Source organism: Streptomyces sp. NPDC007863 (assembly GCF_040633895.1).
GTDB lineage: Bacteria > Actinomycetota > Actinomycetes > Streptomycetales > Streptomycetaceae > Streptomyces.
Window position 1 is genome coordinate 227,050 of record NZ_JBEYEI010000009.1, and the last position, 57,671, is coordinate 284,720.

The following is a 57,671-nucleotide window of genomic DNA, read 5'->3' on the forward strand; positions in this document are numbered from 1 at the left end:
GCTCCTGCTCGACCTGCGCGAAGTCCCAGGAGACGCGTCCGGCGTTCTGCCGCATCTCCAGGGCGGAGGTCGCCACGCCGCCCGCGTTGGCGGCCTTGCCGGGGCCGAAGGCGACGCCGGCCTCCTGGAGGACGCGGACCGCCTTCGGGGTGACGGGCATGTTGGCGCCCTCGGAGACGGCCTTGACGCCGTTGCGTACGAGGGTGAGCGCGGCGTTCTCGTCCAGCTCGTTCTGGGTCGCCGAGGGGAGGGCGATGTCCACGGGGACGTCCCACACGCTGCCGCCGGCGACGAAGCGGGCGGCGCCGCCGCGCCGTTCGGCGTACGCGGAGATCCGGCCGCGCTCGACCTCCTTGATCTGCTTGAGCAGGGCCACGTCGATGCCCTTCTCGTCGACGACGTAGCCGCTGGAGTCGGAGGCGGTGAGGACGTGGGCGCCCAGCGCCTGGGCCTTCTCGATGGAGTAGAGGGCGACGTTGCCGGAGCCGGAGACGCCGACCTGCAGGCCCTCCAGGTCCTGGCCGCGGTGGCGCAGCATCTCGGCGGTGAACAGGACGTTGCCGTAGCCGGTGGCCTCGGCGCGGGCCTGCGAGCCGCCCCAGCCGGTGCCCTTGCCGGTGAGGACGCCGGCCTCCCAGCGGTTGGTGATGCGGCGGTACTGGCCGAAGAGGTAGCCGATCTCCCGGCCGCCGACGCCGATGTCGCCCGCGGGGACGTCGGTGTGCTCGCCGAGGTGGCGGTGGAGCTCGGTCATGAACGACTGGCAGAAGCGCATGACCTCCGCGTCCGAGCGGCCGCGCGGGTCGAAGTCGCTGCCGCCCTTGCCGCCGCCGATGCCGAGGCCGGTCAGCGCGTTCTTGAAGATCTGCTCGAAGCCGAGGAACTTGATGATGCCGAGGTTCACCGAGGGGTGGAAGCGCAGGCCGCCCTTGTAGGGGCCGAGGGCGCTGTTGAACTCGACGCGGAAGCCGCGGTTCACCCGGACGGTTCCGGAGTCGTCCACCCATGGGACGCGGAACATCACCTGCCGCTCCGGTTCCACGAGGCGCTCGACCAGCTTGGCGGTGGCGTACTCGGGGCGGGCGACGAGCACGGGGCCGAGGGATTCGAGGACCTCACGGGCGGCCTGGTGGAACTCGGCCTCGCCGGGGTTGCGCCGCAGGATCTCGTCGTACAGGGATTCCAGCTGAGGGGTCAGAGCGGTCATGGGATCCGTAAGCCTTTCGGGAGGAAGTCGTCGTGCCGGGTGGTGCGGTACCCCGTGCGGGCGCCGGCCGGCTCCCGTCGGCCCCGGGCGGGGACGGCCGGATGGCGCTCGGCGCGCAGGGAGTCGTAGTAGGAGAGCGCCGTGGAGAGCGCGGGAGCGGGGACGCCGCCCCGGGCCGCCGTGGCGACGACGCCGCGCCAGCCGCGCTGCGCCGCGGCGAACTCGCGGGTGAACGCGGCGTCGGCCGGGAAGCAGGGCACGGCGCGGCCGGACCCGTGGGCGCCGGAGATCCGGTCGAGGAAGGGCGCCGGGACGAGGGAGTCGTCCCCCCAGAGGGAGGAGACGACGCCGAGGTCGATGTCCCAGTCGTAGGCGCCGTTCGCCTCCACGATCCGGTGCCAGCCCTGGGCCCACACCACGACCTTGGAGGCGTACAGCGCCTGTTCCACCTCGCGGACGAACCCGTCGGGGTCGGCGAGGTGCCGTCCGATGGGCTCGGGTCCGGGCAGCCGGCGGGCGGCCCGGTGCCAGGCGGCGAGGCCGGACAGCGCCTGGTCGAACACCGCCGCGGCGATGTTCGCGACGGGGACGTCGGCGTCCTGGGCGCTCCGGGCGACGCGGCGCCCGGAACCCCCCGGCGGCTCCTCGGGCCGGCCGTCCGGTCCTCCGTCCTCCCGGTCGTCGTCCGCGCCGGTGGCGTCGGTGCGGGCGAGGAGGTCGGTGGTGATCTCCGTGAAGTGGGCGCCGAGCCGGCCGCCGCCCCACCGCCCGAAGACGTCCGCGATGCGCGCCGGCGAGAAGCCGCCGATGCCGCGGAGCAGGTCGTACGCCTCCGCGGTCAGTTCCACGGTGGCGTGGGCGATGCCGTCGTGCACCATCTTCACGAAGTGGCCCGCGCCGTCGGGACCTACGCGCGTCGCGGCGGGGCGGCCGTCGGAGGTGCGCGTGGCGATCGTCTCCAGGACCGGGCCGACGACCTCGTACGCCTCCGGGGAGCCGCCGACCGTGATGCTGGGGCCGTACAGCGTCTTCTCCTCGCCCCCGGAGATTCCGGCTCCGACGAAGTGGATGCCGTGCTCCCCCAGTTCGGCCTCGCGGCGGCGGGTGTCGGCGAAGTGCGCGTCGCCGCCGTCGACGAGGAGGTCACCGGGTTCGAGGAGCGGGGCGAACGCGGCGATGACGGAGTCGGTCGCCTCCCCGGGGCGGACCGTGATCAGGAGCCGTCTGGGCCGCTCCAGGGAGGAGAGGAGCTCGCGCGCGGTCCGGGCGGGGAGGAAGGTGCCCTCGTGCCCGAACGCGTCGACGAGCCCCCGGGTCCGGTCGGCGGTCCGGCTGTGCACGGCGACCGCGTAGCCGCGACGGGCCAGGTTGCGGGCGAGGTTGCGTCCGGTCGCCGCGAGGCCGATGACGCCGATCTGGGCGGTCGAGGGCATGGCGAAGCTCTCCCTTCTGCATGGGTGGGTCGTGGACACGTCGTGGATGCGCCGTCGGGGCGCCGTGGGAACGCCGTGGTGCGGCTGCCCCACTCCGTGTCGCCGGACGTCGCACGCGACGTCGGCCGGGCAGCCGCACCGTTAGAACCCTGGACCGTTCCCGTTGATTCCCGGGAGGGTCAGCCGGCGAGAGAAACTTTTCGCAGGGGCGTGACCTCGATCTCCGCGCGGATCACGTCCTTGCGCACGGGCGCCGAACCGAGCACCTCGCGCTGCAACATCTGGACCTCCGGGGAGGGTTCGAGCCCCAGCTCCTCGTTCAGGAGGCGCCGCAGGTTCTGGTACGCCTGGAGCGCCTCGGCGCGCCGGCCCGCCTGGGACAGGGCGCGGATCAGCTGGCCGTGGAACCACTCGTTCAGCGGGTAGTCCTGGACCCGCATGCGCAGTTCGGGGATCGTCTCCCGGTAGCGGCCGAGGCGGTGCTCGGTCTCGATGCGCAACTCCAGTGCCCTGATGCGCAGTTCCTCGACGTGCGAGATGGCGGACGCGAGCACCTCGCCGGTCCGCACGGTCGACAGGACCGGGCCGCGCCACAGGGCGAGGGCCTCACGGAGCCGAGCGGACGCGCCCTGGACGGAACCGAGTTCGAGGTCCTCCTGGGCCTGGTTGATCAGCCCCTCGAAGACGAGGAGGTCGATCTCGTCCGCCTCGACCTCGGCGACGTACCCGCGCGAACGGGTGGTCACGATCTGACGGTTGGCCGGTATCCCACACTCGCTCACCAGCATGCGGCGGGCGTGGTAGACGTACGTCTGGAGTGTCGTCTGAGCGCTTCGAGGCGGATGGGCACCCCACAGCTCCCGTATGAGAGCTTCGGATGCCACGACCTCGTTGGGCCTGGTGAGGAGCAGGGCGAGCGTCTGACAGACCTTCGGCGTACCCGGTCGATGGACGCGACCGTCGTCCGTGATGATCTCGAAAGGGCCTAAGAGGTTGAATCGCACTCCGCACACTCCTTCCCGGCACTTTTGGCGCCGGCCTCACTGCGTCGACGTGGCTGAGTTCACCCTAGGCAGATGGCCTGTCACGGAGCCAACAAACAACAAGGAAGTGTCAAGTGTTGATTTTCACCTAACAAGAAGAGGGGGCGCGACATCGACTGGACATGCTTTCGAGGCGGTTCCCGGACGATGGACATGTGCTCACAAAGTCGATCTCCCCAGACCTTTTCCGTGCCGCCCTGTCCCACTGGACCAGTGGAGTCACCGTCGTGACCACGTCGGATCCGGCGGGCGCCCACCACGGCTTCACCGCGAGCGCCTTCTCGTCGGTGTCCCTGGATCCCGCCCTCGTCCTGGTGTGCCTGGACAACAGGGCGAACTGCTACGAGGCCTTCGACCAGTCGTCGGGCTTCGTGGTGCACGTCCTCGCCGAGGGCCAGGAGGACCTCGCCGGGCACTTCGCCCGCAAGGGGGCGGACAAGTTCGCCGGGCTCGGGGTGGACCTGTCCCCCTCCGGGCTGCCGCTGCTGCCGGACGCCCTGGTCCGGATGGAGTGCCGGACCGAACGCCGTATACCGGCCGGCGACCACCTGATCCTCATCGGCGAGGTGATGGAGGCGCAGACCGGGGACGGCGACCCGCTGGTCTACTACCGGAGCAACTTCCGCCGACTCGCCGACGGGAGCCGGGCCTAGAGCCTCCGGCATCCCCCTGGAGCCCATGGAAAGAAGGGGGTCGCAGCGAAGACGCCGCGACCCCCTTCCTCATGTCCCGACGGCCTCAGGAAGCGCCGCCCTTGAGGAGCACCGGCAGCTCGCCGTGCCCGTTGGAGATGAAGGAGCCGAGGGGCGGGATGGACGCGGCCGGCCGGGCCAGGGCCAGGTCCGGGAAGCGCTCGAAGAGCGCGGGGAGCGCGATGGACGCCTCCAGGCGGGCCAGCGGCGCGCCCACGCAGTGGTGGACGCCGTGGCCGAAGGCGACGTGGTCGCGCCGGGTGGGCCGGGTGATGTCGAACTCGTCGGCGGTCTCGCCGTGCGTGTGGGGGTCGCGGCCGGCGGCCCCGAAGGAGATGAGGATCGGGTCGCCCTTCGGGATGACGACGTCGCCGAGGTCGATGTCCTCGACGGCGTACCGCATGGGCAGGTTGACCAGCGGGGCCTCCAGGCGGAGGGTCTCCTCGACGACGTCCTCCCAGTTCGCCTCGCCGGAGCGCACGAGCGCGAACTGCTCGGGGTGCGTCAGCAGGGCGTAGACCGCGTGGTCGAGGAGGTTCACGGTCGTCTCGTGTCCCGCGGTGAACATCAGCAGGATGGTGTCGACGAGTTCGCGCTCGGTGAGGCCCTGGCCGCCGTCCTCGTCGCGGGCGCCGATGAGGCCGGTGATCAGGTCGTCGTCCGGATCCGCCCGCTTGACCTCGACGATCTCGGCGAGCAGGGCGTACACCTCGGCCTCGTTGCGCTGGGCGTCCTCGGCCGAGGCGCTGGTGTCGAAGAGGTTGTGGATGACGTCCAGCAGCCGGTCGCGCAGGTCGTCCGGGATGCCGAGCAGTTCGGAGATGACGTACGTGGGCAGCGGGTAGGCGAACTCCGCCCGCAGGTCGACCGTGCCGTCCTCGGCGAGCGCGGCCAGCCGGTCCAGGAGGGTGTGCGTCAGCTCCTCGATCCGCGGGCGCAGGAGGGCGGTGCGGCGGGCGGTGAACGCCTTGGCGACGAGCTTGCGCAGGCGCTTGTGGTCGTCCCCGTAGGCCGTGATCATGTTGCGGTCCGCGACCCACATGGCGAGCGACCAGGTCTGCGCGAGCTCGCTCTCGCCGTTGCCCCAGGCGGGCCAGTGCTGGTACGTGTCGCGGGACACGCGCGGGTCGGTGAGCAGGTCCTTGACGAGCTGGTGGTCGGTGACCGTCCAGACGACCACGCCGCCCGGCAGCTCGGTCTGGGTCGCACGGCCTCTCGCTCTGAGCAGCCGGCCCTCGGCGTGGACGTCCGAGCCGGTCGGGTCTATGGCAAAGGGGCACTGCATGCCGCTCATCTTTCTGGCCTCGCTCACATGGGGGAAAGGGGACGGCCCCCGGAAGGAAGAAACGTTTCGTCTGGGTAGTCGAAGCGCTTCTCCTCCGGGGGCCGTCTAGGGGTCTCACCGTGGTTCCGGGCGGGGGAACCCGGAACCACGGCGTGTCTTACGCCGTCGGCAGCTCGTCGGCGAGCGGACGGTCGACCGCCATGATCCAACGGTTCTCACCCACGCGACGCATCACGTCGGTGCAGGTGCCGTTGATCACGGTGCGCTCGCCGTCCTCACCGGTGAGCTCCAGCTCGAACTCGACGAACACGAGCGAGACGTCGCCCGCGACGTAGTTGTTCGTCACGCGCGAGTCGAGCTTCGGTCCTGTCTTCAGCAGGTCGATGATGCCCTGCTTCCGCTCGGCGCCCGTGAGAGGCTTTCCGGTCAGATTCGAAATGGCGTCATCCCGGTACAGCGCGTCGAAGATGGCGCCGTCACCCGAGTTGAAGGCGTCGATGAACGCCTGGTTCTGCTGCTCGACGTCGTCGGTGAGGACCAGGTTCTTCAGGTCCGAGGTGGTCGTCATGGCGGTGAGGTACTCCTGTTTCTACGGGAGGGTGGGGTCGGCGGGGGCCGCCGGCCTGACGGACGGGCGTCACGCCATGCCGGAGGCCTCCGCCGCCTTGATCGCGGCGTTGACGCCGGACTCGATGGCACCTTCGATGAAGCCGTTCCAGCCACTGGCCAGACCGTCGTTGGCGAAGGCGATGCGGCCCACGGGCTGCTGCAGGGCGGGCAGCTGCCGCAGGAGCTGGTTGGGGCGGCGCAGCGACCAGCCGCCGCGCGCGTACGGGTCGTGACCCCAGTCGGCGAGCTTGAAGTCGACGACCTCGTAGGCGGATCCGAGGATCTTCTTCACCTCGGCGTTGAGGCTGGCCTTGTCCAGGGTCAGGCCCGCGCCGCCGAAGGCGATCATCAGCTGGCCGTCGGGGAGCTTGTGCATGGGGACCATCGACTCGAACTTCGAGCCCTCCACGCTCTGCACCAGGGTGCGGGTCTGCGGGCCGCGCACGTACATCCAGATCTTCACGGCGTGCGGCACGCCCAGGCCCTCGGTGGCCGCGTCCTTGAAGGCCTGCGGAATGCCGTAGGTGAAGGTGATGTTGTTCCAGACGTTGGTCGGGACGGCACAGACGACGGCCTTGGCCCGGTAGACGATGTTCTGCGCGGTGGTCACGGAGACCTGGGAACCAGCGGCGGCCGGGTCGGAGATCCGGACGACGTTCTGGTTGTAGGTGATCCCGTGGTTCGCCTCGTTGAACATGGCCTGGGCGAGGCCGATCATGCCGGTGGCCGGCTTCTGGCTGGTCATGTTGAACCAGCCGTTGGCGTCGTAGCCGCCGAGGGCCCACCAGTGGGCGAGGGAGGTCCAGCTGGCGCTGGTGGACGGCAGACCGGCGTAACCCGCCAGCGTGCCGCCGATCCAGGCCTTCTCCTCCGCGGTCATCCCGAGCTGGGCGTACCGGTTGGCGACGGTGTAGCCGTCCTGGGCGGCGATCAGGTCCTTGGCCTGGAGCGGGTTCAGGGCGTTCGGCAGGAACGTCTGGGTCCCCTGGAAGAACTTGGTGTAGATCCCGCCCATGGTCTCGAAGGCGGTGCCCATGTCGTACTGCCGGTAGCTGCCGTCGGCCTGCTGCGCGAGGACGGCGTCCATCGGGTCGTCGTAGACGATGCCGATGCCGTACTTGCGCAGGGCGGCCTGGACGTTGGACTGGCTCGGGTGGAACCAGCCGGCGCCGAGCTCGATCTGCTGGCCCTGGAGGGTGTCGGTCCAGGTCCGGCCGCCTATGCGGCTTCTGGCCTCCAGGATCTCCACGTTCTGGAAGCCCATGCCGCGCAGGTGACGCGCGGCGGCGAGGCCCGCGAAGCCGGCGCCGATCACGAGGATGTCGGGGTCGGGCTCGACCGGCGTGCCGCCGGGCGCGGCGGCCGCGGTCGTGGTGGTGCCGGACAGGGCCATGCCCGCGGCGGCCATGGCGCCGACGGCGCCGGCCCGCTTGAGGAAGCCTCGGCGGTTCCAGCCGCCGGCGGCGGACTCCGTGTCCTCGCCCTGGACGAGCTGTGCGTCGCTGTGCTGAGCGTCCATCAAATGATCCCTTTGATCTCGTCTTTGTCGGTGGAAAAGCGGAGAGCTCCACGAAGGCGGGGCGTGGGGGGTGGGGCTGGGGGTGACCATCTGATGGGCGCTCCGTCGTGCTGTCCGGCCGGGGCGTCGCGCAGGGGGGTGCGACGCGCCGGCCTCCACCCCCGCCCGGAAGGGGGAGTACGGGCGGGGAGGAGTCGGAGTACCGTGGCGCGGCCCGCCGGGTGAGCGGGCCGCGACCTGCCCCTTAGAGGAAGGGGGTCTCGGGGTCGAGGCCGAGCAGCACGCGCCCGTGGACCTCGAGGTTGGTGCTGAGCAGCAGCAGACCGTGCAGGGAAAGGCCCTGGGCGTCACGGTGGAACCGCTGGAGCGGCGCGGAGCGGCCGATGACGGAGGCGCCGCTCGCGCTGTAGACGATCTCGACGGCCTCCTTCGCGAGCTGCAGCGCGTAGGCGGCCTGGCCGCGGAGTTCGGCCTTCTCCTCGATGGTGGGCTGCTCGTCGGCGTCCGCGCGCGCCTGGAGGCGGCCGATGTAGGCGGACTGCAGGGCGAACGCCGCCGCGACCTTGTTGGCGGCGGTGGCGACCTGGATCTGGGTCAGCGGGTGCTGAGCCTGGTCCTCGTAGTCCGTGTACGTGATCGGGCGGCCGTTGACGCGGCCCTTGAAGAGCTCCAGGGCGCCGGCGGCGATGCCCAGGTAGGCGGACACGCCGGCCGCCATCACGTAGCTGAACAGCCCGTACTTGCGGCCGGGGGTGACCTCCTGGTCGCGGCCGGGCGTGGTGTTGAAGATGGCGTCGCCGAAGCCGACCACCCGGTGCTCGGGGACGAAGACCCCGGTGGCGGTGGAGGTGCAGCTGCCGGTGCCGCCGGCGGACGTCACGTCCCAGTCGTCGGCGATGGTGAACTCGGACTGCGGGACGATCGTGACGACCTCCTCGTGGGAGCCGTCGGCGTGCTCCAGGATGGCGGCGGCGATGTTCCAGTCGGCGCCGCGCACACCGGAGTTGAAGCGCCAGGCGCCGTCGAGGACGTAGCCGCCCTCGGTCGCCTTCAGCGTGCCGCTCGGGGTGAAGCCACCGGACACCTTGACGGAACCGCCGGCGAACACCTCCTCCTGGACGCTGTCCGGGAACAGGGTGACGAGCCAGCCGCTGGACACCCAGACCATGGCGACCCAGCCGGTCGAGGGGCAGCCGCTCGCGATCGCGGACAGGACCCGGGCCTGCTCCTCCAGGGAGCTGTCGAGGCCGCCGAAGCGCGCCGGGACGCCCATGCGGAACACGCCCGCCTTGTCCAGGAGGTCGATGTTCTCCTGCGGGATCCAGCGTCGCTTCTCGGCCTCCGCGCCGTTCTCCCGCAGCAGGGGCACGGCCTTCCCGACCTCGTCGAGAATGCGGTCGACCTCGACGTCGCTCGCGCTGTCGATCCTGGTCATTCTTTTTCTCCTCCCCAAGCCGTCTGTTCTCTCACCGGCCCGACAGCGGCGGTGACCACAGGCAGCGTTCTGGCGTACGGGACCCGGAATTCCTGTGGAATTCAACGGGAGTTCGGCACGAATGCCGGCGGTCTGCGAGGTCGGATTGCGTTGCGCGAAGGTGCGCCGCAGGGGAACCGCGCCGATGCCAGAACGCTACGGGCAGACAGTTTCAAGCCGTTCATGCCGCGAGTCACCGCGCGGTAATCGCCGGGGTGACCAGTGCAGAGACCGGCGGATGCCCGCACGATGAGCCGCGCGCCCGGCCTCCCGTCGCAGAGGACGGGCGGCCGGGCGCGCCGGGTGTGCTCGCCGGCCGGGCCGGCGTCGGGAGTGGTGGGGGCGGGGTCAGACCGCTTCCAGGACGCGGTCGTTCTCCGGCCGCGGGAAGTAGCCGGTGGAGACGAAGAACTCGACGTACCGGGCGAAGAGTTCCGCGGTGACGGGCGGGCATTCCACGCCGGTGCCCTCCAGGGCCTCGACGGTGTCCGTGACGTCCATCGGGGGGTAGAAGCCCTCGCTGTCGGTCATCACCATCTCGAAGGCGTCGAGGAGCGGCACCATCGCGTTGTCGCGGTCGGCGGTCACCTTCTCCAGCCAGGCGTCCCGGTCGAACTCGTCGAGGCGGTGGCCGGCGGCGCGCAGCAGCTCGGCGGCCTCGGCGAAGCTGAACTCGGCGGGGTTGTAGAGGTGGAAGGTGCGGCCGGTGTTCTCCTCCCGGGTGGAGATGGCGACGATGGCCGCGCTGACGTAGTCCACCGGCATCAGGTGCAGCGGACCCGCCAGGCCCTTGGGGACGGCCCCCGCCTGGAGCAGCCCCTTGAGGCTGAGCCAGACGAAGTCCTTGGTCTGGCAGGCGCCGTGGGCCTGGTCGCCGGAGATGACGTCGACGCGGTGGACGGTGACGGGCAGTCCGCGTTCCACGGCCCGCTTGGCCAGCTGCTCGCACACCCACTTGGTCTGCACGTAGCCGGTCGGCATCGACTCGGGCGTGCCGACCGGGTCGGTGGGCCGCAGGGCCCGGCCGTCGCCGGTGGCACCGGAGAACACGCCCGTGGTGGAGACGTAGTGCAGGGGCACGCTGCGGTACTTGGCGGCGAGCCGCATCAGCTCCACGGTGCCGCCGACGTTGGCCTCCCGCAGCCGGGCGTAGGGGTGGATCCAGTTCACCGACGCGCCCGGGTGGTAGACCGCGTCGACGGTACGCGCGAGGTGCTCGTACTCCTCCTCGCCGAGGCCGAGCCGGGGACTGCCCAGGTCGCCGACGTGGACCCGCACCCGCTCCTGGTCGATCTCCGGCCACAGCCGGTACCACTCCAGGTTGGCGCGGAGCCGGGCGTGGGCGTCCTCCGCGTCGGCGCCGCGGACCAGGACGTGCACGGTGGCCCGGGTGGTGCGCAGCAGGTCGCGCAGGAGGAAGGCGCCGAGGAAGCCGGTGCCGCCGGTGAGCAGCACCTCCGACGGGTCGTCGGCGGACCGTACGACCTCGGCGGCGGGGACGATGTCGTCCGGCAGCTCCGTGTCGGCCGCGAAGTCCGTCTCCTCCGGCGCCGCCGTCCCGGCCCCGTCGAGGAGCAGCGCGCACAGGTGCGCGGCGAGCGCCGCCGGGGTCGGGTGGTCGAAGACCAGGGAGGCGGGCAGCCGCCGGCCGGTGACGGTGCTGACGCGGTTGCGGAGCTCCACGGACGTCAGCGAGTCGAAGCCGAGGCCGGGGAACGGCAGGTCCAGCGGGATGGCGCTGGGGTCGGCGTGCCCGATCACGGCCCCGATCTCGGCGCGCAGCAGGTCGACGACGTAGCCGAGGCGGCGCTCCTCGGGGAGGCCGGCGAGGACCTCCGCGGGGTCTCCGGCGGCGACGGCGCTGTTGCGGGCCGTGGGCCGGCCGGGGGCCTTGGCCAGGGCCGTGAGCAGCAGCGGCGCCTGGGCGGCCTTCTCCCGCAGGGCGGTGATGTCCAGCGGGGTGGCGACGAGGGCGGGGCTGCCGAGGCCGAGTGCCGTGTCGAGGATGGCCGGGCCCTGCTCGGTGGTGACGGGGCGGAAGCCGGCCCGCGCGATGCGCTGGAGGTCCGCCTCGTCCAGGTCCCCGGTCATGCCGCTGGCCTGTGCCCACAGGCCCCAGGCGACGGAGGTCGCGGGCAGGCCGCGGGCGGCCCGGTGCTGGGCGAGGGAGTCGAGGAACGCGTTGGCGGCGGCGTAGTTGGACTGGCCCGCGCCGCCGATGACGCCGGCGAGCGAGGAGAACAGTACGAACGCCGACAGGTCCAGGTCGCGGGTCAGGTCGTGCAGGTTCCAGGCCGCGTCGGCCTTGGGCCGCAGCACCCGGTCGACCCGCTCGGGCGTCTGGTCGGCGAGGAGTCCGTCGTCGAGGACACCGGCGAGGTGCACCACCCCGGTCAGCGGCCGGTCGGCGGGGACGGCGGCGAGGACGGCGGCGAGCGCGTCCCGGTCGGCGGCGTCGCACGCGGCGATCGTCACCTCCGCGCCGAGCTCCCGCAGTTCGGCGGCGAGCTCCTCGGCGCCCGCGGCGTCGGCGCCGCGGCGGCTGGTGAGCAGCAGGTGCCGCACTCCGTGGACGCCGGCGAGGTGGCGGGCGAAGAGCGCGCCGAGGGTGCCGGTGCCGCCGGTGATCAGGACGGTGCCGTCGGCACGCCACTCCCCCGTGGCCGGGCCGGAGTCCTCGGCGCCGACGCGGGTCAGGCGGGGCAGCAGGACCGCGCCCGCGCGGACCGCGGCCTGCGCCTCCCCGGACCGTACGAGGACGTCGAGGAGTTCCGCGGGCACCTCGGGCTCGTCGGTGTCGACGAGGACGATCCGGCCGGGCGCCTCGGACTGGGCCGAGCGCAGCAGGCCCCACACGGCGCCGGCGGCGAGGTCGGGCACGGTGTCGCCGCCGGCGCCCGGGACGGCTCCGGTGGCGAGGGCGCCGCGGGTGGCGACGACCAGCGGGGTGCCGGCCAGCCGCTCGTCGGCGAGCCAGCGCTGGGCGAGCTCCAGGACCCGGTGGGCGGCGAGGTGCGCCGACTCGGCCGGGGACCCGGCCTCGGGGCTGGTCCAGGGCAGCAGGACCGCGTCCAGGCGGGTCCCGGAGTCCAGGGCGGCGGCCACGTCGGCCGGGCCGGTGTACGGCCGGCCGGCGAACCCGGCCTCGTACGGCTTCGGGTCCTGCCCGTCGCGCCCGGTGCCGTCGGCGAGGACGCCCCAGGTCAGGGCGGACGGGTCGGCCTGGCCCGTGGGCAGGGCGAGCGGGTTCCAGCCGATCCGGAACAGGGCGTCGGCGGACCGGGCGCGGCCGCGGCCGATCTCCTCGGCGGGCACGGCACGGAACCGCACGGACTCGGCGGAGGCGACGGGCTGCCCGCTGCGGTCGGCGAGCCGCAGCCCGTACGCGCCCTCGGACAGCGGGGTGAGGCGGGCCCGGACGGCGGCGGCGCCGGTGGCGTGCACCCGGAAGCCGGTGAGCCGGTCGGCCGTCCACGCGGGTCCCGTCCCGTCCTGCTCCCACGTCGGGTCGGCGATGCCCAGGGCGGAGGCGAGGAGCACCGGGTGGAGCAGGTGCGTGCCGGCGCCGGAGGCCTCCCGCTCGGGCAGGCGCACCTCGGCGTGGAGCGAGCCGTCGTCGGTGCGCCACACGGTCACGGGCGAGGCCTCGGGCGCGGCGTCCGCCGCCGGCTCGGGCCCGGCGTCCGTGCCGCGCCCGGCGTGCGCCACGGCGCCCTCCGGCGGCCAGGCCGCCAGGTCGAACGGCGCCCCGGCGGCGCGGACGCTCAGCAGGCCCCGGCCGAGCGGGGTCCACGGCAGGTCGCCGCGCTCGGGGCGGGCGTGCACGGTGACGGAGCGGCGGCCGTCCGCGTCGGGCGCGCCGACCGCGACCTGCACGTGGACGCCTTCGCCCTCCGGCAGGACGACCGGGTTGTCGAGGGTGAGCTCGTCGACGCTGGTGGCACCGAACTCGTCGCCGGCCCTGGCCGCCAGTTCGGCGAGCGCGGCCACGTCGAGGACGGGCGCGCCGTACAGGGTGCGGGTGGCGAGCCAGGGGTGGGTGCGCAGCGAGAGACGGCTGGTGAACAGGGTCTCGTCGGAGCCGGCGACGGTGACGGCGGCGCCGAGCAGCGGGTGCCCGGTCGCGCCGAGCCCGAGGCCCTGCGCGTCGAGGGTGCCGCTGCCCGCCTCGTACCAGTAGCGGTCCTGCTGGAAGGCGTACGTCGGCAGCTGCGCGCGCCGCGCGCCGGTGCCGTCGAAGACCTTCGCCCAGTCGGGTCCGGCGCCGCGCACCTGGGCCTCGCCGAGGGAGGTCCAGAAGCGCTCCAGGCCGCCCTCGTCGCGGCGCAGGGAGCCGATGAAGACGGCGTCGCGGCCGGTGTCGTCGATGGTGCCCTGGATGCCGGCGGCGAGCACGGGGTGCGGGCTGCACTCGATGAAGGTGGTCCAGTCCTCGCCGAGGAGGCGGCGGACCGCGGTGTCGAGCTGGACGGTCTGGCGCAGGTTGCGGTACCAGTAGCCGCCGTCCATCTCGGTGCCCTCGGCCCAGGTGCCGGTGACCGTGGACAGGAACGGTATCTCCGCGGGGCGCGGGGTGACCGGCGCGAGCAGCCCGGCCAGTTCCTCTTCGAGGAGTTCGACGTACGCGGAGTGGGAGGCGTAGTCGACGTCGATGCGGCGGACCCGCTCGCCGGCGGCCTTCGCCTGCTCCAGGAACGCGTCGAGGGCGTCGGTCTCGCCGGCGACGACGACGCTCGCGGGGCCGTTGACGGCGGCCAGCTGGATGCGGCCCTCCCACGGCTCGATGAGCTCGCGCACCCGGTCGGCGCCGAGCGCCACGGACACCATGCCGCCGAGTCCGGCGAGGACCCGGCCGATGGCCTGGCTGCGCAGGGCGACGACGCGGGCGCCGTCCTGGAGGCTGAGCACGCCCGCCACGGTGGCGGCGGCGATCTCGCCCTGGGAGTGACCGACGACGACGTCCGGCCGCACGCCGTGGTGGCGCCAGAGCGCGGCCAGGGAGACCATCACGGACCACAGGACGGGCTGGATGACGTCGACGCGCTCGATGTCGGGCGCGCCGTCCGCGCCGCGCAGCACGTCCTCCAGGGACCAGTCGCAGAACTCGGCGAGCGCGGCGCCGCAGTCGGCGATGGAACGGGCGAACTCGGGCGCGGTGTCGAGGAGTTCGACGGCCATGCCGATCCACTGGGAGCCCTGTCCGGGGAACAGGAACGCGGTGCGTCCCGCCGTGCCGGCGGCGCCGCGGACCAGGCCGGCGGCGGGCTGGTCGTCGGCGAGCGCCCGCAGCCGGTCGAGGAGGCCGTCCCGGTCGGTGCCGACGAGCACGGCCCGCTCGGGGAGGGCCGCGCGGTGCACGGCGAGCGTGTACGCGACGTCGAGGGCGCGGACGTCGTCGTTCTTCTCCAGGTGGTCGAGGAGCCTGCGGGCCTGGCCGCGCAGGGCGTCGCGGGTGCGCGCGGACAGCGCCCACGGGACGACGGGCAGCTCCGTCGAGGCGGCGGTGCCGGCGGAGGTGCCGGTGCCGGTGTCGCCTTCGGCGGCCGGGGCGGGCGCCTCGGCCGGCGGCTGCTCGATGATGACGTGGGCGTTGGTGCCGCTCACGCCGAAGGAGGAGACGCCGGCGCGGCGGGGCCGGTTCAGCTCCGGCCAGGCGCGGGCCTCGGTGAGCAGCTCGACGGCGCCCGACTCCCAGTCGACCATCGGGGTCGGCCGGTCGACGTGCAGGGTCTGCGGCATCACGCCGTGGCGCAGCGCCTGGACCATCTTGATGATGCCGCCGGCGCCGGCCGCGGCCACGGTGTGGCCGATGTTCGACTTGAACGAGCCGAGGTAGAGCGGGCGGCTCCGGGGCCGGTTCTGGCCGTAGGTGTTGAGCAGCGCCTGCGCCTCGATGGGGTCGCCGAGCCGGGTGCCGGTGCCGTGGGCCTCGACGATGTCGACGTCCCCGGAGGCGAGTCCGGCGCCGGTCAGGGCCTGGCGGATGACCCGCTCCTGGGAGGGGCCGTTGGGCGCGGTGATGCCGTTGCTCGCGCCGTCCTGGTTGACGGCGGTGCTGCGGACGACGGCGAGGACCTGGTGGCCGTTCTTCTTCGCCTCGGACAGCCGCTCGATCAGGATGAGGCCGACGCCCTCGGACCAGCCGGTGCCGTCGGCGGAGGCCGCGAACGACTTGCAGCGGCCGTCGGCGGCGAGGCCGCTCTGCCGGGAGAAGTCGACGAAGCCGCCCGGGTGGCCGTTCACGGTGGTGCCGCCCGCGAGGGCGAGCGCGCACTCGCCGCTGCGGACCGCGTTGACCGCGAGGTGCAGGGCGACCAGCGACGACGAGCAGGCCGTGTCGAGGGAGACGGCGGGCCCTTCCAGGCCGAGGAAGTAGGAGATGCGTCCGGAGGCGACGCTGCTGAGCTTGCTGGTCATCAGATAGCCCTCGAACTCCTCGGGGCCGTCGAGTTCCAGGTAGCTCTGCTCCACGACGCCCACGAACACGCCCGTGCGGCTGCCCTTGAGGGTGGTCGGGTCGATGCCCGCGTGCTCGAACGTCTCCCAGGCGGTCTCCAGGAGCACCCGGTGCTGCGGGTCCATGGCGAGCGCCTCGCGCGGGGAGATCCCGAAGAAGCCGGCGTCGAAGCGGGTGGCCCCGTCGAGGAAGCCGCCCTCCTTCGTGTACGTCTTGCCGGGCTTGCCCGGCTCCGGGTCGTACAGGGCGTCGGCGTCCCAGCCCCGGTCGACGGGCCAGGGGGTGATGGCGTCGCGGCCCTCGGCGACGAGCTGCCACAGGTCGTCGGGGGAGGCGATGCCACCGGGGTAGCGGCAGCCCATGCCGACGATGACGATCGGGTCCTCGTCGGCCGCCTCCAGTTCCGCGACCCGGCGGCGGGCCTGCTGGAGCTCGACGGTGACGCGCTTCAGGTACTCGACGAGCTTCTCTTCGTTCGGCACGCCGGCGGTGCCGGACGCCTTGGGGGTGGGGGGTGTGCTGGGCTTCGTGGACATGCGTGAATCTCTCCTCGGTGGCCCCGGGTGCCGCGTGGCACCCGGGGAACTGCGAAGGGAAGGGGACGTCGGTGGCGCGGGACCGTCAGTTCACGGGGTCACCGCCCAGCTCGCTGTCGATGAACGCGAACAGGTCCTCGGCGGAAGCCGCATCGAGCCGCTCGGCCAGATCCGTCTCCTCCTCGGCCGGAGCCGGGGCCGCCGGGGCGGCCGCGGCGAACGCCACGGGAGCGCCCCCGAGGGTCTCCAGGAGCTCCATGAGCCGGGCCGAGACCGCCGCGCGGGCCTCCTCGTCGTCGGCGAGTGCCCCGAACCCGGCCTCGACGCGGTCGAGTTCGTCGAGCACCGCGCCGCTGCCGGACGTGCCCGACGTGGCGAGCTCCAGCAGGCCGGCGGCGAGCGCGGCGGGCGTCGGGTGGTCGAAGACCAGCGTGGCCGGCAGCTTCATGCCGGCCGCGGCACCCAGACGGTTGCGCAGGTCGACCGCGGTCAGCGAGTCGAAGCCCAGCTCCTGGAAGGCCCGCGTCGGCTCGACGGCGTCCAGGTCCGAGTGGCCGAGGACCTCCGCCACCTTGCTCCGCACCAGGGTGAGCACGGTGCGGGACCGCGCCTCGTCGTCGAGCCCGGCGAGCCGGTCGGCGAGCGACTCGGCGGGCGCGGCCTGGGACGCGGCGGTACGACGGACGGCCCGGGCGGCCTCCCGCGGCGCCCGCTCCTCGCCGTCGCCCTCGCCCTCCGGCCCGGACGTGGCGAAGGCCTCGTACGGGATCTCCTGGAAGGTGACGGAGCCGGCGGAGAGCACGGGCTGACCGGCGGCGTCGGTCAGCAGGAGCGTGGCCGCGAGCACACCGGCGTCGACGCCGGAACCGGTCTCGACGAGGTGGGCGCGTACGGCGGTGGCGCCGGTGGCGTGCAGCCGGACCCCGCTCCACGCGACGGGCACGAGCACCCCGTCCGCCCCGGCCGGGAACGGATGCCGGAGCAGCGCCCCGTCGATCAGCTCCGGGTGCAGGCCGAACCGCTCGGCTTCGGCGCCGAGTTCGTCCGCGAGCGCCACCTCGGGGGCGGCCGCCCCGGCACCGGGGACCTCGGCCTCCGCGTCCGGTCCTGCCCCGCTGAGCGTGCCGTCGGCGTGCAGGGTCCACTCCGCGCCGGACCGGTCGGCCCTGGCGTGCACGGCGAACGGCCGCAGCCCGTCCTCGTCAGGGCCGCCCACGCGGACCTGGAGCTGTACGTCGCCGGAGGCGGGCAGCACCAGGGGCGCGTGCAGGGCGAGCCCGTGGAGGGTGTCCGCGCCCAGCTCGTCACCGGCGCGGATCAGCAGCTCGACGAACGAGCCGGCGGAGAGGACGGCCGCGTCCCCGACCGCGTGGCGGTCCAGCCAGGGGTGGGTGCGGCGGCTGACGCGGCTGGTGAAGAGGGTGTCCTCGGAGCCGGCGACGGTGACGGCCGCACCGAGCAGCGGGTGACCGCCGCTCGCACCGGCGGAAGCGGCCGAGCCGGACTCCAGCCAGAAGCGCTGCGTCTGGAACGCGTAGGTGGGCAGGGTGACCCGGCCCGGCTGGGCCGGGGCGAAGTACGCGTCCCAGTCCACCGGAACGCCGGCGGCGTGCAGCTGCCCGAGCGCGGCCACCAGGGTGTCCGGCTCGGAACGGTCGCGCCGCAGACCGGCGACGAGCGTCCCGTCCTCGACGGACTCCGCCGCCATGGCGGAGAGGACACCGTCCGGACCCAGCTCCAGGAAGACGCCCACGCCGGCCGCCTCCAGGGTTCCGACCGCGTCGGCGAACCGCACCGCGCCACGGACCTGGTCGGCCCAGTACTGCGGCGTCCGCAGGTCGTCGCCTTCCGCGAGACGGCCCGTGAGCGTGGAGACGACCGGGATGGCCGGCTCGGCGTAGGTGAGCTTCGCCGCTTCCGTACGGAAGTCGTCGAGCATGCCGTCCATGTGCGGGGAGTGGAACGCGTGCGAGACGGTCAGCCGCTTGGTCTTGCGGCCCTGCTCGCGCAGCTTCTCCGCGACCGCGAGGACCGCGTCCTCGTCGCCGGAGATCACCACCGACGTCGGACCGTTGACGGCCGCGACCGCCACCCGGCCCTCAAGCAGCGGCAGGACCTCGTCCTCCGCGGCCTGCACGGCCACCATCGCACCACCCGACGGCAGCGCGTCCATCAGGGACGCACGCGCCACCACCAGACGGGCCGCGTCCTCCAGGGACAGCACCCCCGCCACGTGCGCGGCCGCCAGCTCGCCGATCGAGTGACCGGCCACGAAGTCCGGGCGCACACCCCACGCCTCCACGAGCCGGAAGAGCGCGACCTCGACGGCGAACAGCGCCGGCTGCGTCATCCCGGTACGGTCCAGGGCCTCGCCGCCCGAGGCGATCACCTCGCGCAGCGACACCTTCAGCAGCCCGTCGAGGACGGTGACGACCTCGTCGAACGCCTCGGCGAACTCCGGGAACGCGTCGGCCAGTTCCAGACCCATGCCGGCGCGCTGCGCGCCCTGGCCCGTGAACAGGAACGCCGTCTTGCCCGAACGGCCCGCACCCACGGCCACCGAGGCGGCCGTGCCGCCCTCGGCGAGCTCGCGCAGCCCCGACAGCAGGGCCTCGCGGTCGTCACCGACGACCACGGCCCGGTGATCGAGCACCGCACGACCGGCCGCCAGCGAGAAACCGACGTCGGCAGGACGCAGGCCGGCGTCGGCCTCGACGAACGCGGCGAGGCGTGCCGCCTGGTCCTGGAGGGCCTGGGCCGTACGGCCCGACACCGTCCACGGCACCACGGACAGGTCCGCGGCCGGCCGGTCGTCCCGCGCGGTCTGCGGGGCGGCGGCCGGAGGCTCCTCGATGATCACGTGGGCGTTGGTGCCGCTGATGCCGAAGGAGGACACGGCGGCCCGGCGGGGCCGGCCGGCCTCGGGCCACGGGATCTCCTCCGAGAGGAGCTCCACGGCGCCCGTCTCCCAGTCGACGTGCGGCGTCGGCTCGCCGACGTGGAGGGTGCGCGGCAGCACACCGTGGCGCATCGCCTCGATCATCTTGATCATGCTGCCGACGCCGGCGGCGGCCTGGGAGTGGCCGATGTTCGACTTGAGCGAGCCGAGGTACAGCGGGCGGTCCTCCGGCCGGTCCTGGCCGTAGGTGTTGAGGAGCGCCTGCGCCTCGATGGGGTCGCCGAGGCGGGTGCCGGTGCCGTGCGCCTCGACCGCGTCCACGTCGGCGGTCGAGAGGCCCGCCGCGGCGAGGGCCCGGCGGATGACCCGCTCCTGGGAGGGACCGTTCGGGGCGGTGAGGCCGTTGCTGGCGCCGTCCTGGTTCACGGCCGAACCCCGCACCACCGCGAGCACCTGGTGCCCGTTGCGTACCGCGTCCGACAGGCGCTCGACGAGCAGCAGACCGACGCCCTCGGCCCAGCCGGTGCCGTCCGCGTCCGCCGAGAACGACTTGCAGCGGCCGTCGGGCGAGAGCCCGCGCTGGCGGGAGAACTCCACGTACGTCAGCGGGGTGGACATCACGGTCGCGCCGCCGGCGAGGGCGAGGTCGCACTCGCCGCTGCGCAGGGCGTTGGCCGCGAGGTGCAGGGCGACCAGGGACGACGAGCAGGCGGTGTCCACCGTGACGGCCGGACCCTCCAGGCCGAGGGTGTACGAGACGCGGCCGGAGGCCACGCTGCCCGCGATGCCGGCGGCGCGGTACCCCTCCAGGTCGTCGGGGATGTACGCGGCCCCGGCGCCGTAGTCGTGGTACATGACGCCGGTGTAGACGCCGGTCCGGCTGCCGCGCAGGGCGCCGGGGTCCACGCCCGCGTTCTCGAAGGCCTCCCACGCGGTCTGGAGCAGCAGGCGCTGCTGCGGGTCGGTGGCCAGGGCCTCGCGCGGCGACATGCCGAAGAACTCGGGGTCGAAGCGGTCGGCGTCGTACAGGAAGCCACCGTGGCGCGTGTACGTCTTGCCGACGCTCTCCGGGTCCGGGTCGTACAGCGAGTCGACGTCCCAGCCGCGGTTGTCCGGGAACTCGGACACCGCGTCCACGCCGTCGGCGACCAGCCGCCACAGGTCCTGGGGCGAGGTGACCCCGCCCGGGTAGCGGCAGGCCATGCCGACGATCGCGATCGGCTCGTCCGCCGTGACGACGGTGGGCGCCGCCGGGGCGGCGGCGGCCGGGGCGTTCGCGTCGAGGCCCAGCTGGTCGCGCAGGTGGGTGGCGAGGGCGCCGGGGTTCGGGTGGTCGAAGACCAGAGTGGTCGACAGGCGCAGGCCGGTGGCGGTGTTGAGGCGGTTGCGGAGCTCGACGGCGGTCAGCGAGTCGAAGCCCAGCTCCTGGAACGCCCGGTCGGCGTCGATCGCCGACGGGTCGGCGTGGCCGAGGACCCCGGCCACCTGCGCCCGCACCAGGTCGAGCAGGGCCGCGTCCCGCTGCGCCGGCGTCAGCGGCGCGAGCCGCTCCGCCAGGGCGGCGTCGCCGTGGCTCGCGGAGCCGGCGCGGCGAGGCGCCGCCGGCGCCAGGGCCCGCAGCATCGGCAGCGGCGACTGGTCGCCGTTCCCGCCGCGCAGCGCGGCGAGGTCGATGCGGTTGACGGCGAGGACGGCCTCGCCGGTGGCGGGGGCGGCGTCGAACAGCTCCATGGCCTCGGCCGTGCGCAGCGGCAGGAGGCCCGAGCGGGCCATGCGCTGGAGGTCGACGTCCGACAGACCGCCGGAGAGCTCGCTGCTCTCCGCCCACAGGCCCCAGGCCAGCGACAGACCCGGCAGGCCCTGGGCCCGGCGGTGCGCCGCCAGGGCGTCCAGGAAGGTGTTGCCCGCGGAGTAGTTCGCCTGCCCGGCGGTGCCGAGGAGACCCGCGATCGAGGAGTAGAGGACGAAGGCGGTGAGGTCGAGCTCGCGGGTGAGCTCGTGGAGGTTCCACGCCGCGTCGACCTTCGGCCGCAGCACGGCGTCGAGGCGCTCGGCGGTGAGCGAGCCGATGAGCCCGTCGTCGAGGACGCCCGCGGTGTGGACGACGGCGGTGAGCGGCTGCTCGGCGGGGACGGCGGCCAGGAGTGCGGCCAGCGCCTCCCGGTCCGTCACGTCGCACGCCGCGACCGTCACCGACGCACCGGCCTCCTCCAGCTCCGCGCGCAGCTCGGCGGCGCCCGGGGCGCTTTCACCGCGCCGGCTGACGAGCAGCAGGTGACGGGCGCCGTGCTCGGCCACCACGTGCCGGGCCAGGACCGCGCCCAGCGCACCCGTGGCACCCGTGATCAGCACCGTCCCCGCGTCCCAGCGGGCACCGAAGTCACTGTCGGACTCGGCGTCCATCCGCGCCCGGGCGAGCCGGGGCACGAGCAGCGAGCCCGCCCGCACCGCGACCTGCGCCTCCCCGCTCGCCAGGACGGCGGCGAGGGCGCGGCCGGACGCGTCGGTCTCCTCGTCGAGGTCGACGAGGACGATCCTGTCCGGGTTCTCGGTCTGCGCGGAGCGCACCAGACCCCACACACCGGCGTGCAGCAGATCCGACACGTCCCCGCCGCCGACGGAGACCGCGCCGCGCGTCACGACCACGAGCCGCGACTCGGCGAACCGGTCCTCCGCCAGCCAGGAACGCACCACGCCGAGGACCCGGGCCACGGCGCCGCGCGCCGCCTCGCCCGAGACGGCGCCGCCGGACATCAACGGCAGCACGACGACACCCGGCACCGCCGGCAGCGCGGACACCGCCGACAGGTCCGACGCGTCCGAGGCGAGCTCGAACCGGTCGCCGGGGAGGGCGAGTTCACCCGCCGGGGCGGGCAGGGGCGTCCACGAGACGGCGTACAGCCCGTCGCGGACCTGGGTGGCCGCGGCGCGCAGCGCCTCCCGGGAGAGGGGACGCAGCGCCAGCTCCTCGACGGTGGCGACGGGCGCGCCCGAGGCGTCGGCGACGGTCAGCGCGACCGACTCGGGCCCGGTGAGCCGGAGCCGTACGCGCAGCGCCGACGCGCCGAGGGCGTGCACCTGGACGCCGGACCAGGAGAACGGGAAGCCCTCCTGGCCCTTGCTGTCGGCGACACCCGGCAGCAGGGTGTGCAGGGCGGCGTCGAGGAGCGCCGGGTGCAGCCCGAAGCGGGCCGCGTCGGCACGCTGCTCCTCCCCCAGCGCCACCTCGGCGAACAGCTCGCCCTCTGCCTTCCAGACCCGGCGCAGGCCCTGGAACGCCGGGCCGTAGCCGTAGCCGAGCTCCGACAACCGCGCGTAGATCCCGTCGAGTTCGGCCTCTTCGGCCCCGACGGGCGGCCAGGCGGCCAGCCCCTCCGGGGTCTCCGGGCCGACCGGGGCGAGGGTGCCCGTGGCATGCGCCACCCACGGCTCGGCGGCCGCTGCGTCGTCGCCGTCGGGGCGGGAGTAGACGCCGACGCTCCGGCGGCCCGAGGCGTCGGCGCCGCCGACGAGGACCTGGATCCGGACACCGCCGGACGCCGGCAGCACGAGCGGGGCCGCGAGGGTCAGATCCTCGACGCGGCCGGCGCCGAGGCGCTCCCCCGCCGCCGTCGCCAGCTCCACGAAGCCCGTCCCCGGGAAGAGGTCGGTGTCGAGGATCCGGTGGTCGGCGAGCCAGGGGTGGGTGCGGCGGCTGACGCGGCTGGTGAAGAGGGTGTCCTCGGAGCCGGCGACGGTGACGGCCGCACCGAGCAGCGGGTGACCGCCGCTCGCACCGGCGGAAGCGGCCGAGCCGGACTCCAGCCAGTAGCGCTGCGTCTGGAACGCGTAGGTGGGCAGGGTGACCCGGCCCGGCTGGGCCGGGGCGAAGTACGCGTCCCAGTCCACCGGAACGCCGGCGGCGTGCAGCTGCCCGAGCGCGGCCACCAGGGTGTCCGGCTCGGAACGGTCGCGCCGCAGACCGGCGACGAGCGTCCCGTCCTCGACGGACTCCGCCGCCATGGCCGACAACACGCCGTCGGGGCCGAGTTCGAGGAAGACGCCGACTCCGGCGGTCTCCAGGGTGCCGACGGCGTCGGCGAACCGGACCGCGCCACGGACCTGGTCGGCCCAGTACTGCGGCGTCCGCAGGTCGTCGCCCTCGGCCAGACGGCCCGTCAGCGTCGACACGACGGGAATCGACGGCTCCGCGAACGTCAGCTTGGCGGCCTCCGTGCGGAAGTCGTCGAGCATGCCGTCCATGTGCGGGGAGTGGAAGGCGTGCGAGACGGTCAGCCGCTTGGTCTTGCGGCCCTGCTCGCGCAGCTTCTCCGCGACCGCGAGGACCGCGTCCTCGTCACCGGAGATCACCACCGACGTCGGACCGTTGACGGCCGCGACCGCCACCCGGCCCTCAAGCAGCGGCAGGACCTCGTCCTCCGCGGCCTGCACGGCCACCATCGCACCACCCGACGGCAGCGCGTCCATGAGGGACGCACGCGCCACCACCAGACGGGCCGCGTCCTCCAGGGACAGCACCCCGGCCACGTGCGCGGCCGCCAGCTCGCCGATCGAGTGACCGGCCACGAAGTCGGGGCGCACACCCCACGACTCGACGAGCCGGAAGAGCGCGACCTCGACCGCGAACAGCGCCGGCTGCGTCATCCCCGTACGGTCCAGGGCCTCGCCGCCCGAGGCGATCACCTCGCGCAGCGACACCTTCAGCAGACCGTCGAGCACACCGACGACCTCGCCGAACGCCTTCGCGAACTCCGGGAACGCGTCGGCCAGTTCCAGACCCATGCCGGCGCGCTGCGCGCCCTGGCCCGTGAACAGGAACGCCGTCTTGCCCGAGCGCCCGGCACCCCGCACGACGGAGGCGCTGGTGCCGCCCTCGGCGAGCTCCCGCAGCCCCGACAGCAGGGCCTCGCGGTCGTCACCGACGACCACGGCCCGGTGATCGAGCACCGCACGACCGGCCGCCAGCGAGAAACCGACGTCGGCAGGACGCAGGTCGACGTCGGCCGTCTCCACGGCGGTGAGGAGCTTGCGGGCCTGGGCGGTCAGGGCCTCGGGGGTCTTGCCGGAGAGCGGCCAGGGCACGACCGGCAGCTCGACGGCGGGGGCGGCCTGGGCGGCCTGGGCCGCCTGGTCGGCCGGTGCGGGCTGTTCCGTCGTCTCGTCCTCGGCGGCGACCGGCGCCGAGGGCTGCTCGATGATGACGTGGGCGTTGGTGCCGCCGAAGCCGAAGGAGGACACGCCGACGCGGCGGGGCCGGTCGGCCTCGGGCCACGGCGTCTCCTGCGCGAGCAGCTCGACCGCGCCGCTCTCCCAGTCGACGTGCGGCGTCGGCTCGTCGATGTGGAGGGTGCGGGGCAGCACGCCGTGGCGCATCGCCTCCACCATCTTGATCACGCCGCCGACGCCGGACGCGGCCTGGGCGTGGCCGATGTTGGACTTCAACGACCCGAGGTACACGGGGCGTTCGCGGTCGCTTCCGTACGTGTTGAGGATGGCCTGCGCCTCGATGGGGTCGCCGAGCCGGGTGCCGGTGCCGTGCGCCTCGACGGCGTCGACCTCGGCGGCGGACAGGCCGGCGGAGGTCAGGGCCTGGCGGATGACCCGCTCCTGGGCGGGGCCGTTGGGGGCGGTGAGGCCGTTGCTGGCGCCGTCCTGGTTCACCGCCGAACCCCGCACCACGGCCAGGACCTGGTGCCCGTTGCGTACCGCGTCCGACAGGCGCTCGACGAGCAGCAGGCCCACGCCCTCGGCCCAGCCGGTGCCGTCGGCGTCCGCCGAGAACGACTTGCAGCGGCCGTCGGCGGCGAGGCCGCGGAGCCGGGAGAACTCGATGAAGGCGACCGGGGTGGACATCACCGTGGCGCCGCCCGCGAGGGCGAGGTCGCACTCGCCGCGCCGCAGGGCGTTGGCCGCGAGGTGCAGGGCGACCAGGGACGACGAGCAGGCGGTGTCCACGGTCACGGCCGGGCCTTCGAGGCCGTACGTGTAGGCGAGCCGGCCGGAGGCGATGCTGCCGGCGCTGCCGCTGAACAGGTAGCCCTCGACGCCCTCCGGGGGCAGGTGGGGGCGGGAGCCGTAGTCGTTGTACATGACGCCGGTGAACACGCCGGTCCGGCTGCCGCGGACGTCCTCGGGGTCGATGCCGGCCCGCTCGAAGGCCTCCCAGGCCGTCTGGAGCAGCAGGCGCTGCTGCGGGTCGACGGCGACGGCCTCGCGCGGCGACATGCCGAAGAACTCGGGGTCGAAGCGGTCGGCGTCGTGGAGGAAGCCGCCCTCGCGCCCGTAGGTCTTGCCGACGCTCTCGGGGTCCGGGTCGTACAGGGAGTCGACGTCCCAGCCGCGGTTGTCCGGGAACTCGGACACCGCGTCCACGCCGTCGGCGACCAGCCGCCACAGGTCCTCGGGCGAGGTGACCCCGCCCGGGTAGCGGCAGGCCATGCCGACGATCGCGATGGGTTCCTGCTGCCTGTCCTCCACTTCGCGCAGGCGCCTGCGCGCGTCGCGGGCATCCGCGATGGCCCGCTTGAGGTAATCGCGGAGTTTCTCCTCGCCCGACATGGTGTCCTTCCCCCCAGATGTGGTGTGCGTGTGGCGGCGGCGGTCCGCCGATGGCTGTGGCGTTGGGTACGGCGCCTGTGCGCGCGGTGCGGTGCTCACTCCAGCTCGTCGAGCAGGGCGAACAGCTCCTCGTCGCTGGCGCTCTCCAGGTCCGCGTCGTCGTCCTCGCGACCGCCGGGGGCGGCGTCGACCCCGGCCGTCTCGGCCAGGCTGAGCAGCTCGCGCAGCCGGGCGGTGAGGAGGGCCTGGCCGTCGGAGCCGGCGGCCGCCACCTCCTTGATCAGCGAGGTGAGGCGGGAGAGTTCCTTGAGGACGGGTTCGGCGGACGGGGTTCCGTCGAGGCCGAGCTGGTCGCGCAGGTGGGTGGCGAGGGCGCCGGGGTTCGGGTGGTCGAAGACCAACGTGGTCGGCAGCCGCAGGCCGGTGGCGGTGTTGAGGCGGTTGCGGAGCTCGACGGCGGTCAGCGAGTCGAAGCCCAGCTCCTGGAACGCCCGGTCGGCGTCGATCGCCGACGGGTCGGCGTGGCCGAGGACCCCGGCCACCTGCGCCCGCACCAGGTCCACGAGGGCCGCTTCCTGCTGGCCCGGGGACAGGGAGGCGAGCCGCTCCGCGAGGGTGGCGCCGCCCGCCTGGTCGCCGGTGGCGGCGGCCGCCGCGCGCTTCGGTGCCTTGCGGACCAGGCCGCGCAGCAGGACCGGCGGTTCGGTGTCGGCGGAGCGCAGCGCCGCGGTGTCGAGGCGCGTGACGCCGAGGACGGCTTCCCCGGTGGCGGGGGCGGCGTCGAACAGCTCCATGGCCTCGGCCGTGCGCAGCGGCAGGAGGCCCGAGCGGGCGAGCCGCTTGATGTCGGCGTCCGTGAGGCTGCCGGACAGTTCGCTGCTCTCCGCCCACAGGCCCCAGGCCAGCGACAGACCCGGCAGGCCCTGGGCCCGGCGGTGCGCCGCCAGGGCGTCGAGGAAGGTGTTGCCGGACGCGTAGTTAGCCTGCCCGGCGGTGCCGAGGAGGCCGGCGACCGACGAGTAGAGGACGAAGGCGGTGAGGTCGAGCTCGCGGGTGAGCTCGTGGAGGTTCCACGCCGCGTCGACCTTGGGCAGCAGCACGGCGTCGAGCTGCCGGTGCGTGAGGGCGGAGAAGACGCCGTCCTCGACGATGCCGGCGGTGTGGACGACGGCGGTGAGCGGCTGCTCGGCGGGGACGGCGGCCAGGAGTCCGGCCAGCGCCTCCCGGTCCGTCACGTCGCACGCCGCGACCGTCACCGACGCACCGGCCTCCTCCAGCTCCGCGCGCAGCTCGGCGGCGCCCGGGGCGTTCTCGCCCCGACGGCTGACGAGCAGCAGGTGACGGGCGCCGTGCTCGGCCACCACGTGCCGGGCCAGGACCGCGCCCAGCGCACCCGTGGCACCCGTGATCAGCACCGTACCCGCGTCCCAGCGGGCACCGGACTCACCGGTGTCCTCGGTGTCCGCCTGGGCCCGGGCGAGCCGGGGCACGAGCAGCGCCTCGGCGCGCACCGCGACCTGCGGCTCGCCGCTCGCCAGGGCGGCGGCGAGGGCCTGGTCCGAGGCGTCGGACGCCTCGGCGGGGTCAAGGCCGGGGTCGAGGTCGACGAGGACGATCCGGCCGGGGTTCTCGGTCTGCGCGGAGCGCACCAGACCCCACACGCCGGCGTGCGTCAGGTCGGTCACGTCCCCGCCGCCGACGGAGACCGCGCCGCGCGTCACGACCACGAGCCGCGACTCGGCGAACCGCTCCTCGGCGAGCCAGGAGCGCACCACGTCGAGGACCCGGGCCACGGCGCCGCGCGCCGCCTCGCCCGTCACGGCGCCGCCGGGCGCCAGCGGCAGGACGACCAGGCCCGGTGCCGCCGGCACGTCCGACACGTCCGTGGCGCCGGCCGGCAGCTCGAAGCGGTCCTCGGGCAGGGCGGGCTCGCCCGTGGTGGGCGGCAGTGCCGTCCACGCGACACGGAGGAGTCCGTCCCGGGTGCCCGCTCCGGCGGCGCGCAGGACGTCGAGGGAGAGCGGGCGCAGGTGCAGGTTCTCCACGGTGGCGACGGGCGTGCCGGCGCCGTCGGTGACGGTGAGCGCGGCCTGCAGGGTGTCGGCGTCGGGGCTGGTCAGGGCCAGTCGTACGCGCAGGGCGGTGGCGCCGGTCGCGTGGAGGGCGGCGCCGTTCCAGGCGAAGGGCAGCCAGGACCGGCCGTCCTTGTCGGCGACGCCCGGGAGCAGGGTGTGCAGGGCGGCGTCGAGGAGCGCCGGGTGCAGCCCGAAGCGGGCCGCGTCGGCACGCTGTTCCTCCCCGAGCGAGACCTCGGCGAAGAGTTCGCCCTCGGCCTTCCAGACCCGGCGCAGGCCCTGGAACGCCGGGCCGTAGCCGTAGCCCTGCTCCAGGAGCCGGTCGTACGCGCCGGTCAGGTCGACCTCCTCGGCCCCGGCGGGCGGCCAGGCCGCGAGCGCCTCGGGTGCGGGGGTCCCGTCGGCGGCGAGCGTGCCGGTGGCGTGCCGGGTCCAGCCGGCTCCGTCGGCGTCCGCCTCGGGCCGGGAGTGGATGTCGACGGTGCGGCGTCCGGTGTCGTCGGCGGCGCCGACGGCGACCTGGAGGTGCAGGGCGCCGGTCTCCGGCAGGACGAGCGGGGCGGCGAGGGTGAGTTCCTCGACGTGGCTCGCGCCGGTCTCCTCGGCGGCGCGGGCCACGAGTTCGAGGAGGCCGGTGCCGGGCAGGAGGGTCACTCCGGCGACGGCGTGGTCGGCGAGCCACGGGTGGCCGCCGCGCGAGACGCGGCCGGTGAGGACGTACTCGTCGCGGTCGGCGAGGGCGACGGCGGCGCCGAGCAGCGGGTGGTCCGTGCCGGACAGGCCGAGGCCGTTCGCGTCGCCGGTGCCGCCGGCCGGGCCGTCGAGCCAGTAGCGGGCGTGCTGGAAGGCGTACGACGGGAGGGCGGTCCTGCGGGCGCCGGGGAAGACGGCGTCCCAGTCGACGGACGCGCCGGAGGCGGCGAGCAGGCCGAGCACCGCGGCGAAGGAGCGGCCCTCGGGGCGGTCCCGCCGCAGGACGGGGGCGACGACCCCCGGGTCCTCGGTGAGGCAGTCCTGGACGAGGGCGGTGAGGACGCCGTCGGGGCCGAGTTCGATCCACTCGGTGACCCCGGCGGCCTCCAGGGTCCGCACGCCGTCGAGGAAGCGGACGGCCTCGCGGATGTGGCTCGCCCAGTAGTCGGCCGAGGCCAGCTGCTCGGGGGTGGCGAGCCCGCCGGTGAGGTTGGAGACGACGGGGATGCGGGGGGCATGGTAGACGAGCCCGCCGGCGACCTCCCGGAACTCGTCGAGGACCTCCTCCATGTGCGGGGAGTGGAAGGCGTGGCTGACGGACAGCACCTTGGCCTTGCGGCCCTTCTCCTTCCAGGCGGCGGCGAGGGCCGCCACGTGGTCGGCGTCGCCGGAGATCACCGTGGACGACGGGCCGTTGAGCCCGGCGACGGTGACGGCGGCGCCGGCGGGGAGCCCGGCGAGCTCGGCGCGGACCTCGTCCTCGGTCGCCTGGAGCGCGGCCATGGCGCCGCCCTCGCGGGCGGCCTGCATGAGCCGTCCGCGTTCGGCGACGAGGACGCAGGCGTGGTCGAGGTCGAGGACGCCGGCCAGGTGGGCGGCGGTGACCTCGCCGATGGAGTGGCCGAGGAGGTAGTCCGGGGTGATGCCGTGGTGTTCGAGGAGCCGGAACAGGGCGGTCTCGACGGCGAACAGGGCGGCCTGGGTGAAGGCCGTCTGGTCGACGAGGGCGGCGTCCGCGGAGTCGGCCGGCGCGAACAGCACCTCCTTCAGGGGGCGGGGCAGTTCCTGGTCCAGCCGTCCGCAGACCGCGTCGAACGCGGCGGCGTACACGGGCGAGGTCTCGTACAGCTCCCGGCCCATGCCGAGCCGCTGGGAGCCCTGGCCCGTCAGCAGGAACGCGGTCTTGCCGCGCCGGGCGGCGGCCCGGACGACGTCCGGGGAGACCTGGCCGCGGGCCAGGGCGTCGAGTCCGGCGAGGAGTTCGTCGCGTCCGCCGGCGGTGACGGCGGCGCGGTCGTCGAGCAGGGCCCGGGTGGTGGCCAGGGACCAGCCGATGTCGGCGGGGTCGGTGCCGGGGTTCTCGGTGACGTACGCGTGGAGGCGGGCGGCCTGGGCGCGCAGCGCGTCCTCGCCGCGGGCGGAGAGGAGCCACGGGGTGACGGGGACGGCCGGGGTGGCCGGCCGCTCCGCCGCCGTGCCGGCGGCGGCCTTCGCCGGCGGCTGCTCGATGATGACGTGGGCGTTGGTGCCGCTGATGCCGAAGGAGGACACGGCGGCCCGGCGGGGCCGGCCGGCCTCGGGCCACGGGGTCTCCTCGGTGAGGAGCTCGATGGAGCCGGCCTCCCAGTCGACGTGCGGGCTGCGCTCGTCGGCGTGGAGGGTGCGCGGCAGGACGCCGTGGCGCATGGCCTCGATCATCTTGATGACGCCGCCGACGCCGGCGGCGGCCTGGGAGTGGCCGATGTTCGACTTGAGCGAGCCGAGGTACAGCGGGCGGTCCTCCGGCCGGTCCTGGCCGTAGGTGTTGAGGAGCGCCTGCGCCTCGATGGGGTCGCCGAGGCGGGTGCCGGTGCCGTGCGCCTCGACCGCGTCCACGTCGGCGGCGGTCAGGCCGGCGGCCGTCAGGGCCTGGCGGATGACCCGCTCCTGGGCCGGGCCGTTGGGGGCGGTCAGGCCGTTGCTCGCACCGTCCTGGTTGACGGCGGAGCCCTTCAGCACGGCGAGGACCTGGTGGCCGTTGCGCACGGCGTCCGACAGGCGCTCGACGAGCAGCAGGCCCACGCCCTCGGCCCAGCCGGTGCCGTCCGCGTCCGCCGAGAACGACTTGCTGCGGCCGTCGGGCGAGAGTCCGCGCTGGCGCGAGAACTCCACGAACACGCTGGGTCCCGCCATCACGGTGACGCCGCCGGCGAGGGCGAGGTCGACCTCGCCGCCGCGCAGGGCGTTGGCCGCGAGGTGCAGGGCGACCAGGGACGAGGAGCAGGCGGTGTCCACCGTGACGGCCGGGCCTTCGAGGCCGTACGTGTAGGACAGCCGGCCGGAGACGACGCTGGAGAGGTTGCCGGCGAGGAGGAAGCCCTCGAACTCCTCGGGGCTGGCGGGCAGCCGGGCCGCGTAGTCGTCGTACATCGCGCCGGTGTACACGCCGGTGTGGGAGCCGCGGAGGGTCGCCGGGTCGATGCCGGCGCTCTCGAAGGTCTCCCAGGCGGTCTCCAGGAGGAGGCGGTGCTGCGGGTCGGTCGCGGTGGCCTCGCGCGGCGAGATGCCGAAGAACTCCCGGTCGAACAGGTCGGCGTCGTGGAGGAAGCCGCCGTGGCGGACGTAGGAGGTGCCGGCCTGCTCCGGGTCGGGGTCGTACAGGTCGTCGAGGTTCCAGCCGCGGTTGACGGGGAACTCGCTGATGGCGTCGACGCCGTCGGAGACGAGCCGCCACAGGTCCTGGGGCGAGGAGACCCCGCCCGGGTAGCGGCAGGCCATGCCGACGATCGCGATCGGCTCGTTCGCGGTCGCGGCGCGCTTCTTCACGGGGGCGGCGGGCGCGGCGGCGCCGGCGGCGCCCTCGGCCTTGCCGAGGAGGAACGCGGCGACCGCGGCCGGGCTCGGGTGGTCGAAGACCAGGGTGGCGGGGAGCCGGAGCCCGGTGGCGGCGTTCAGCCGGTTGCGGAGCTCGACGCCCGCGAGGGAGTCGAACCCGGTGTCCTTGAAGGCCCGTTCGGGGTCGACGGACCGGGCGTCGGCGTGGCCGAGCACGGTGGCGACGACACCGCGCACCAGGTCGAGGACGGCGGCGGCCCGCTCCTCCGCGGAGAGCGCGGCGAGCTGACCGGCCCAGTCCGAGCCGGCCGCGCCCGGGCCGGACGCCACGGCCCGGCGGGCACGGGCGGCGGCCGGGACGATCCGGCGCAGCAGGGCGGACGGCTCGCCCGCGGCGCGGAGGCGCGGCAGGTCGAAGGCGGCCGGGACGGCGAGGGCGTCGCCCGAGGCGAGGGCGGCGTCGAAGAGGGCGAGGCCGCGGGCCGCGTCGAGCGGGTTGATGCCGGCGCGCGTCCAGCGGGCCAGGTCGGCCTCGCCGAGCCCGGCGCCCATGCCCTGCTGGGCGTCCCACAGGCCCCAGGCCAGCGACAGGGCGGGCAGGCCCCGGGCGTGGCGGTGGGCGGCCAGGGCGTCCAGGAAGGTGTTGGCCGCCGCGTAGTTGGCCTGTCCCGCGGTGCCGGTGATGCCGGACACCGACGAGAAGAGGACGAAGGCCGACAGGCCCAGGTCGCGGGTGAGGTCGTGCAGGTGCCAGGCGGCGTCCACCTTGGGGGCGAGGACGGTGGCGAGCTGCTCGGGGGTGAGCGCGGCGACGGTGGCGTCGTCGAGGACGCCGGCGGTGTGCACGACGGCCGTCAGCGGGTGCGCGGCGGGGACGCCGGCCAGCAGGGCCGCGACGTCGTCGCGGTCGCCGGCGTCGGCGGCGGCCACGGTGACGTGGGCGCCGAGGGCGGACAGTTCGGCGGTCAGCTCGTCGGCGCCGGGGGTGGCGGGGCCGCGCCGGCTGCTCAGCAGCAGGTGGCGGACGCCGTGGGCGGTGACCAGGTGGCGGGCGAACAGGGCGCCGAGGCCGCCGGTGCCGCCGGTGACGAGGACGGTGCCGTCCGGGTCGAAGGCGGCCGGCCGCGCGTCGCCGTCGGCTTCCGGCGCGGCGGTGGCGCGGGCGAGGCGGGGCGCGTGGAGGCGTCCGTCGCGCAGCGCGAGCTGCGGCTCGCCGGTGGCCAGGGCCCGCGCGAACACGTCGGTGTCCGTGCCGGCTTCCTCGGTGTCCACGTCCAGGAGGACGATGCGGCCCGGGTGTTCGGCCTGGGCGGAGCGGACGAGTCCCCAGACCGGGGCGGCGGCGAGCCCGTCCACCTCGTCGCCGGGCAGGGCCGCGACCGCGCCGCGGGTGACGACGAGGAGCGGCGCGTCGGCGTGCGCCTCGTCGGCCAGGTGCCGCTGGAGGAGGTCGAGCGCGGTGCGGGATGCGGCGTGCGCGGCGGACGGCCGGTCGTCGGCGTCGGGGGCGTGCGGGACGCGGAGGACGACGGGCTCGGGCGTGGCCTCGGACGGCTCTGCGCCGGCCTCCTGCCACTCCACGCGGTACAGCGCGTCGGGCGCCGTGTCGGCGGTCCGGCCCAGGCGCGCCTTGGGCACCGGCCGCAGGGTCAGGGCCGCGACGGACGCCACCGGGGCGCCGGTCGTGTCGGCGAGCAGCAGGGAGACCGTGTCGGGTCCGGCGGGCGAGATCCGGACGCGCAGGGCGGTGGCCCCGGACGCGTGGAGGACGGTGTCGGACCAGGCGAAGGGCAGCCGGATCTCGTCCGGCGCGCTGTCCTTGGCGGCGTCGAGGACCAGCGGGTGCAGGACGGCGTCGAGCAGTGCGGGGTGCACGCCGAAGCGGGCGGCCCGCTCGTGCTGGTCCTGGGGCAGCCGGATCTCGGCGTACACGTCGGCGCCGTCGCGCCAGAGGGCGGTGAAGCCCTGGAAGGCGGGCCCGTACGCGTAGCCGAGGTCCTGGAGGCGCTCGTACACGCCGTCGAGGGGCTCGGCGGTCGCGCCGGCGGGCGGCCACTCGCGCAGGCCCTCGGGGGCGTCGGTGGAGTCCGCCGGGGCGAGGGTGCCCGTGACGTGGCGGGTCCACGGGGACTCGCCGTCGGTGAGGGGCGCCGCGTCGTCGCTCACCCGGGTCTCGGGCGACGAGTGGACGGTGAACGGGCGGGCGCCCGTGGCGTCGGGGGCTCCGACGGTGACCTGCACGCGCACCGCGCCCTGGCGGGGCAGGGCGAGCGGGGCCTCCAGGGTGAGCTCCTCGACGCGGCCGGCGCCGGTCTGGTCGCCCGCCGCGACGGCGAGCTCCAGGAAGGCGGTGGCGGGGACGAGGACGGTGCCGCCGATGGTGTGGTCGGCCAGCCAGGGGTGGGCGCTCAGGGAGAGGCGGCTGGTGAGGACGACGTCCTCGCGGTCGGCGAGCCGGACGGTGGTGGCGAGCAGCGGGTGGTCGGCCGGGTCCAGGCCGAGGCTGCGGGCGTCGCCGGAGGCCTGCGGGGCCAGCCAGTAGTGGGCGCGCTGGAAGGCGTACGTGGGCAGGGCGGCGTCGGGCCGGGCCCCGGGGAAGAACGAGGCGCGGTCCAGGGGCGCGCCGGCGGCGTGGGCGCCGCCGATGCCCGCGAGGAGGGTGCCGGGCTCGGCGCGCCCGGACCGCAGCAGCGGGAAGGCGCGGGCGGCCGGGGTGGCGAAGGAGCTCGTGGCCATGGCGGTGAGCACGGCGTCGGGGCCGACCTCGACGAAGACGGTCGCGCCCTGCTCCTCCAGGGTGCGGACGGCGTCGAAGAAGCGGACGGCCTCGCGGATCTGGGTGACCCAGTACGCGGGCGAGGTGAGCTGCCCGGGTTTGGCCACCGTGCCGGTGACGGTGGAGACGACGGGGACGGCGGGCTCGCGGTAGTCCAGCTCCTCGGCCGTGCGGCGGAACTCGTCGAGGACGGAGTCCATGTGCGGGGAGTGGAAGGCGTGGCTGACGGTGAGCCTGCGGGTCCTGCGGTCGCGGGCGCGCCACGTCTCGGCGATCTCCTCGGCGGCGTCGGCGTCGCCGGAGATCACGACCGCGGTGGGGCCGTTGACGGCGGCGAGCGCGACGCGGCCCTCGTAGCCGGTGAGGCTCTCGGTGATCTCGTCGGCGGAGGCCTCGACGGCGATCATCGCGCCGCCTGCCCGCGCGGCCTGCATCAGCCGGCCGCGGGCGGCCACCAGACGGGCGGCGTCGGCGAGGGAGAACACGCCGGCGGCGTGCGCGGCGGCGAGTTCGCCGATGGAGTGTCCGGCGAGCAGGTCGGGGGCGAGCCCGTGGTGTGCGAGGAGCCGGAAGAGGGCGACCTCGACGGCGAACAGGGCGGGCTGGGTGTACGTGGTCAGGTCGAGCAGCTCCGCCTCCGGGGTGCCCGGCTCGGCGAACAGCAGCTCGCGCAGCGGCCGGTCGAGGTGCGGGTCGAGGCTGTCGACGACCTCGTCGAGGGCGCGGGCGAACACCGGGTGGGCGGCGTACAGTTCGCGGCCCATGCCGGCGCGCTGGGCGCCCTGGCCGGTGAAGACGAAGGCGGTGCGCCCGGCGCGGGCGGCGTCGCCGGTGACGACGTGGGCGGCGTCGGCGCCCCGGGCGAGCGCGTCGAGCCCGGTGAGGAGTTCCTCGGTGGTGGAGCCGTACACGGCCGCGCGCTGTTCGAAGGCGGTGCGGGCGGCGAGCGCGGCGCCGACGGAGGCGGCCTCGGTGCCGGGGTGCTCGGTGAGGTGGGCGTGCAGGCGGGCGGCCTGCTCGCGCAGGGCGTCCTGGTCACGGGCGGACAGCACCCACAGGGCGGGGGCGGCGGCGCCGTCGGTGGTGTCGGCGGCGGGGGCCTCGGACTCGTCGCCCTGCTCCAGGACGACGTGGGCGTTGGTGCCGCTGATGCCGAAGGAGGACACGGCGGCACGGCGGGGCCGGCCGGCCTCGGGCCAGGGGGTCTCCTCGGTGAGGAGGCGCGCCGCGCCGGACTCCCAGTCGATGTGCGGGCTGGGCTCGTCCACGTGGAGGGTGCGGGGCAGGACGCCGTGGCGCATGGCCTCGACCATCTTGATGATGCCGCCGACGCCGGCCGCGGCCTGGGCGTGGCCGATGTTGGACTTCAGCGAGCCCAGGTAGAAGGGGCGGTCGCCGGGCCGGTCCTGGCCGTAGGTGGCGAGCAGGGCCTCGGCCTCGATGGGGTCGCCGAGGCGGGTGCCGGTGCCGTGCGCCTCGACGGCGTCCACGTCGGCGCCGGTGAGTCCGGCGTCGGCGAGCGCCTGCCGGATGACGCGCTGCTGGGAGGGGCCGTTGGGGGCGGTGAGGCCGTTGCTGGCGCCGTCCTGGTTGATCGCGGTGCCGCGGATGACGGCGAGGACGCGGTGGCCGTGGCGGCGGGCGTCCGAGAGCCGCTCGACGACGAGGAGGCCGACGCCCTCGGCCCAGGAGGTGCCGTCGGCGGCGGCGGAGAAGGACTTGGAGCGGCCGTCGGCGGCGAGGCCCCGCTGGCGGGAGAACTCGACGAACATGCCGGGCGTCGACATGATGCTGGCGCCGCCCGCGATGGCCATCCGGGACTCGCCCTGCCGGACCGAGCGGACGGCCATGTGGAGGGCGACGAGCGAGGACGAGCAGGCCGTGTCGATGGTGACGGCGGGGCCGACGAGGCCGAGCTGGTAGGCGATGCGGCCGGACATGACGCTGGGCGTGGTGCCGGTGAGGAGGTGGCCCTCGACGGCCTCGGCGCCCTCGTGCATGCGCGGCCCGTAGTCGAGGGTGGTGGCGCCGACGAAGACGCCGGTGCGGCTGCCCTTCAGCGTCTCCGGGTCGATCCCGGCGCGCTCGACGGCCTCCCACGCGGTCTCCAGGAGGAGCCGCTGCTGCGGGTCCATGGCGAGGGCCTCGCGGGGGGAGATGCCGAAGAAGCCGGCGTCGAAGGAGCCCGCGCCGCGCAGGAAGCCGCCCCGGTCGACGGCGCTGCGTCCGCTGCGGTCCGGGTCGGGGTCGAAGAGGTCCTCGGGCCAGCCGCGGTCCTCGGGGAAGCCGCCGATGGCGTCGACGCCGTCCGCGACGATCCGCCACAGCTCCTCGGGCGAGGCGACGCCGCCCGGGTAGCGGCAGGCCATGCCGACGATGGCGATGGGCTCGTCGTCGCCGGCGACCGGCGTGAACAGGTCGTCGTCCGCGTCACGGACGCCGGTGAGCTCGGCGAGCAGGTGCTCGACCAGGGCGGCGGGGGTGGGGTGGTCGAAGAGCAGGCCGCTGGGCAGCCGGAGGCCGGTCGCGGTGGCGAGGGACTCCCGCAGTTCGACCGACATCAGCGAGTCGAAGCCGAGGTCCTTGAACGGGAGCCGGGCGTCGACGGCCGAGGGGCTCGCGTACTCCAGGACGGCGGCGACGTGGGCGAAGACGAGGTCGGCGACGGTGGTGCGGCGCTCGGCCTCGCCGAGGCCCGTGAGCCGCTGGGCGAACGCGCCGCCGTGGGCGCGCGGCGCCGCGGACGCCTCGGTCCCGGCCGGGGAGGCGGCGGGAAGCTCCGCCGCGGCGCGCGGGCTGCCGGAGACCCAGTACGGCTGCCGCTGGAAGGCGTACGTGGGCAGGGCGACCTGGCGCGGCGAGGCGCCCTCGAAGGCGCGGGTCCAGTCGACGGGCACGCCGTGCACGAAGGCGGCGGCGAGCGCGGCGGTGAAGGTCTGCGCCTCGTCGCGGTCGCGGCGCAGCACGGGGACGGCGGTGACGCGGTCCACGGCGGCCACCGAGTCGCGGGTCATCGCGGAGAGGACGCCGTCGGGGCCGAGTTCGAGGAAGACGCCGACTCCGGCGGTCTCCAGGGTGCCGACGGCGTCGGCGAACCGGACCGCGCCGCGGACCTGGTCGGCCCAGTACTGCGGGGTCCGCAGGTCGTCGCCCTCGGCGAGACGGCCCGTGAGCGTGGAGACGACCGGGATGGCCGGCTCGGCGTAGGTGAGCTTGGCGGCCTCCGTACGGAAGTCGTCGAGCATGCCGTCCATGTGCGGGGAGTGGAACGCGTGGGAGACCGTGAGCCGCTTGGTCTTGCGGCCCTGCTCGCGCAGTTTCTCCGCGACCGCGAGGACCGCGTCCTCGTCGCCGGAGATGACGACCGAGGTCGGGCCGTTGACGGCCGCGACCGTGACCCGGCCTTCGAGGAGCGGGAGGACCTCGTCCTCGGCGGCCTGGACGGCGACCATCGCGCCGCCGGACGGCAGCGCGTCCATCAGGGAGGCGCGCGCGACGACGAGGCGGCAGGCGTCCTCCAGGGACAGCACCCCGGCCACGTGCGCGGCGGCCAGCTCGCCGATCGAGTGACCGGCCACGAAGTCGGGGCGGACGCCCCACGACTCGACGAGCCGGAAGAGGGCGACCTCGACGGCGAACAGCGCCGGCTGTGTCATCCCGGTGCGGTCCAGGTTCTCGCCCGAGGCGATCACCTCGCGCAGGGAGACCTTCAGCAGACCGTCGAGGACGGCGACGACCTCGTCGAACGCCTCGGCGAACTCGGGGAACTTCTGCGCCAGTTCGAGGCCCATGCCGGCGCGCTGCGCGCCCTGGCCGGTGAACAGGAACGCCGTCCTGCCCGCCTCGGCGGCGGTGCCACTGACGGCGCCGGGCGCCGGGTCGCCGGCGGCGAAGGCGCCGGTGGCGGCGAGGAGTTCACCGGTGCCGGCGCCGAGGACGACGGCGCGGTGGTCGAAGAGGGTGCGGGTGGTGAGGAGCGACCAGCCGACGTCGGCCGCGTCGGGCGCGGCGGCGCCGTCGGCGAGGGCCTGGTGCAGGCGGGCGGCCTGGGCGCGCAGCGCCTCGGGGGTGCGCCCGGACAGCACCCAGGGGGTGAGGCCGGCCCGCGCGGCGGGGGCCGGCTCGCCGCCGGGGGCCGCGGTCTCGCGTACGGGGCTCTCCGCCACGACGACGTGGGCGTTGGTGCCGCCCATGCCGAAGGACGAGACACCGGCGATCAGTTCGCGCTCGGGGTGCGGCCAGGCGGACAGCTCGCGCTGCACGGCGAGGCCGAGGTCGTCGAGCGGGATGGCCGGGTTGGGCGTCTCGAAGTTGAGGCTCGGCGGGAGCTCTCGGTGGGTCAGGCTGAGCAGGGTCTTGATGAGCCCGGTGATGCCGGCGGCGCCTTCGAGGTGGCCGACGTTGGTCTTGGCGGAGCCCACGTGCAGGGGCTCGCCGGCCGCGCGGCCCGCACCGAGGACGGCGCCGAGGGCGGCGGCCTCGATGGGGTCGCCGACCGGGGTGCCGGTGCCGTGGAGTTCGACGTACTGCACTTCGGCGGGGGTGACGCCGGCCTTGGTGTACGCCTCGCGGAGGACCTGCTCCTGGGCGGCGGCGCTGGGCACGGTGAGGCCCGGGGTGGCGCCGTCGTTGTTGACGGCGCTGCCGCGGATGACGCCGTAGATCCGGTCGCCGTCGGCGAGGGCGCGGTCGAGGGGCTTGAGGACGACGACGCCGGCGCCCTCGCCGCGGACGAAGCCGTTGGCGCGGGCGTCGAAGGTGTAGGCGGTGCCGTCGGGCGAGAGTCCGCCGAAGCGCTCCTCGGCGAGGGCGGCCTCGGTGAGGAGGTTGAGGTTCACGCCGGCCGCGATGGCGGTCTCGGACTCGCCGGTGCGCAGCGACTCGCAGGCGAGGTGGACGGCGACGAGCGACGAGGACTGGGCGGCGTCGACCGTGAGGCTGGGGCCCTGGAGGCCGAGGAAGTAGGAGACGCGGTTGGCGATGACGCCGCGGTTGACCCCGGCCATGGTGTGCTGGGTGACGGCCTGGTCGCCGTACCGGTAGACGAGTCCGGCGTAGTCGTCGCGCAGGGTGCCGACGAACACGGCGGTGCGGCTGCCCCGGAGGGTGGCGGGGACGACTCCGGCGTCCTCCAGGGCCTCCCAGGCCAGTTCGAGGACGATCCGCTGCTGCGGGTCCATGGCGGCGGCCTCGCGGGGGGAGACGCCGAAGAACGCGGCGTCGAAGTCCTCCACCCGGTCCAGGAAGCCACCGCGCCGTACGCCGTCCTGCGCGGCCGGCGTGGAGTGCTCCAGGCGGCCCTCCGGTGCTTCGGTGATGGCGCTCGAACCGTCGCGGAGCAGGGTCCAGAATGCGCCCGGGTCGGCGGCGTCGGGGAGGCGGCAGGAAATTCCCACCACAGCGATGCCCGCACCATTCCCGTTTCCGGGACCGTTGACGACAGGGGTGTGTTCGACCGTCATCGCGCTCGACTGACCTTTCATCGCAGAAGCACAGAAGAACTGTCCGACTTCATCATCGAAAACAGGCAGACAGCTGAAGCCCGAACGAACTTACCGACCCTCGCTAATTGCCTCGTTCGGGCTCGGTAATGTTCCGGTAGGCCCCTGGTCACGGCGGTGGAATCAACGCCGGAGAGCGGGCGGTTACCTTGTGGTGAGCGATGGGTGAGTCCAGGTCGGTTAGCTTTTCGGAAAAGCTTCGCCGACCAAGATGAAAGTGGGACCGGATTCGCCATGGCAATTGAACTCACCGATGACGCCACCAAGATGACCGAGCTCTACCAGAAGGCGTTCAACACCGGTGACCCGAATGTGGTCAACCAGCTGTACACCGACGCCGCCGTGACGGTCTGGGAGCCCGGCAACCCGAAGACGGGTCAGGAGCGGAAGGACGCGCTGGCCGAGTTCCTCTCCCTCAAGCCGACGATGAACGCCAAGCTGCGCACCGCCTACGTGGCGGGCGACGCCGCGCTCCTGGTCGTCGACTGGACGATCGACGTCACCGGCCCGGACGGGACCGAGGAGCACCACGAGGGCATCGGCAACGACGTCCTGCGCCTCGGCGAGGACGGCAAGTGGCGCTTCGCCATCGACCACCCGTTCGGCAACTGAGCCCGGGCAGCGAAAAGGGTCCGGCCCCCGCCGTGGCGGGGGCCGGACCTGGGTGCTCGGAGAAGAGCGCCCACCGGGACGCGCTCAGCGAGACGTGCTCGCCGAGACGTGCCCGGTGGGTGCCGCTCAGCCCTCCTGCGGGGCGGAGATGTGCTGCGCCAGACCACCGTCGACCGGCAGCTTGACACCGGTGGTGAAGGTGGCGTCCGCGGCGAGGAACAGCGCGGCGGAGGCGATCTCGTCGACCGAGCCGTGGCGCTTCATCGGGGTGATGGCGTCGCCCACCGCGTGGAAGCCGGCGCGCTCCTCGGCGGAGAGGCCCGCGGCACCGGCGGTGGGGGTGTCGATGAAGCCCGGCTGGACCGCGTTCACACGGATGTTGCGCGGGAGCAGCTCGGAGGCGAGGACCTGGGCGAAGGACCACAGGGCGGCCTTCGACGCCGAGTAGACGCCCATGCCCGGGGTGCCGGTGACGTCGGCGATCGAGGTCGTGAAGACGATGGCGCCACCCTCGTTGATGAGCGGGGCCAGGGCCTTGACGGTGAAGAACGCGCCCTTGGTGTTGATGTTGAACTGGCGGTCGTAGGACTCCTCGGTCACCAGCTCCAGCGGGCCGAGCTCCGAGATGCCGGCGTTGACGAACACGTAGTCGAGCGAGCCGAGGGTGTCCTTGACGGCACCCGCGAGGGCGTCGATGTCCGAGAGGACGGCGGTGTCGGAGACCACGGTGTGGCCCTTGGCGCCCAGCGTGTTCTTGGCGTCCTGGAGGTTCTTCTCGCTGCGGCCGGTGACGATGACCTCGCCGCCGCCGTCGACGAAGTGCTTGGCGATGGCGAGGCCCATGCCGTTGCTGCCGCCGGTGACGAGAGCCTTCTTGCCTGCGTACTTGCTCATTCTCTACTCCTTGTATTTCCAGCACTCGCGCTGGTCGGCCGTCTCCTGCGCCGTCGGCCGGACGTGCTCATGGAAACACGGCACCCTGGAGAGCTACTTGAGCTTTCATCCAGGCGCCTGACCTGCGCCTGGGTCCCGTCCGAACGGGTGGTGGACGCCTCAAACACGGCTTCCACGGGGCTTCCATGGGACCTCTACGGGCCTTCGAGAGACCTCTGCGACTCTGGGCGCGGGGCACTGTCGGCCGCATGCCGTCGCACTGGACCCGTGGCCCTGGGCGTCGCCGTCATCTTCCCGTTGCGCGGCTCGATGCTCAAGGGCCGGCTCGGAGTCGAGTCGAGACCATGCGGCCTTGCCCCCCGGGTGGGGGCTGCGAGCGATGCAGTCCATGACGACGATCGCGCGGGGGAAATTGATGCGGTTTCGGATGCTGGGACCACTGGAGATCACGGCCGACGACCAGTCGTTGGCGTTGGGGGGTTCGAAGCAGCGGGCGACGCTGGGGTTCCTGCTGTTACGCGTCAACAAGGTGGTGGCGACGAGTCAGCTCCTGAAGGCCCTGTGGCCGGAGGACGAGGCGCCCAACTCGGCGCGCAAGATACTCCAGAACACGGTGTGGGGCCTGCGCCGCGTCCTGGCGGCCAACGGGGACAACTCCAGCTGCGACCCCAGCGCCCCCTGGGTCGTCACCCAGCAGCCCGGCTACATGCTGCGCGTCAGCACCGACCAGATCGACCTGTTCCGGTTCCGCACCCAGGTCGAGGAGGGCCGGGCGCGGCTCGCCGCGGGCAAACCCGACCTGGCCGCCCAGCAGTTGAAGGACGCCCTCGCGCTGTGGCGCGGCCCGGTGCTCGCGGACCTGGTGGAGGGCGGGGTGTCCTGGCCCGAGCTCGCGGCCGTGCAGGGCGCGCGCCTCGACGCCCTGGAGGACTACTTCGAGGCCGAGCTGGCCCGGGGCCGTCACCAGGCGATCCTCGGCGAGCTGGAGACCCTGGTCGAGACCGAGCCGCTGCGGGAACGCGCCTGCGGCCAGCTGATGCTCGCCCTGTACCGCTGCGGCCGGCAGGCCGACGCGCTCAGTGTCTACGCGCGCGTACGGGCGGAGCTGGTGGAGAACCTGGGCCTGGAGCCCGGGCACGACCTGCGCCTGCTCCACCAGGCCATCCTCAACCAGGATCCGGAGCTCATCCTCCCCAGCAGTCCCATGTCCGCGCAGCAGTCCCTGCCGATGGGCTGGTCCGCGGCCCGTCCGGTGGCCCTGGCCGGCCTCTCCGCCGCCACGCCCGTCCTCGCCCCGGCTCCCACGGCGATCGCCGCCCCCGGCGCGGCGGACCGTCCCCGTGCCGAGGTCGACCCCCTGATCCCCGCGCAGACCCGGGGCCTCCCGGACCGGGCCGCGTCCCCGGTCCCGCCGTCGGGCGCGACGGCGTACGGCACCGGTGAGCTGGCCGCCCCCGCGGCGGACCGCGCCAGGGAGGCGGCCGAGCGGAAGTGGCTCGGCGTGCTCCTGATCCGCACCGAACCGACGCCGCAGGCCCTGGAGTCGCCCGTCGACGTCGTCGACCGGTCGCTCGCCGAGACGTCCGCCGCCGTCCGCGAGGAGGTGGAGCGGCTGAACGGCAGCCTCGCGGCGACCATCGGCTCGGTGTCCCTGGCCCTGTTCGGGGTGCGCCGCAGCCACGGCGACGACACCGCCCGGGCGGTACGGGCCGCGCTCGCCGTGCGGGACCGGCTCGCGCACACCGGGCTCGTCGAGTTCCGGGCCGCCATCGACACCGGCGAGGTCCTCGTCCACTTCTGCCCGGACGACGAGACCACCGCGCCCCGGGTGAGCGGCCGGCTCCTGGACGGCGCGCAGACGCTCCTCGCGGGGATCCCCGCGGGCGAGATCCACGCCAGCTCCGGTGTGCACAGCGCGACCGAGGCCGCCTTCTCCTATCTGCCCACGGACGGTCCGGGCACCGGCTGGAAGCTCACGGGCCCGCGCCGCGACCGGCCCGGCCTGCACACCCTCCCGATCGTCGACCGGGAGTACGAACTGGAGCTGCTGAGCGGCCTGGTGGAGCTCGCCGAGCACCGCGCCGCGCCGCACCTCGTGACCCTGGTCGGCGCCGACGGGGTGGGCAAGACCCGGCTCGTGATGGAGCTGGGCCGCCGGGTGGCGGGCCGGCCGGACCTGGCGCAGTTCCTCGCCGCGACGACCCCCGTGCCGGACGCGGCCGACGCGGGCCCGCTCGCCGTGCCGGCCGAGCTGCTGCGCGCGTACTGCGGGATCCTTCCCGGCGACCCGCCGGAGAAGGTGCGCGGCAAGCTCGCCCGGCCGCTGCGGGAGCTGCCGCCGGGGCCGCCGTCGGACGCCGACGGCGAGCGCGCGCTGTCGCTCCTGCTGCCGCTCGTCACCCCCGGGGACACCGGGGCGGGCGGGGAGCGGGGAGCCGGCGGGGTCGCGCGCACGGCCGAAGTCCTGGACGCCTGGCGGTCCTTACTCGTGCGGGCCGCGCGGGTGCGGCCCGTGGTGATCGCCGTCGACGACCTCCACCTGGCCGACGACCTCCTGCTCGACTGCGTGGAGCGGCTTCCGGAGGCGGCCGGCCCGGTGCCGCTGGTGGTGGTCGCGGCGGCGCGCCCCGAGCTGCGCGAGCGCCGCCCGGTGTGGGGCGCGGGCGCCCCGCACACCACCACCCTCACCCTGTCGCCGCTGTCCGACACCGCGGTGGACCGGCTGCTCGACCTGCTGGTCACCGAGCCGACGGCCGGGATGGACAAGCGGAACGGCGGGATGCTGCACCGCACGCTCCAGGGTGCGGCCTGCCACCCCCCGGCCGACCGCCGCCGCCAGGTGCGCGAACTGCTGCGGCTCGCCACTCCGCTGCCGGAGCTGCCGGCCGGGTCGAAGTCCCCCGAGCCCCTCGCGGGCTGACGGATTCTCAGGACTGCGGACTCCTCGTGAGGCCGCGGGCTCACGAGGAGTCCGCGGCCTCGGGCCGTCCCCGGGACCGGTCAGCGACCCGTCAGCCGGGCCTCGTCCGCGTCCCTCAGCACCTCGGCGACGGCCCGGAGGCCGGCCTCGAGCTGGGCGATCTCCGCGTCCGTGACCAGCACGGACGGCGCGAACCTGAGGGTGTTGCCGGCGCTCGCGGTGGGGAAGGTGCGCACCCGGTGCTCGCGCAGCAGGAAGCCGGCGAGGTGGTAGCCGAGCAGCCCCGAGCGGGCCCCCTCCGCGATCACCTCGGACGCCGAACCCGACTGCTCGTGGAACTCCAGGCCCTGCATCAGGCCGCGGCCCCGCACGTCCTTGACCACCTCGGGGAAGTCGGCCCGCACCTTGCCGAGGGCCTCGGCGAGCCGGGCCCCGCGCTCCTCGGCGAGCCGGTAGGCCCGGCCGCCGTCGGCCTCCAGCATCTGCAGCACCTTGAGGGCGATGCGCGTGGAGAAGCCGTCCTTGGCGAAGGTCGAGCTGTGCACGAGCTCGAACTCGTGCCGGTAACGGCTCTGCCGGGTCAGCATGACCGAGGTCTTCGCCAGGCCGCCGCCCAGGCTCTTCGCCAGGACGTAGTAGTCGGCGTGCAGCCCGATCGCCGAGCTGGCCAGCATCCGCCCGGTCCGGCCGACGCCGCTCTGGATCTCGTCGACGACGATCGGGACGCCCGCCGCCGCGCACTCCCGCTGGATCTCGGCCACGAAGGCCTCCGAGAGCGGGACGATGCCGCCCTCGCCCTGGATGGGTTCGAGGAGCAGCGCCGCCACGCTCGGGAAGGCGTGCTCCACGACGACGACCTGGCCGCCGCGCACCGCGAGGCCGTGCAGGACGGTCCGCTCCTCGGCGAGGGTCCGGCGGAGCGCCTCGGCGTCCTCGCGCGGCACGAAGCGGGCCTGCGCGGCGAGGGCCGTGAACGGGGTCCGGTAGCCGGGGTTGTGGGTGAGCTGGACGCTGCCCACGAGCTTGCCGTGGAACGAGCCCTCCAGCGTGAGGAAGACCGGGGCCCGGCCCGCCGCCTCGGCGTTGCGGCGCTCCGCCTCGGCGGCGAGGGCCTCGAAGCCGGTGGCGCCGGCGGCGGCCTCCACGCCGAGGGCGCGGAAGGCCTCGGCGGCCACCACGGCCTCACCGGTGAGGACCGCGGCCCGCGCCTCCGCCAGCTGCGCGGCGACGCTCTCGGTGAGCTCGCCGACGCGCATCACACGGTCGAGCTCGGCGTGCTTGACGGCCGCCTCGATGGCCTCGGCGCCGCTGTTGCCGAAGATGGCGAAGTACGGCTCGTCGGTGCCGAGTTCGCGCTGCAGGACGCGGTTGAGCTGGTTGGCGACGGCGTCCGCGTCCGGGTGCCGGGAGAACTGCGCGAGCACCGGGGTACCCCAGTCGAGCAGTTCCTTGGCGTGCGCGACGATCTCCGGGTTGTTGTGCCCGAAGAACAGCGAGCCGTAACCGCCCGCCGCGTCGAACACCTCGACCTCACGGCCGTCCGGGCCCTCGTAGTACAGGGTGTTTCCCGAGGCCCGCTTGTACGCGACGTCGAGTCCCACGGAGCTGAGAAAACCGAGAATGTACGGCTCCGCCAACTCGGGTTGCTGTGTCTTGGAATTCATGCCGCCCTCTTTCCGGCCACGTCGACCACGTCGACCACGAAGCGTTGCGGCGACCCTATCCACGGCCTGGAACCGGAAGGCCTCTCGCTTTTCTCCCGCCGGGTCATGCCACGGTCATCGGCCGCTCATTTCCCGGCGGTGGGCACGGTCACGGAACCCGCGGTGAGCGCGGAATGGACGACGCGGGCGACATCGGCCTGCCGGCCGTCGAGGTAGAAATGCCCGCCGGGGAAGATCCGGACGTCCGTCCTGGCCTCGGTGTGCTCCCGCCAGGCGGCGGCCCGGTCCGTGGTGACCACCGGATCGCTGTCGCCGACGAGGACGGTGAACGGCATGGAGAGCCGGGGGCCCTCCGTCCAGGCGTAGGAGCCGATGGCGCGGTAGTCGGCGCGCAGGCTGGGCATCACCATGGCCATGATCTCCGGGTCCTCCAGGACCTGGCTGCCGGTGCCGCCGAGCTTGCGGATCGCGGCGATCACCGCCTCGTCGTCGTCCATGCGGTCCAGCGGGTTGCGGAACGGCGTCGGCGCGCCGCGGCCCGACAGGAAGAGCCGCACCGGGGCCGGGAGGTCCTGGCCGGCGAGGCGGCGGGCCGTCTCGTAGGCGATGACGGCGCCCATGCTGTGCCCGAAGAAGGCGTACGGCCGGTCCAGGTGCGTGACGATCTCCCGGGCGACGGCGTCCGCGAGGCGTCCGATGTCGTCGATCGGCTCCTCCAGACGCCGGTCCTGCCGGCCCGGGTACTGCACGGCCACCACGTCGAACGCCGGCTTCAGCTCGCGGGCCAGGCCCACGTAGGCGCTGGCCGCGCCGCCGGCGTGCGGAAAGCAGAAGAGCCGCGGACCGCTCGCGCGTATCGCGTCGAACCGCCGGAACCACTCACCACTCACGATGTCTCTCCCCTGTCGATGCCTGGGCCGGCTCCCTGGTCGGAGCGGCCTCGTCCGTACCGATGTACCCGAGAACCCCACGGCGCCGTGGACGGGGTTCGCTAGCGGAGGATCTCCACCACGGCGCAGCCGACGGTGCGCGAGCAGCCGCCGACGAGCGCCACGAGGTCCCCGGGCCGTACCGCGCCGGTCTCCAGGAGATGGGCGAGTCCGGCGATCTGGTCGCCGGCGCCGAGGTGTCCCACCTGCCGCCCCCATCCCCAGGTGGTGCGGCTCTCGTCGATCCCGTCGGCGGTGCGCCACCGCCACACCGCGGAGTCCCGGCCGACGTTGGAGAAGACGAAGCGCGCGACGTCGTCCAGCGTGTGTCCGGCCTCGGCGACGGCGGTGCGGACGGCGTCCCGCTCGCGGGTGGCGAGGAGGGACGCGGCGCCCGGTCCGTCGTCGGCGCGGTGGCGGCAGTCGGTGGCGGAGGGCGCCTCGCGCCAGGCGAGGTCGGCGCGGAAGAGCGTGCCCTCGGGCGGTTCGCCGAGGACCACGGTGGAGAGCACCCGGGCCACTCCCCCGGTCCGGGTGAGGACGAGCCCGGTGGAGCCGTCGCCGAGGACCGCGCCGCTGGTGTGGCGGTAGCGGTCGCAGCCGGCGGCGCCCCCGGCGTCGGTGGTGGCGACCAGCGCGACGCCGTCGCCGTCGAGCGCGTCGAGGTACGAGGCGGCCGTGTGCAGGGCCAGCACTCCGCCTCCGGCGGACCGTACGACCTCCAGGGTGGTGGCCCGGTGTCCGGCCACCTCCTCCTGGACCCGCGCCCCGGCGGCGCCCTGGAGCGAGCCGCACCGGGTGGACTGGGCGTGGACGACGAGGTCGAGCTCGCGGCCGGCGCGGCCGGAGGTGCGCACGGCGTGCGAGGCGGCGGAGTGGGTGAGCTGCTCGGCGCTCTCGCGCTCGGCGACGCACACGGCGTCGTATCCGTCGCGGCGCCAGGTCCGGAGGCTGTAGCGCCCGGCGGTCACCGCGGGGCGAATGGGCTCACGTCGTCCCAGCCGGACCGTGGCAGCACCGACGTACACGCTGTCCCACCGCATCGTCCACCCCTTCATCCGGACGGCCAGCCTGTCACAGGCCGCTCGAGGCGCCGTCCATCCCCGGTCGCGAACGGGCTCCGACCTGCGACGGCGCGGCGGAGGCCCGCACGGCGGAACGTCCGTGGTGCGGGCCTGTCCGACGGCCACCGGGCATCCGCCCGCCGCGGGGGGTCGATCGCGGCGGATGCCCGGTGGCGGCTCCGTGTCCGATCCTGCCGGAATCCCTTACTTGAAGGCCGGGATCGTGCGCGCGACCCAGTCGCCGAAGGAACGGGCCGGGCGGCCGAGGACCTTCTCCACGTCGAGGCTGACCTCCTGCTCGACGGGGAGCGGCTCGCCGAGGACGTCGAGGGTGCCCTTGACGACGGCCGGCGGCATGAACTGGGACATGACCTCGGTGGCCTGCTCGCGGGTCAGCTCCACGTAGGTCACCTCCTCGCCGAGGACCTCGGAGAGCATGGCGACCTGGCGGCGCGGGCCGACGGACTCGGGACCGGTCAGGACGTAGGTGCGGCCGTTGTGGCCGTCCTCGCGGAGGGCGGCCGCGGCGACGTCGGCGATGTCCGCCGGGTCGACGACGGGCAGCGCGATGTCGCCGAAGGGGTGGAAGACCTGGCGGCTGGTGCGCACCGACTCGGCCCACGCGAAGGCGTTGGAGGCGAAGCCGCCCGGCTGCAGGATGGTGTACTCCAGGCCCGACTCGCGCACGGCGGCCTCGAACTCGCGCAGGCGGTTGTGCGAGGGGGTGTCCGAGCGGGTGCCGGCGAGCTGGGAGGAGACGAGGACGACGCGCTTGACGCCGGCGCCCTTCGCGATGTCCAGCAGGTTCGCCGCCGGCTCGCCGGGGCCGTTCTGCTCGCCGGCCAGCAGGATGAAGAAGGCGTCGGCCCCTTCGAGGACCGGCTTCATGCTCGCGAAGTCGCCGAGCGAGGCCTGGACGGCGCGGACGCCGTCCGGGAGGCCGGCGGGCTGGGCGTTGCGCGACACCGCGACGACGTCCTCGCCGGCCTCGGCCAGGGCCGCGACCAGCGGGCGGCCGATGTTGCCGGTGGCACCGGTGACAACAATCATGAACAGCTCCCTATATCAGTGTGGTTGGGGTGAGTTCGCCGCTGCCGGGAGACCGCGCCGAACGGGTCGGACAGTGCTCCTGGCCGTCACGTTCCGGACGCTAGCATCCTCGGAATAGTAGGTACCTAGAGGAAAGTGACTCACCCCTCGGTCCCCGCCGTGCGCGGCGGCGAGCGATACCCCGAAGCGCGCGAGGGTCTCCCGCGCCTCGGGAAGTTCGTGGGTCCGCGCGCGCTCGCGCGGCTCCGGCTTGACGGACCGCGCGGCGGCCACGGCGACCGGCCGCATCGGCGCGGGCAGCGCCCGCGTGAGCTTGCGGAGGGCGGAGCGGAGCTCGGGCGAGGACGGGGCCTGCGCGGTGGCCGCGAAGAGCGCCTCCGTCTCGCCGGCCGTCAGCCCGGTCAGGTCGGTACGGGCTCCGCCGACGAGCTGCCATCCGCCGCCCCGGCCGCGCTGGGAGTAGACGGGGACGCCGGACGAGGCCAGCGCCTCCAGGTCGCGTCGCGCCGTGCGCTCGGAGACCTCCAGTTCCCGCGCCACCTCGCGCGCCGTGACCTGTCCCCGCTCCTGGAGGAGCAGGAGCGTCGCCACCAGTCGATCCGCCTTCATTTCACATCTTTTTCGGTAAGAGGCCACAAGATGACCTGTTTTGCGGTAAAGATGACGGTCATGACTTCTTCTTCCGTCACCTCCGCCTCTTCCTCCACGGCCGCCGACGACCCGCGCCTGGGCCTGTTCAAGGCCCTCGACCTGGTCGGCGACACGCTCGCGGCGATCCGCCCCGAGCAGTACGACACCGTCACCCCGTGTCCCGAGTTCACGGTCCGCGCCATGGCCAATCACCTCGTCTCGGTCCTGCGCCGGCTGACCGTCATGGGCGCGGGCGGCTCGTTCATGAGCGTTCCGCACCTCGCCGAGGACGTCGCCGACGGCGACTGGGCCGAGGCCCTGGCCGCCTCCCGCAAGGAGTTCGACGCGGTGTGGACCGACGACGCCGTGCTCGGCCGCGAGATCGCTCTGCCCTGGGGCCCCGTCCCCGGCGCGGTCGCGGCGGTGATCTACACCAACGAGTTCGTGCTGCACGCCTGGGACGTGGTGAAGGCGACCGGCCAGAGCCCCGAGTGGGACGCCGCGATGCTCGCCGCCCCGCTCGCCGTCATGAAGCAGGCCGTCCCCGCCGAACCCCGCGGCGGCCACGTGCCGTTCGGTCCCGTCGTCGAGGTTCCCGACGACGCTCCCGCCATCGACCGGCTCGTGGGCTGGTACGGGCGTCGCCCCTGAGCCGCCGGCGGCGGCTCCGGGCTCCGGGCTCCGGGCCGGCCTGACGCCGGCCCGGTGGCCCGGGCCCGCCGCCCGGGCCGCCGTCAGGCCCGCACGGCCTCGACGATGCTGCACAGGCCCCCGCCGGGCAGGACGCGGGACAGCTTCAGACCGACGCGGGCGAAGAGCTCGGCGTACTGGGCCTCGCTGCGCTGGACCCCGTCCGCGTGCGCCATCATGTTGAGGTCCATCAGCTTCACGGTCAGCGCCTCGGCGCCGTCCGGCGGCATCACGGCCTCGACGAGCAGCACCCGGGCGTCGTCCGTCATCGCCTTGCGGATCCCGCCGAGGATGAGCTCCGCCTTGTCGTCCTCCCAGTTGTGCAGGACGTTCACCACCACGTAGGCGTCACCGCCCTCGGGGACCGAGGCGAGGAAGTCGCCGCCCGCCACCTCGACGCGGTCGCTCACGCCGGCCTTCTCGAACTCCTCGCCGGCGCCCGCGACGACCTCGGGCTGGTCGAACAGCACCCCGCGGACGCCCGGGTTGGCCGCCAGGATCGCCGCGAGGAACTGGCCGTGGCCGCCGCCGATGTCGACGACCTTGCGGAAGCCGCTGAAGTCGTACGACGCCACGGCGGGGGCGGTCACCTGGGACGAGGTGTCCGTCATCGCCCGGTCGAAGAGCGCGTTGACCTCGGGGTGCTCCAGCATGTACTCCCAGACCGGCTTGCCGTGCACCGACTCGAAGACGGAACGGCCCGTGCGGACCGAGTCGGCGAGGCCGGTCCAGGTGTAACGCTCCGCGGCGGTGTTCACCCAGCGGGCGAAGTTGCGCATCGAGTCGGGGGCGTCGCTGCGCAGGGCGTTGCCGACCTCGGTGAGGGCGAACACCCGGCCCTCGGTCTCCTCGAAGAGGCCGAGGTCGGCCGTGGCGCGCAGCAGCCGGTACAGGTTGGTGGTGTCGACGTCGAGTTCCTTCGCCAGCCGGTCGACGTCGCTGGGCCCCTGGTCCAGGACGTCGGCCACGCCGAGCTCGGCGACCGCGCTGACGGCGGCGGCGACCCAGCTCGACATCGCGAGCTGGAGGACGCGGGCGGAGGGAGGGATCTGGGCGGTGGCGGACTGCACTTCGGTCACGGCCTTTCGTTGGGATTCTGGGGAAGCGGGCCCCCGGGGCGCCGGCCCCCGGAGGGAGCCGGCGCCGCCGGGGCGGCGGTCAGACCGCGCCGACCGACTGGGGGAAGGTGAAGAGGCGGTACGGGTCGTACTTCTTCTTGACCGTGACCAGGCGGGCGTAGTTGTCGCCGTAGTAGGACTGCTTCCAGTCCGTCAGCGCCGGGTCCATGTAGTTCACGTACGTCCCGCCGTTGGAGTACGGGTCGATCGTGTGGAAGGCCGTGTCGGCCCAGCTCTGGGCGTTCGCCTTGTTCGCCGTGGTCGCGACGGTCGCGTTGGCGATGGTCGAGCGGTAGCTGATGCAGTAGAGCGTGTCGCGGTGCGGGTAGGCGGTGGCGCTGGCCGCGATGTCGTTGGCCGCGCCGCCGAACCAGTGGATCTCCAGGGTGCGCATCTGGCCGGCCGAACGCTGCCCGTCGAAGGCGGCCATGACCTCGGCCCAGCCGCTGGCCGGGAGCGGATCGGTCACCATGCGCATCCGCTCCACGCCGTAGGCGTTGCGGCCCAGCTGCCCGGTGGTGGACTTCTCGGAGCGGCGGCAGGCGTCCTGGCTCAGGCTGCCGCAGCCGAAGATGTTCATCATCAGGTCGCGGTAGGAGACCGTCATGTCGTGCCGGCCGACCGGCTGGCCGGTCATGGCGAGCAGTCGCGAGGTCTCGGCGGCCAGCTCGGCGGAGGTGCCCCGCGAGACCAGGGTGACCGTGGTGGTGGGCACGTTGCCCGGCGCGGCGTCCGGCAGCGTGATGTAGGTGCCGCCGGTGATGGTGCGCGGGGCGTCGACCAGCCAGCGGGTGGAGGCGTCGAGCACCTCGGCGGAGCGCTCGTACGGGAAGAAGAGGTACGACACCAGCAGGTCGCCGACGACGTGGTGCTTGAGCGTGTACGAGGTGACGATGCCGAAGTTGCCGCCGCCACCGCCCCGGATCGCCCAGAACAGGTCGCAGTTCTCCGTCTCCGACGCGGTGACGGTCCGGCCGTCGGCCAGCACCACCCGGGCGGAGCGCACGGAGTCGCAGCCCACGCCCAGGGAGCGGGTCATGAAGCTGAGGCCGCCGCCCTGGAGGAAGCCGCCGGCCGCGACCGTGGGACAGCCGCCGCTGCTGAGCGCGTACCCCTGGTCGGCGAGGGTGTTGAGCACGTCGACGTTGAGGGCGCCGGGGCCGATCGTGACGGTGCTCGCGCCCACCGATATGGAGTCCATCCGGGAGACGTCGATGACGAGACCGGTGGAGGTGGAGACGCCCGCGTAGTTGTGGCCGCCGCTGCGGACGGCGAACGGCAGGCGCTTGTACTTCGCGTACTCGAGGGCCGTGGCCACGTCGGACTCGTTGACGCAGTACGCGATGGCCTTCGGGTTGATCACGTCGTACTGGGCCAGTTCGAGCTGCTTGGCGACCGGGTACTCGGCGTGGGACGGCAGCACCAGGTCGCCGTCCATCATCGCGGCGAGCGTTCCCCAGGTGGCGTCGGTGCCCGCCACGGCGGCTTCCGCGATCCCCGCCACCGGCGGGACCTGCGTCAGGACGGCGGCGGCGCCCAGTCCGCCGACGGCCGTGCCCAGGACTTTTCTACGGCTGATCATGTGGAGTCCAGATGTCCGTTCGTGTGAGGTGACAGGTCGGCCGCGCTCAGGAGACCTTGCGGCCGCGCAGGCCCTGCTTGACGGAGCCGGCCAGGAACGAGCGCCCGAGATCGCGCATCTCCTTGGGGCCGGTCGTGTTCGCCCACCACATGAACTTCATCATGGTGGGGGTGGTCGCCCGGTAGAAGCGGTGGTCCTCCGGGTCCTTCCAGCCGAAGGGGGTGTTGACGGACTCGCAGTCGCGGATCGCCTCGAAGACGATGTCCGCGGCCTTGTCGCCGTCGATCTCCCCCGCCTCGTACCGCTCGCAGGTCGTGACCGTGAGCTCGAAGAGGTGCTTGAAGGCGTGGCTGTCCGGCCACCACAGGCCCGTGTAGGGGGAGTCCTCCATCTCCTTGAAGTGACGGTCGTCGCCGTCGATCTCGAAGTTCTGGCGCGCCCTGATCTGGCGCATGGTCGCGGGCGTGGTGAAGCAGGCCCAGACCCGGAAGACCGCGTTCCACAGCCGGAAGTGGCTGAAGGAGATGTACGAGGCGTTGACGATCTTGTCGTTGTGGTCGAGGAGCCCCTGCTCCAGGCGCTCGACGTACTCGAAGCGCTCCGCGGAGAAGTCGTCTTCCTTCAGGGCGTCGAGGAGCCGCCAGGCGAGCGCGTCCACGACCTCGAAGGTGTTGGACAGGCCGCGCGAGTACAGCGGGTCGACGAAGCCGGCGGCGTGCGACATCAGGCACCAGCGGTCGCCGACGGTCTTCTTGGAGGAGTACTGGATGCGGTCGGCGGTGTTGACCCACTCGCGGATCCGGCTGGCACCCTCGAACTGCCGCTTCACGGCGGGGAACTTGTCGAGGTAGTGCTGGAACTCCTGCTCCGGCGTCATGTCCGCCGGCTTCGGGTAGAGCCGCTCGTCGAACGTCAGGCCGACGCTGCAGACCGGGTTCTTGGAGTCCTTGTAGTTGTCGAACGGGATGATCCAGAACCATCCGCGCTCGATGAGGTGGTGCAGCGTCCCGCCGTGGAAGGGGGACTCGGCCGGCGGCCGGAGCGCCTCGGGGTAGTTGCACACGTCGTCGTACGGCTTGATGCCCACGTAGTGGGTGAACATCGAGCGGGCGTGGTGCTTGAGCCGGGACGGGCTCTCCCGCAGGTCGAACTTCTGGGCCAGCGGGGAGCGGAAGCCGCTCGCGTCGATCAGGTACTTGGCCCGGAAGACCTCGCCGCTCTTGCCCGTGACCGTGACGCCGTCGTCGTCGAAGTCGATGTCGGTCGCCCACCAGTTCTGGCGGATGGTGCAGCCGTACTTGGCGGCGACGTTCAGGTAGTACGAGTCCGTGTCCTGGCGGTACAGGTGGACGGCCTCGGTGAGCATCTTGGGGATGACGAACATGGTCGCCTCCCGCGGATCCGGCTCGCGGTTCTCGCGGTGCGTCACGAAGCCGAAGCTCTGCTTGCGGCCGTGGTGCGGGCCCATGTGCTCGGTGATCGCCTTGACGTCGAGCATGTGCTTGATCTCGGGCACGTCGTAGCGGACGGCCAGGATGTGGAGCCACTCGACGAGCTGCGGGTTCTGCGACTCGCCGACGGCGAACCGGGGGTGCTGGCCCGCGTCGATCAGGGTGACGTCGACCCCCTGCCGCGCCAGGATCGAGCCCATGATCGAGCCGGCGAGGCCCGATCCGAGGATCAGGACGTCGGTCTCGGTCCACTCACCGGCCCCGGGGGCCGCGTTCTGCTTCTCGGTCTTGCTGGGCAAGACGGCACTCTCCTTTTCCGGGTTGCTCGGGTGTCCTGGGACCGCGTTCAGGAGCGGGGCTCGCCGAACCACTGCGCGAGGGCGCCGGTCAGCCCCTCGACGGAGCCCGCGGCGCTCGCCCAGGTGATGTAGCCGTCGGGGCGCACCAGGAGGTTCGCGGCGGGCGCGCCGGCCTCGGGACGGCGGGCGGTGACGATGTCGACCCGGTCCGCCCACGGAGCGGCCGCCTCGCGCAGCGCGGCGTCGTCGAACATGTCGAGCAGCACCGGACGGCCGGTGTGCAGCAGCTCGTGGGTGGTCGTCTCGGCCTCGTCGACGACCAGGGCCTGCTCCGGCAGACGGCGGCCGAGGAGCGGGTGGCCGCCGGGGGCGGCGCCGTAGGTGATGTCGAGACCGGTGACGAGGCCGACGAGGTGGTGGCGTACCGCCTCGATGCGCACGAGCTCGCCGAAGAGGTCGCGCAGCGGCTGGGCCTCGGGGCCGCCGAGGTAGAGGGTGCGCTGCGCCAGGGTGTTGGTGATGACGCGGGCACCGACCGGGTGGCGCTCGGCGTGGTACGTGTCGAGCAGGCCCTCGGGGGCGTGGCCCTTGATCTCGGCGGCGAGCTTCCAGCCGAGGTTGATCACGTCGCCGACGCCGGCGCTGATGCCCTGGGCGCCGATCGGCATGTGGATGTGGGCGGCGTCGCCGGCCAGGAAGACGCGGCCCTTGCGGTACTCGGCGGCCTGGCGGCTGGCGTCGGTGAAGTAGCTGGTCCAGAGCGGCTTGGCGGCGCTGATGTCCTCGCCGGTGACGCGCTGGAAGGAGGCGGCGACCTCCTCGAAGGTGGGCGGCTCCTGGCTGGCACGGACGCCGGCGCCGCGCTCGAAGACGACGACGCGGGTGGCGTGCGGGCCGAGCGGGAGCACGACGACCATGCCGGCCTCGCTGATCTCGCCGGTCGGGCGCAGGCGCACCGGGACGCCGGCCACGTCCGCCATCTGCATCTCGATGGTGGGGTTGTAGCCGGGGAAGTCGATGCCGGTCAGCTTGCGCACGGTGGAGCGGGCGCCGTCGGCGCCCACCAGGTAGCGGCCGCGGAGCGTCGTGGTGCCCTCGGGGCCGGAGACCTCGACGCTGACGCCGTCCTCGTCCTGGGTCAGTCCGACGACCTCCTGGCCGCGGCGGATCTCGGCGCCCAGGCCGACGGCCCACTTGGCGAGGATGGCCTCGGTCCGGGACTGCGGAACGCCGCGGACGCCGAAGTTGCCGCCCTCGACGATGGTGTAGTCGAGGGGAAGTCCTCCGAAGTGCCCGCCGGGCATGGACTCCATCGCACCGAATTCGCCGAGGAGACCGCGCTGGCTGAATTCTTCGAGAGTGCGGGCCGAGAATCCCAGAGCACGGGACTGCTGCATCGGCTCTTCGAGCCGGTCGACCGCGATGACGGAAATTCCCTGGAGTCGGAGCTCTCCGGCGAGCATGAGGCCCGAAGGGCCCGTGCCGGCAATGATCACATCGGCGTTGTACGCGTCCATATTCCCTCTCCCGCAGGCTTTTCCCTCAGTATTCCGGGGTGGCGACGGAAGCTGAACGGCCGCAGATACAGGACTCTGACAAGTTCGTCAGGGATGTGGCGGGAGGGGGCGCGCGGAGCGCGCGAGAGGGTGCCGGCGGCGAACTCCGGCACCCTCTGGGGTCTTTCAGTCGAGCCCGAGCACGCGATCGACGGCGATCTCGATCACGGCGAGGCCCGGTGGCTGCGGGGGCGGCGACCAGTAGCGCCGGGTGTAGCGGCGGACGCCTTCCTGGAGCCGCTCGGGGTCGGTGGAGACCGCCGCCACCCCCTCCAGCGTGATCCAGCGCATTCCGGCCACCTGGCAGATGGCGGCGCGGGCGCCGTCCGCCGACAGGTTGCGCACCTTCTGGCGGGTGGCGACGGTCATGACCCGCACCAGGCCCGTCGTGGCGTCCCAGGTGAACCGCACGGGCGCGGCGTGGGGGGAGCCGTCCCCGCGGACGGTGGTGAGGGTGCCCACGTGGTTCTCCGTGAGGAACGCCTCGGTGGCGGGGTCCAGGACTAAGGGCGACCGTTGTGGTCGTGGCACGGACATGCGACTCCAAAGGGTGGACGTGTCGGACGGTGGGCGGGGAGAGCCGGGCGAACGCGCGGTTTCCGGAAGCTACCACCGTCGATATAGTGAGTACCTAGAGGAAAGTGACTTCCCGAAAGGTGACCGCCGTGCTGAGGAGCCCCGCCGACACCCCCGGAGCAGAGCAGGCGTGCCCGATCGCTCCGGTCCTGGACATCGTCTTCAGCCGCTGGACCACGCCGATCCTGTGGACGCTCCACGCCTACGGCGTGCAGCGCTTCGTGGAGCTGCACCGGAACATCGGCACCATCACGCCCAAGGTGCTGACCCAGCGGCTGCGCCAGATGGAGCGGGACGGCCTGGTCCTGCGCACCTACTACCCGGAGGTGCCGCCGCGCGTGGAGTACGAGATCAGCGACCTGGGCCGGAGCCTGGCGCCGCTGTTCGCCGCGCTCGCCGACTGGTCGACCGAGCACCTGCCCGCCGTGGAGCGGGCGCGGCAGGCGTTCGACGGGGCGGAGCACCCGGTCACCGTCGGCTGAGCCGCCCGCCGCGCGCGGGTCAGCGCCGGCCGGAGGCCACCGGCTCCCCGAGCTCGCGCATGGAGCCCTGGAAGAAGACCAGCGGCTCCTCCTCCTCGGCCGGGGCGGCGAGCCCGACGACCTCGCCGAGGAGGATGGTGTGGTCGCCGCCGTCGTACTCGGCGGCCACCCGGCACTCCAGGTGCCCGAGGGCCTCGCTCAGGACGGGGAGCCCGTTGCCGGTCCTGTGGTGCGGCGTCTCGTCGAGCCGGGCGGTGGCCCGGCCGGCGAACGCCCAGGCCACCGGCGCCTGCCGGAGCGTCAGGAGGTTCACGACGAATCCGCCGGAGCTCCGGATCACGGGCAGCAGCCGGGAGTTCTCGTGCAGGCAGATGAGCACCAGCGGCGGATCGAGCGACACCGACGTGAAGGAGTTCACCGTGGCGCCGGCGCCCTCGTCGCCGAGGCCGGAGGTGATGACGGTGACACCGGTGGCGAAGTTGCCGCAGACGGTGCGCAGTTGACGGCCTTCGATCGGAGCGGCCGGCCGGAGCGCGGCGGGCGTAACGCTGGTCATGGCTTCCCTCTCATCAAGTGCGGAGCC

Annotated in this window: 27 protein-coding genes and 1 pseudogene (2 of these 28 only partly in view); 5 read left to right on the forward strand and 23 right to left on the reverse strand. The window is 73.9% G+C overall.

The window, feature by feature from the left end:
* The 3 genes from gdhA to ABZ621_RS16770 all read right to left on the reverse strand — a co-directional run.
* A protein-coding gene (gdhA, locus tag ABZ621_RS16760; RefSeq protein ID WP_360605035.1) for an NADP-specific glutamate dehydrogenase crosses the window boundary here: on the reverse strand, window positions 1–1,207 show its 5' portion. Its footprint begins 143 nt before the window's first position; 1,207 of the gene's 1,350 nt are visible here — the first part of the coding sequence; its start codon is at window positions 1,205–1,207; the stop codon falls past the left edge of the window.
* Window positions 1,204–2,640, reverse strand: coding sequence for an NADP-dependent phosphogluconate dehydrogenase (gene gndA, locus ABZ621_RS16765; protein WP_360605037.1), 1,437 nt, complete (start codon window positions 2,638–2,640; stop codon window positions 1,204–1,206). The genes gdhA and gndA overlap by 4 nt, the downstream gene beginning before the upstream one ends.
* 179 nt (window positions 2,641–2,819) lie before the next feature.
* Complete coding sequence (locus ABZ621_RS16770; RefSeq protein ID WP_360605039.1) at window positions 2,820–3,653, reverse strand: AfsR/SARP family transcriptional regulator; 834 nt, start codon at window positions 3,651–3,653, stop codon at window positions 2,820–2,822.
* 152 nt (window positions 3,654–3,805) lie between these two features.
* Here ABZ621_RS16770 and ABZ621_RS16775 point away from each other — a divergent pair, with 152 nt between their 5' ends.
* A complete protein-coding gene (locus ABZ621_RS16775; RefSeq protein ID WP_360605041.1) occupies window positions 3,806–4,336 on the forward strand; it encodes a flavin reductase family protein in 531 nt (176 codons plus the stop codon).
* Between the two features lie 85 nt (window positions 4,337–4,421).
* On the opposite strand, the gene ABZ621_RS16780 is transcribed toward ABZ621_RS16775, so the two are convergent.
* From ABZ621_RS16780 to ABZ621_RS16810, 7 genes are all read right to left on the reverse strand, one after another.
* Window positions 4,422–5,660: a cytochrome P450 gene (locus ABZ621_RS16780; protein WP_360605043.1), complete on the reverse strand. Its 1,239-nt coding sequence runs from the start codon at window positions 5,658–5,660 to the stop codon at window positions 4,422–4,424.
* A 157-nt stretch (window positions 5,661–5,817) separates the two neighbouring features.
* Window positions 5,818–6,228 (reverse strand): nuclear transport factor 2 family protein, encoded by a 411-nt coding sequence (locus tag ABZ621_RS16785; protein WP_169089101.1) that lies wholly within the window; start codon window positions 6,226–6,228, stop codon window positions 5,818–5,820.
* A 69-nt stretch (window positions 6,229–6,297) separates the two neighbouring features.
* Window positions 6,298–7,788, reverse strand: coding sequence for an NAD(P)/FAD-dependent oxidoreductase (locus tag ABZ621_RS16790; RefSeq protein WP_360605045.1), 1,491 nt, complete (start codon window positions 7,786–7,788; stop codon window positions 6,298–6,300).
* 244 nt (window positions 7,789–8,032) lie between these two features.
* Entirely contained in the window at window positions 8,033–9,223 is a 1,191-nt protein-coding gene (locus ABZ621_RS16795; RefSeq protein ID WP_360605047.1) for an acyl-CoA dehydrogenase family protein, read from the reverse strand.
* A gap of 387 nt (window positions 9,224–9,610) precedes the next feature.
* Window positions 9,611–16,255, reverse strand: a complete 6,645-nt coding sequence (locus ABZ621_RS16800) for a thioester reductase domain-containing protein (protein WP_360605049.1) — start codon at window positions 16,253–16,255, stop codon at window positions 9,611–9,613.
* Window positions 16,256–16,340: 85 nt separating this feature from the next.
* Window positions 16,341–25,712 (reverse strand): SDR family NAD(P)-dependent oxidoreductase, encoded by a 9,372-nt coding sequence (locus tag ABZ621_RS16805; protein ID WP_360605051.1) that lies wholly within the window; start codon window positions 25,710–25,712, stop codon window positions 16,341–16,343.
* Window positions 25,713–25,807: 95 nt separating this feature from the next.
* Entirely contained in the window at window positions 25,808–39,469 is a 13,662-nt protein-coding gene (locus ABZ621_RS16810; RefSeq protein ID WP_360605053.1) for a type I polyketide synthase, read from the reverse strand.
* A 336-nt stretch (window positions 39,470–39,805) separates the two neighbouring features.
* Here ABZ621_RS16810 and ABZ621_RS16815 point away from each other — a divergent pair, with 336 nt between their 5' ends.
* Window positions 39,806–40,183 (forward strand): SgcJ/EcaC family oxidoreductase, encoded by a 378-nt coding sequence (locus ABZ621_RS16815; RefSeq protein ID WP_360605055.1) that lies wholly within the window; start codon window positions 39,806–39,808, stop codon window positions 40,181–40,183.
* Window positions 40,184–40,309: 126 nt separating this feature from the next.
* Here the strand turns inward: ABZ621_RS16815 and ABZ621_RS16820 are convergent, their stop codons facing one another.
* Window positions 40,310–41,077 (reverse strand): SDR family oxidoreductase, encoded by a 768-nt coding sequence (locus ABZ621_RS16820; protein ID WP_360605057.1) that lies wholly within the window; start codon window positions 41,075–41,077, stop codon window positions 40,310–40,312.
* A gap of 427 nt (window positions 41,078–41,504) precedes the next feature.
* Between ABZ621_RS16820 and ABZ621_RS16825 the strand changes: the two genes are divergently transcribed.
* A complete protein-coding gene (locus ABZ621_RS16825; RefSeq protein ID WP_360605059.1) occupies window positions 41,505–43,997 on the forward strand; it encodes a BTAD domain-containing putative transcriptional regulator in 2,493 nt (830 codons plus the stop codon).
* An 80-nt stretch (window positions 43,998–44,077) separates the two neighbouring features.
* Here ABZ621_RS16825 and ABZ621_RS16830 read toward each other — a convergent pair whose 3' ends face one another.
* The 5 genes and pseudogenes from ABZ621_RS16830 to ABZ621_RS16850 form a co-directional block, all read right to left on the reverse strand.
* The gene (locus ABZ621_RS16830; protein WP_360605061.1) at window positions 44,078–45,661 is read right to left on the reverse strand and encodes an aminotransferase class III-fold pyridoxal phosphate-dependent enzyme; all 1,584 of its coding nucleotides are present in this window, start codon (window positions 45,659–45,661) and stop codon (window positions 44,078–44,080) included.
* 125 nt (window positions 45,662–45,786) lie between these two features.
* The gene (locus ABZ621_RS16835) at window positions 45,787–46,551 is read right to left on the reverse strand and encodes an alpha/beta fold hydrolase (protein ID WP_360605063.1); all 765 of its coding nucleotides are present in this window, start codon (window positions 46,549–46,551) and stop codon (window positions 45,787–45,789) included.
* Between the two features lie 101 nt (window positions 46,552–46,652).
* Window positions 46,653–47,633 (reverse strand): 3-oxoacyl-[acyl-carrier-protein] synthase III C-terminal domain-containing protein, encoded by a 981-nt coding sequence (locus tag ABZ621_RS16840; RefSeq protein WP_360605065.1) that lies wholly within the window; start codon window positions 47,631–47,633, stop codon window positions 46,653–46,655.
* A gap of 225 nt (window positions 47,634–47,858) precedes the next feature.
* On the reverse strand, window positions 47,859–48,704 hold the full coding sequence (locus tag ABZ621_RS16845) for an NAD(P)H-binding protein (protein WP_360605067.1): 846 nt from the start codon (window positions 48,702–48,704) through the stop codon (window positions 47,859–47,861).
* A 255-nt stretch (window positions 48,705–48,959) separates the two neighbouring features.
* Window positions 48,960–49,313, reverse strand: a pseudogene (locus tag ABZ621_RS16850) (HTH domain-containing protein); the annotation flags it as partial.
* Window positions 49,314–49,373: 60 nt separating this feature from the next.
* Between ABZ621_RS16850 and ABZ621_RS16855 the strand changes: the two are divergent.
* Entirely contained in the window at window positions 49,374–49,985 is a 612-nt protein-coding gene (locus ABZ621_RS16855; RefSeq protein ID WP_360605069.1) for a TIGR03086 family metal-binding protein, read from the forward strand.
* Between the two features lie 83 nt (window positions 49,986–50,068).
* Here ABZ621_RS16855 and ABZ621_RS16860 read toward each other — a convergent pair whose 3' ends face one another.
* The 5 genes from ABZ621_RS16860 to ABZ621_RS16880 all read right to left on the reverse strand — a co-directional run bounded on the left by ABZ621_RS16860 (window position 50,069) and on the right by ABZ621_RS16880 (window position 56,567).
* Window positions 50,069–51,103, reverse strand: a complete 1,035-nt coding sequence (locus ABZ621_RS16860; RefSeq protein ID WP_360605071.1) for a methyltransferase — start codon at window positions 51,101–51,103, stop codon at window positions 50,069–50,071.
* 79 nt (window positions 51,104–51,182) lie between these two features.
* On the reverse strand, window positions 51,183–52,724 hold the full coding sequence (locus ABZ621_RS16865; RefSeq protein ID WP_360605073.1) for an FAD-dependent oxidoreductase: 1,542 nt from the start codon (window positions 52,722–52,724) through the stop codon (window positions 51,183–51,185).
* A gap of 46 nt (window positions 52,725–52,770) precedes the next feature.
* Window positions 52,771–54,474 (reverse strand): FAD-dependent monooxygenase, encoded by a 1,704-nt coding sequence (locus ABZ621_RS16870; RefSeq protein WP_360605075.1) that lies wholly within the window; start codon window positions 54,472–54,474, stop codon window positions 52,771–52,773.
* A gap of 47 nt (window positions 54,475–54,521) precedes the next feature.
* Window positions 54,522–55,991, reverse strand: a complete 1,470-nt coding sequence (locus ABZ621_RS16875; RefSeq protein WP_360605077.1) for an FAD-dependent monooxygenase — start codon at window positions 55,989–55,991, stop codon at window positions 54,522–54,524.
* 165 nt (window positions 55,992–56,156) lie between these two features.
* A complete protein-coding gene (locus ABZ621_RS16880; protein ID WP_360605079.1) occupies window positions 56,157–56,567 on the reverse strand; it encodes a TIGR03618 family F420-dependent PPOX class oxidoreductase in 411 nt (136 codons plus the stop codon).
* 104 nt (window positions 56,568–56,671) lie between these two features.
* Here ABZ621_RS16880 and ABZ621_RS16885 point away from each other — a divergent pair, with 104 nt between their 5' ends.
* Entirely contained in the window at window positions 56,672–57,088 is a 417-nt protein-coding gene (locus ABZ621_RS16885; protein ID WP_360605081.1) for a helix-turn-helix domain-containing protein, read from the forward strand.
* A 19-nt stretch (window positions 57,089–57,107) separates the two neighbouring features.
* Here the strand turns inward: ABZ621_RS16885 and ABZ621_RS16890 are convergent, their stop codons facing one another.
* Window positions 57,108–57,644: a flavin reductase family protein gene (locus tag ABZ621_RS16890; protein WP_360605083.1), complete on the reverse strand. Its 537-nt coding sequence runs from the start codon at window positions 57,642–57,644 to the stop codon at window positions 57,108–57,110.
* A gap of 13 nt (window positions 57,645–57,657) precedes the next feature.
* A protein-coding gene (locus ABZ621_RS16895; protein ID WP_360605085.1) for a cation:proton antiporter crosses the window boundary here: on the reverse strand, window positions 57,658–57,671 show its 3' end. It continues 1,327 nt past the right edge of the window; 14 of the gene's 1,341 nt are visible here — the last part of the coding sequence; the start codon falls outside the window, past its right edge; the stop codon is at window positions 57,658–57,660.

What these genes read in the sequence shown, in the direction of transcription:
- gndA (WP_360605037.1), bottom strand. Translation starts at nt 2,640, where the DNA reads ATGCCCTCGACCGCCCAGATCGGCGTCATCGGCCTCGCGGCGACCGGA.
- ABZ621_RS16775 (WP_360605041.1), top strand. Translation starts at nt 3,806, where the DNA reads ATGCTTTCGAGGCGGTTCCCGGACGATGGACATGTGCTCACAAAGTCG.
- ABZ621_RS16780 (WP_360605043.1), bottom strand. Translation starts at nt 5,660, where the DNA reads ATGCAGTGCCCCTTTGCCATAGACCCGACCGGCTCGGACGTCCACGCC.
- ABZ621_RS16785 (WP_169089101.1), bottom strand. Translation starts at nt 6,228, where the DNA reads ATGACGACCACCTCGGACCTGAAGAACCTGGTCCTCACCGACGACGTC.
- ABZ621_RS16790 (WP_360605045.1), bottom strand. Translation starts at nt 7,788, where the DNA reads ATGGACGCTCAGCACAGCGACGCACAGCTCGTCCAGGGCGAGGACACG.
- ABZ621_RS16795 (WP_360605047.1), bottom strand. Translation starts at nt 9,223, where the DNA reads ATGACCAGGATCGACAGCGCGAGCGACGTCGAGGTCGACCGCATTCTC.
- ABZ621_RS16800 (WP_360605049.1), bottom strand. Translation starts at nt 16,255, where the DNA reads ATGTCCACGAAGCCCAGCACACCCCCCACCCCCAAGGCGTCCGGCACC.
- ABZ621_RS16805 (WP_360605051.1), bottom strand. Translation starts at nt 25,712, where the DNA reads ATGTCGGGCGAGGAGAAACTCCGCGATTACCTCAAGCGGGCCATCGCG.
- ABZ621_RS16815 (WP_360605055.1), top strand. Translation starts at nt 39,806, where the DNA reads ATGGCAATTGAACTCACCGATGACGCCACCAAGATGACCGAGCTCTAC.
- ABZ621_RS16820 (WP_360605057.1), bottom strand. Translation starts at nt 41,077, where the DNA reads ATGAGCAAGTACGCAGGCAAGAAGGCTCTCGTCACCGGCGGCAGCAAC.
- ABZ621_RS16825 (WP_360605059.1), top strand. Translation starts at nt 41,505, where the DNA reads ATGCTGGGACCACTGGAGATCACGGCCGACGACCAGTCGTTGGCGTTG.
- ABZ621_RS16830 (WP_360605061.1), bottom strand. Translation starts at nt 45,661, where the DNA reads ATGAATTCCAAGACACAGCAACCCGAGTTGGCGGAGCCGTACATTCTC.
- ABZ621_RS16840 (WP_360605065.1), bottom strand. Translation starts at nt 47,633, where the DNA reads ATGCGGTGGGACAGCGTGTACGTCGGTGCTGCCACGGTCCGGCTGGGA.
- ABZ621_RS16845 (WP_360605067.1), bottom strand. Translation starts at nt 48,704, where the DNA reads ATGATTGTTGTCACCGGTGCCACCGGCAACATCGGCCGCCCGCTGGTC.
- ABZ621_RS16855 (WP_360605069.1), top strand. Translation starts at nt 49,374, where the DNA reads ATGACTTCTTCTTCCGTCACCTCCGCCTCTTCCTCCACGGCCGCCGAC.
- ABZ621_RS16865 (WP_360605073.1), bottom strand. Translation starts at nt 52,724, where the DNA reads ATGATCAGCCGTAGAAAAGTCCTGGGCACGGCCGTCGGCGGACTGGGC.
- ABZ621_RS16875 (WP_360605077.1), bottom strand. Translation starts at nt 55,991, where the DNA reads ATGGACGCGTACAACGCCGATGTGATCATTGCCGGCACGGGCCCTTCG.
- ABZ621_RS16880 (WP_360605079.1), bottom strand. Translation starts at nt 56,567, where the DNA reads ATGTCCGTGCCACGACCACAACGGTCGCCCTTAGTCCTGGACCCCGCC.
- ABZ621_RS16890 (WP_360605083.1), bottom strand. Translation starts at nt 57,644, where the DNA reads ATGACCAGCGTTACGCCCGCCGCGCTCCGGCCGGCCGCTCCGATCGAA.